Here is a 57671-nt window from a genome sequence, read left to right on the forward strand (position 1 = left end):
GGTCGACCCCGGCGGCCACCCCGGCCGAGGTGAGCACGTCGCCGTCGTCGACGAAGAGCACCTCCTCGTCGAGCTTGACCTCGGGATACGCCTGCCGGAACTCGGGGGCCAGATTCCAGTGGGTGGTGGCCGGCCGGCCGTCGAGCAGACCCGCGGCGGCGAGGACGTACGAACCGGAGCAGATGGACACCAGGCGCGTCCCTGGCCGGATCCCGGCGATGGCAGCGGCGACCTCGGGCGGCAGCGGGCCGCCGCGCCCCAACTCGGGCATGGCGTGCGTCGGCGGTACGACGACGGTGTCGGCGGCGGCGAGCGCCTCGGGGCCCGCCGCGGGCTGGACGACGAAGCCGGCGTCGCTCAGAACGGGCGCGCCGTCGGCGGTGCAGACGGTGACCTCGTACAGGGGGCGGTCCTCGGCGTCCTGGACGCTGCCGAAGACGCGGGACGGGATCCCGAGCTCGAAGGGCGGCACTCCGGGCAGGGCGAGCACCGCGACGCGGTGCGGTGTCGGCGCTGTCGGGGTCGTCTCGTCCATTTCCAAGCCCATGGCCAAATCCTGGCACATAGTGGCCGGAGGGCCAACACCACGCGAGGCCGGGAGGCGGGATCGTGAACGAGTCGCCGCCGGAGAGGTTCCGGCGGACGCCGATCGAGAAGGAACGAGGCGGAGAAGCATGCGTGCGGTGGTCGTGGAGCAGTGGGGCGGTCCGGAGAAGCTCGTGGAGCGCGAGGTGGAGCGCCCGGAGCCGGGCCTGAACGAGGTGCTGGTGCGGGTGCACGCCGCCGGCGTGAACCCGGTGGACTGGAAGACCCGCGCGAGCGGCGCCCTCATCGAGTGGGGCACGCTGCCGATCGTCGGCTGGGACGTCTCCGGCACGGTCGAGGCGGTGGGCCCCGGCGTCGGGCACCTCCACCCGGGCGACGAGGTCTTCGGGATGCCGCTCTTCCCCCGGCAGGCGGGCGGGTACGCCGAGTACGTCGTGGCGCCTGCACGCCACCTCGCGCCGAAGCCGGCGTCCCTCACCCACGTCGAGGCGGCGGCTCTGCCGCTCGCCGCGCTGACCGCCTGGCAGGCCCTCGTGGACACGGCGGACGTACAGCCCGGTGAGCGTGTGCTCGTGCACGCGGCGGCCGGCGGTGTGGGCCACCTCGCCGTCCAGATCGCCAAGGCACGCGGGGCGTACGTCATCGGCACCGCCAGCTCCGCCAAGCACGAGCTGCTCCGGGAGCTCGGCGCGGACGAGGTGGTCGACTACCGCGAGGCCCGGTTCGAGGACATTGTCTCCGATGTCGACGTCGTTCTGGACGGGCTCGGCGGCGAGACGGCCGAGCGTTCCCTGAAGGTGCTGCGGACCGGGGGTCGGCTCGTCACCCTCCCCGGCCCGGACGACGTGCCCACCGCGCCCGACGGGGTACGGGCCGCTTGGGTCCTGGTCGAGCCCGACCACCTGGGCCTGCGCGAGATCACCGCCCTGGTGGAGAGCGGCGCGGTGCGGCCGGTCGTCGACACGGTCCTGCCGCTGTCCGAGGCTGCGAAGGCCCACGAGCTCGGCGAGCTGGGGCGTACGACCGGCAAGATCGTCCTGTCGGTCGTCTGACCTCCGGCGCGGCCGCCGAGCGGCTCACGGCTGCGGGGCGAAGGGACCGTGGAGGGCCGCCCATTGCAGCAGCAGGACGGTCTTGCCGTCGGCGATGCGTCCGTCGAGGGTCATGGCGAGGGCTTCGGTGAAGGGGAGTTCCAGGACCTCGATGTCCTCGCCCTCGGCCTCGACTCCGCCGCCGGCCCCGGTCCGGTCGGCCGGGGTGTAGGGGGCGGCGAAGAAGTGGAGGCGTTCGGTGACGGAGCCGGGGCTCATGTAGGAGTCGAGGACGTGCGTGAGCGGCCCGAGGACTACACCGAGTTCCTCGGCGCTCTCGCGCCGGACGGCGGTGTCCGGGTCGTCTGCGTCGAGCAGCCCGGCGGCCGCCTCGATGAGCATGCCGTCGGGGTGGCCGTTGACGTAGGCGGGATAGCGGAACTGCCGGGTGAGCAGGACGCATCCGCGGCCGGTGTCGTACGGCAGGACGACCGCGCCGTTCCCCCGGTCGTACGTCTCGCGCTGCTGGGTCTCCCACCGTCCGTCGCGGCGACGGTAGTCGAAGGTGGTCCGCCGCAGGACGTGCCAGCCCTGCGAGGTGAGTTCGACATCCCGGACGACGACGTCCGGGTTGCGGCGCAGGTCGCGTCCGGCCCGGTCGAGACCGGTGCGGCCGCGGTGGTCGGGGGTGTCGATGCCGGGGCGGGCGGATACGGTTCGGTCGGTCATGGGGCGCTACAGTACCTGCAGAAACGTGCAGAAACAGGAGAGAGTGTGCATGCTGGCTGCTGAGCGACGTGACCACCTGCTCGCCCTGCTCGCCCGCGAGGGCAAGATCGTCGCCAAGGACGTCGCCGCCGACCTGGGGATCTCCGAGGACAGCGTGCGGCGCGACCTGCGCGACCTCGCCGCCGAGGGGCTGTGCCAGCGGGTGTACGGGGGCGCGCTTCCCGTCTCTCCTGCGGTCGTCGACTACGCGGCCCGGCAGGCGGTCGCCCCGGACGGCAAACAGAAGGTCGCGTCGCTGGCCGCGGGCCTGGTGCGGCCGGGCGGTGCCGTGATCCTCGACGGCGGTACGACCGCCCTGGCCGTCGCCCGGGCCCTCCCGCAGGAGCTCGCCTGCACGGTGATCACGCACAGCCCCACGGTCGCCACGGCTCTCCTCGACCACCCGCGTGCCGAGCTCTTCCTCCTCGGCGGCCGCGTCTTCAAGCACTCGGCGGTCACGTGCGGCGCCGCCGCCGTCGAGGCGGCGCAGAACGTCTCGGCCGACCTCTGTCTGCTCGGCGTCACGGGCGTCCACCCCGAGGCGGGGCTGACCACCGGTGACGCCGAGGAGGCGGCCATGAAGCGCGCCCTGTCCGCGCGGGCCGCGGACACGTACGTCCTCGCCTCCTCCGAGAAGATCGGCACGGCGTCCCGCTTCCGCGTCCTCCCCTGGCCGAAGGTCACCGCCCTCCTCACGGACGCCGCCCCGAACAACCCCGTGGTGAAGCAGATCAAGGCACTCGGCGTGGAGGTCCTGACCGCCGACCGGTGACAGGCCCCGCGTCGAGGCTCGTGTTCGGGTCGGGTGCCGTCACATGTTCTTCATGGCGTGTGCATGGTCCTGGTACCGCTCCCCCGCGCATGATCGGCGGAGTTCCGCCCTCCCGCACCCGGACCCGAGGAGCAGCCCTCCATGTCCAGCCGCCGTACCTTCCTGGCCGGTTCGACCGCCGCGCTCGGTCTGACCGCCGTCACCGCGACCGCCGGCCCGGCACGCGCGACGCCGTCCGTGACCGTTCCGGACCCGAGGGAGGGCTCGGCCACCCGGCCGCCGAACTTCGTCATCGTCCTCGCCGACGACCTCGGCTACGGAGAGCTCGGCGCGTACGGCCAGAAGCTGATCACCACCTCCCGCCTGGACCGGCTCGCCGCCGAGGGGCTCCGCTTCACCGACGCCTACTCCACCGCCGCCGTCTGCGCCCCGTCACGCGGCTCGCTGCTGACCGGACTCCACACCGGCCACGCCACGGTCCGCGCCAACCCCTCCTCCGGCGGCCAGGGTTCACTCACCGCCGACGACACCACCTTCGCCGAGGTGCTCCGGGCCCGCGGCTACCGCACCGCCGTGATCGGCAAGTGGGGGTTCGGACCGGAGGCCGCCGGCCAGGACAGTCACCCGGCAGCCCGGGGCTTCGAGGAGTTCTACGGCTACATCGACCACAGTCACGCGCACCAGTACTACCCCGCGTACCTCTGGCACAACGACGTCAAGGAACCCATCCCCGCCAACGCCGGTGGCGTGAAGGCGGTGTACGCCCCGGACCTCCTGGAGCAGCGCGCGCTGGAGTTCATCGGCAGCCACGCCTCCGAACCGTTCCTCCTCCTGCTCACCCCGAACGTCCCGCACGCCCCCAGCGACATCCCCGACTCCAGCGCGTACGCCGACCGGAGTTGGACGGCCGCGAACAAGGGGCACGCGGCCCAGGTCACGTACTTCGACTCGCTCGTCGGCAAGGTGATCGACCGGATCCGGGAGCTCGGCCTGGAGCAGGACACGATCGTCCTCGTCACCAGCGACAACGGACCGCACGAGGAGGGCGGGGTCGACCCCGACCTGTTCGACGCGAACGGCCCGCTGCGCGGCTACAAGCGCAACCTCTACGAAGGCGGCGTACGCGTTCCCCTCGTCGCCTGGGGCCCCGGCCGGGTCCGGCAGGGCACGAGCGACCGCCCCACCCCGCTCACCGACGTCCTCCCCACCCTGGCCGAGCTCGGCGGCGCCCCCTCCCCCACCGACGTCGACGGGCTGTCCGCCGCGCCCGTGCTCGCCGGCAGCGCGAACGCGGCGCGCCATGGGCACCTGTACTGGTTCCGCGACGAGCGGGGCGTCACCAGCCGGGCCAACGCGCAGGACGGTGGGCGTGCCACCTGGCTCGCCGAGGCGGTCCGCAAGGACCACTGGAAGGCCGTACGCTTCGCCCCCGAGCGGGACCGCAACCTCCCCGACGCCCAGTGGCAGGTGGAGCTGTACGACCTGGCCACCGATCGCGGCGAGACGCGGAACATCGTCGACAAGCACCCGGCCAGGGCGGCGGAGCTGGTGGCGCTGATGCGCGCCTCGTGGAAGGACGCCTACCCGCGGGTCCCGTTCGGGGCCCGGCTGACCCTGCCCGGTCCGGCCGTGCCCGCTCAGGCGTTCACCGTGACGGGCACCCTCGACAACGGTTCCTCCCGCCCGTGGACCGCGGCCTCGCTCGCTCTGCGCGCCCCTGCCGGCTGGACCGTGACCCCCACCTCCCCAGTGACCGCGGACCACCTCGCCGCCGGTGGTCGGCTCACGGCCTCCTGGCGGGTCACGCCGCCCGCGAACACCGCCCCGGCGAAGACCTGGACGCTCACCGCGGAGGGCGGCGCCCTCACCCCGGCCGGACCGGTGCGCTATCCGGCCACGGGTACGGTCCCGACCCCGCCCGCTGCCCCCACCCGCGACTCGTACCTCTCCGACCTCGCCTGGATCAGCGCCTCGAACGGTTGGGGACCGGTGGAGCGCGACACGTCCAACGGCAAGAACGCCGCCGGCGACGGCCCGTCGATCGCCTTCGCCGGTACGACATACCCCAAGGGCCTGGGCGTCCACGCGCCCAGCGACGTCGCCTTCCATCTCGGCGGCGGCGCGGTCCGGTTCACCTCACTGGTCGGCATCGACGACTTCTCCGCCAAGCAGAGCACCCTCGGCGCCACGCGGGCCAAGGTGTACGGCGACGACCGTCTGCTGCTGACCACCCCGACCCTCACGGCGGCCACCGGCCCGGTCCAGGTCGACCTGGACGTGCGCGGCGTCCGCGTCCTGCGGCTCGTGGTCGAGGACGCCAACAGCCGCACGTCCTTCGACCACACCTCCTGGGCTCTGGCCCGTGTCACGGTGGCCTGACTCTTGCCCGTGCTCGCGCTACGCGGGGTCGGCGGCCACCCGGAACCCGATGTTGCCGGTCGAACTGTCCGGTGTGTTGGAGCTCCGGGCGGCCACCCGGTAGCGGTTGCAGTACGAGTCGTGGCACAGGTACGAGCCGCCGCGCATCGCCCGTGACCTCTCCTCGCCGGGGGTGAACCAGTCCGCGCACCACTCCCAGACGTTGCCGACCGTGTTGTAGAGCCCGAAGCCGTTTGGGCGGAAGGAGGTCACGGGAGCGGTGCCCACGTGGCCGTCGGCGGCGGTGTTGGGGGTCGGGAACTCGCCCTGCCAGATGTTGCACATGTGGCGGCCGCCGGGAGTGAGTTCGTCGCCCCACGGGTAGCGGCGCTGTTCCAGGCCGCCGCGGGCCGCGTACTCCCATTCGGCCTCGGTGGGGAGGCGGGTGCCCGACCAGGCGCAGTACGCCATGGCATCGTGCCAGGACACGTGGACGACGGGGTGGTTCTGCCGGTCGGTCACCTGTGAGCCGGGGCCTTCGGGACGGCACCACGAGGCGCCCTCCACCGCCCGCCACCACGGAACGCCCTGCACAGGCGGGGACACGGCGGACACCTCCTCTCCGAGGAAGGCCCCGAAGGTGAAGGAGAAGCCGAAGCGCTCGGCCTCGGTGACGTGTCCGGTCGCCTTGACGAAGGCGGCGAACCGGGCGTTCGTCACGGTCGTCGCCGCGATCCGGAAGGGTTCGACGACCGCCTCGCGGACCGGCCCCTCGGCATCGCCCGGAAACCCCTCCGGGTCGTCGGTGCCCATGAGGAAGCGCCCTCCGGGCAGGGTGAGCAACTGCCGGGCCACCCGGGAGGGCGGGAGCGGTCGGCGAGGAGGTGCGAGGGTCGCGACGGGGACGTCGGAGTGACCTGGGGTGCAGCATGCGGGCATGACGGCTCCGTCGGAACGATGAAAGGCCGGCCCCCGCACTTCGCGACACGGGTGCCGGCCGATGGTCGACGTGGCGGCGCGCAGTGAGGTTCCTGCTGCCATGACCACGACGGTAGGCGAGCGGGAACGCCCGTTCCATGTACGGCGGATGAAATGGGGTGTGCCGGCCCAGACGCCGTCGGTTGCGGACTGTGGGGGTGAGGAGCTCCAAGCGCGCGCCGACGTGGCGGTGTTGTGCCATGGCGGGATTCCGCCCCTCCACTTCCCTGCCGCGAAGGCGGCTCCTGGATTCAATGGGCTCCCTGTGAAGTTCCCGACACCTTCAGGGAGTTGGTTCAGCGGATGAGATCGAGATCGAGGACCGCAGCCGTCGTCGTGGCCAGTGCCGCCGCGCTGCTGGCCACCGGGCTGCCCGCGGCCGCCGAGCCGGAAGCCTCACGGCCCGGGTCCGCTCACGCGAGCCTGCCGGGGGGTGCCGTGCCCGGGCAGCGGAGCGTCACCCTGGTGAGCGGTGACCGGGTCACCTTCGCCGGGAGCGGCACCGACCTTCAGGTCAGCGGCGTGACTCCGGGAAAGGGCCGGGAGCACATCGCGTTCACACGGGCCAGAGTCGGCGACCACGAGTACGTCGTCCCCGTCGACGCCACGCAGCCGCTGGCCGACGGACGGGTGGACCGACAGCTCTTCGACGTCACCGCGCTCGCCGCGCAGGGGTACGACGATGCCGCCCGAGCAGACATCCCGCTCATCGCGACAGCCCACGGCTCGCCCGCGCTGCGCGGCTCCACCCAACGGGAGACGTATCCGGCGTTCGGGCTGACGGCCCGTACCGTACGCAAGTCGGAGGCGGCGACGGCCTGGCAGGGCTTCCTCGCGGCGACGGGCACGGCCGGCGGCGCAGCACGCACCGCCGCGGCCGGGAAGCTGTGGCTCGACGCCAAGGTGAAGGCGAGCCTGGACCGGTCCGTCGCCATGACCGGCGCGCCCGAGGCCTGGCGCAAGGGCCTCGACGGCAAGGGCGTGAAGGTCGCGGTGCTCGACACCGGCTACGACCCGGCCCACCCGGACCTGAGGAACAAGGTCACCGCGGAGCGGAACTTCACCTGGGACGAGAGCGTCGCCGACCGCAACGGCCACGGCACGCACGTCGCGTCGACCGTCGCCGGAAGCGGCGCCACCTCACAGGGCCGGTACAAGGGTGTGGCGCCGGGGGCCGACCTGCTCGTCGGCAAGGTCCTCGACGGTGGCGGCTCCGGTTACGTCAGCTGGATCCTGGAAGGGATGGAGTGGGCGGCCGCTCAGGACGCCGACATCGTCTCCATGAGCCTCGGCTCGAATCTGCCGAGCGACGGCAGCGACCCGCTGTCGCAGGCGGTGGAGACCCTGTCGGCCGACGGCGGACCCCTCTTCGTCGTCGCCGCCGGCAACGACGGCGCTCCGCGCACGATCGGTGCGCCGGCGGCGGCGCCCAGCGCCCTGACGGTCGGGTCGGTGACGAAGGAGGGCGCCATGTCCTCGTTCTCCTCCCGCGGTCCCGCCGTCGCCGACGGCGGCGTCAAGCCCGAGATCACCGCGCCGGGCAGCGCGATCACCGCGGCCCGCGCGGCGGGCACGCTCGGCGACGCCGCGGACAGCGCGTTCTACGCGACGCTCAGCGGGACGTCGATGGCGACCCCTCATGTCTCCGGTGCGGCCGCCATCCTCAAGCAGCGGTATCCCGACTGGGACGCGTCGCAGCTCAAGGCGGCCCTTGTCGCCAGCGCCGACCCGGTCGCCGCCGCGGGTGTGTACGAGCAGGGCTCGGGCAGCGTCGACGTGCCCGGCGCGCTCGCGTCCCGGGTCACCACCGCCCCGGCCGCGGTCTCCGCCGAACTGCCCTGGCCGTACGCGGGCACGCCCACCCGCACGGTCACCTATCGCAACAGCGGCGCCAAGGACGTCCGGCTCAGCCTCTCCGTGAGCGGGAAGGCCCCGGTCACGCTCACCGCGCGGCAGCTGACGGTCCCGGCGGGCGGCACCGCTTCCGCGACCGTACGGATCGACACGAGCAGAGTCTCCCCCGGCGCGCACAGCGCCTGGATCACCGCGCGGGGCAACGACGCCAGCACGGCGCGTACACCCGTCGGTGTGGACGCGGAGGGGCCGAGCGCCACACTCACCCTCGAACCCGCGGCGAAGCGGGCCGGTGTCGAGGCGGCGTACACGAACCTCGTCGTCCAGAACGAGAAGACGGGTGAGTCGCAGCTGGTCGGGCTCACGACGGAACCCGAGGAGATCCGGGTGCCGGTCGGCGACTACCGGGTCTTCGGCGGGGTGTGGGAGTACGTCGCGCACGGCGCGGCGAGAGTGCCCGAGACCTCCGTCGCCGTCGCCCACCGTGTCTCCCTGACCGGCGACCGGACGCTGAAGTTCGACGTGTCCGCGGCGAAGCCGGTGACCATGGGCATCGACGACCCGGAGATGCGGATCGACGAGCAGGGCTCGGCGACCGGGATCGTCTCGTCGACCGCGGCGGGCGCGCCCACGGGTCTTGCCGCCCCGATCTTCGGCGGCTCGTACACGTCGTACGCCGTGGGAAGCGCCCGGATACCCGGGCTCACGTACTTCGCGGCAGCCTCCTGGGAGCAGCCGTACGTCCTCGCCACGACGGTCGGCGGCGCCGCGGCCCCGGTGGACGTGCCGGTGCGTCTGGTGTCCTGGGGCCGCATGGACTGGGACCTGGAGAAGCGGGTCGTCGACGTGGGCAGCGGCGCGGACCTGACGGGCCTGGAGCTGAAGGACCGGATCGTCCTCTTCGAGACGGGCTGGTCCGTGCCCTGGGAGGAGCGGGACCGGCGCTACGCGGCGATCAAGGCCCAGGCGCCGGCGGCGATCCTGATGTCGGGGTACGCGTCGTTCGACCCGGCCGATCCGCCGCTGGGCGTCGATGCGCTCGGCGTGGCGCTGCTGCGCGAGCGGCTCGCGCAGGGCGAGGTGACGCTGCGGATCAAGGGCGAACGCAACGGTGACCGCACCTACTTCACCTTCCACAAGCAGGACGACGGTGTGCCGGCGGGAGCGCACTGGCAGGACCGTCGTCGTGACCTGGCCGCCGTGGAGCACAGCTTCCGCACCACCGGATTCCCGAACGATCCGAAGGGGATCTACGGCTGGGTGACCCACGAGGGCCTGCGGCTGGCGCAGCAGTCGACGCTGTTCCGTGCGCCGCACCGGATGACCGCGTACTACACGCCTGACGTGCCGTGGACGACGGCCACGTTCGAGTACGCGATCGACGCGGACGGCCCGCTCGGGGTGCAGTACTCGAACCCGACCGTGTACCGCGAGGGACGCACGGTCGAGGACAACTGGCTGACCGGCCCGTTCAACCCCTCACTGTCGGCGGAGGGCCCCGACGGCCGGGCGCAGGCCACCCGCGACGGTGACAAGCTCCGTGTCGCACTGCCGATGTTCTCGGACGCGGGCGGCCACCGTTCGGATCCGGCGCGGGATCTGGAGTCCGGGGAGACGGTGCTGCGCGACGGCTCGGGACGCGTGCTCGCACGCAACGACGAGCCGGGGCAGGGCGTCTTCGACGTACCGCGTCGCGGGCAGTGGTACGAGCTGACGTCGACGGCGCACCGCGACCATCCCGACTGGTCTCTCGGTACGCATGTCACGGGCGTCTGGCGGTTCCGCTCGGAGCACACCGCCGATGAGCGGCCGCTGCCGCTGCTCGACACGCGCTACGACATGGCCGGCCTCGACGGCGACAACTCGGTCGCGCAGGACCGGGAGTTCACGTTCGGTCTGGGCATCGGACGCCAGGCGGGTGTGCGGGGCGGCACGGACGTGGACCGGGTGTCGGTGCGGTACTCCACGGACGACGGCGCCACGTGGCAGGAGGCGCGGGTCTCCGGGCGGGACGGCGAACGACGGGTGACCGTACCGGCGTTGGAGACCGGCTGGGTCTCGCTCGAGGTCACGGCCCAGGACCGCTCCGGCGCGTCGCTGACGGAGACGGTCACCCGGGCCTACCGGGTCGGCTGCCCGGAGTACTGGTGCGCGTACGCTCCGACCTGGCCGCACTGGCCGGCCGGATAGCGCGCAGGCGAGAGAGCACTGCGGGCCGGCCTTCCGAGGCGGCCCGCAGGGCTGCGTCAGGCCGGACCGCCCCGGGGGTCGCTCCGCCAGCGCCGGATCACCTGCAGGCACACGGCCGCGGCCACGACGAGACGCCGCTGCTCGCTCCCGGCCTGCCGGTCCAGGTCGACCCTGTAGCCCTGCAGCCCGTCGAACGAGCGGACGATCGACACCGTGACCCGACCGACCTCGCCGCCGCTGGAGTCCCGCACCAACCAGGTCTTACCCAGGAGAGCCGTACGCGTGAGCCGCAACGCGCCGCTCCCGGCGCGTATCTCCAGCAGCCGGGTGTGATGGATGCGGCCATACGCGTGGACCTCGCCGATCGGCTGACCGTCGGCGTCGGTCACCTGGAACCGCGGCCGGCCGAATGCCTTTCCGGAGACGAGGTCGACCCCCAGCAGGGGCCGGCCACCGAGGTCCCGGAGGGCGTACGCGAGCTTGCCGCACTCATGGAGGTGCGCCAGGACCGTGCCGTCCTCGGCCGCCAGGTGCATCTTCGGACCGCGATAGGCGCGCAACACGGACCGCCGCGGTTCGGCGAGAACCACCGCACCAAGCCCGAACACCTCAGGAAACGGCCCCACTTCGCCGCCACCCATACCGACCCCTCCCGCAGGCCCTGCTCCCCACTCCCCATTGCCGCCGAGTATGACGCTCAACCCACGCCGACGACCCTGGAACGCTCATCACCGTGACGCTCCGATACTGAATGATCACCGCCTGGCCATCCCGTTCAGGCGACCGCTCGCATGCAGGCCAACGTCGGCCACAAGCACGTGTGCGCCACGAACAAGTGTGAGGGCGTGGCGTTGCCCACACCGAATGTCCATAGGGCGTGGTCTACGCGCGTCGGAATAGGTGCCGGTATATCGGAAAACACCATGCGGAATCCTTTCCGTTGGAGATACGAACACAACCGTTCGGCAAGAGGCGCGAATACCTCCCGGACCAGGAGAGAATTTCGGACGCACTGTCCAAAAAAGATCAAGAGGAAAAGATCCGTGCGACGAAGACTCTTCGGCATGACCGCCTCCGCGGCCGCATTCGGTCTCCTGGGCTCGCTCGTCACCGCCTGCGGCTCGTCCGGGAGCGACGGGACCACCTTGCGCCTGGTGGTTCCCGAGTACGGCACCACTCCGGCCACCAGCTCCAAGGCCTACTGGGACAAGCTGACCGCCGCCTTCATCACTGCCCATCCCGACAAGAAGATCGAGGTGACGCTCTACCCGTGGGCCGACGTCGACCGCGAGGTCACGCGCATGGTCAAGGAGGGCAACGCTCCGGACGTGGCGCTGATGGGCGCGTACTCGGATTTCGCCGCGCAGGGCCGTCTTTACGCCGCCAACGAGGTCATGTCGATCAAATCGGAGGCGAACTTCCTGCCGCCGCTCGCCGAGGCGGGCTCGGTCGACGGCACCCTTTACGGCCTGCCCTTCGTGGCCAGCAGCCGACTGCTCTTCTACAACGAGAAGCTGTTCGACGAGGCCGGAGCGAAGCCGCCGCAGACCTGGTCGGAGCTGAAGGACGCGGCCGAGGCGCTGAAGAAGGAGGGCGTGCTCTACCCGTACGCGCTGCCGCTCGGCCCGGAGGAGGCGCACGCCGAGGCCCTGATCTGGGAACTGAGCAACGGCGGTGGCTACACCGACAGCACCGGTGCCTACAGCATCGCCTCCGAGCCCAACACGCAGACGTTCCGCTGGATCAAGGACAATCTGGTCGTGCCGGACCTGACAGGACCGGTCCCGCCGGCCCAGCTCAACCGGCAGGACGCCTTCGCGGCCTTCCTGCGCGGCGACGTCGGCATGGTCAACGGCTACCCGTCGCTCCTTCACGACGCGAAGGCGAAGGGCCTGAAGGTCGGCACCCTGCGCATGCCGGTGTCGGACGCGATGCGCGACGGGGAGGAGCCGCCGGCGGCGGGCATCGCCGACTGGATGATGGCCTTCAAGCACGACGGCAATCGCGAACTGGTGGGCTCGTTCCTGAACTTCGTCTACGAGGACAAGAACCTCAGCGAGTTCGCCGGGCGCTACCACCTGCTGCCGTCGACGGTGTCGGCCACCCAGGCGTCCCAGGACGCGGCGGCGGACCCCAGCGACGGGCAGTTCCTTGCGGCGCTGCGCAGTGCCCAGCTCTACCCGGTCAACGAACCGTCCTGGCTGCAGGTCAGCGACACCATCAAGCGGAACATAGGAAAGGCCGTCGCGCCGTCCGCCGACCCGAAGAGCGTGCTGGAGCAGATCGCCCAGCAGGCCGCCCGGGACGAAGCTCAGAAGTAGCGGCGCCGCCGCGATCCGCGGGGACCCATCTCCTTACTGCCCGCCGCCAGTTGTCCTCTTCCGGCCCCTTCGGTCTTCACTCGACCTGGCCGAACGGCGTCGACCCGACGCCCCTCTCGTCGCTCGCGAGGCGCCCACAAGGTGCGCGGGGCGACGACCTTCTCCCTCCGGCGTCGACCGGGCCCGCACAGTAACGCGTAGAAACTTTGCGGCCGCTCTTGCCCGGCATAGCAAACGCTTACATCCTGGCGGGCAATCGGTGGCCGAACGCCCGCGCAGAGCCATGCCCGGACGCGGTTCCCCTCGGCACACCCCCTCACGCCTTCGGAGGACACATGCCAGGACCGTTCGCACGAGTGCTCACCGGGCGGGTCACCGCCCTGCTGACCGCGTTCCTCGCGGTCGGCGCGATGGTCTCGTACGCGCCCGCCACCGCGGCGCCACCAGGGCAGGGCAGCACGCCCGCCACCGCGGAACTGGCCGCGGGATACACGCTGGTGGAGAACGACTACCGGGCGGACGCCGGGCTCGGGACCTGCCTGCGGACGTTCTCGGGCAGCAACGCCGTCGAAGTCGGCGACTGCACCGCCCAGGGCGGCCCCACCGACTACACCTCGATGCGCCAGTGGCAGGCCGTCGACCAGGGCAACGGGTACGTCCTGGTGCAGAACAAGTACCGGGCCGACGCCGGGCTCGGGAACTGCCTGCGGACGTTCTCCGGCAGCAGCGCCGTCGAGGTCGGTGAGTGCACCGGGCAGGGCGGCGCCACCGACTACACGTCCATGCGGCTGTGGCAGGCCGTCGACCAGGGCAACGGGTACGTCCAGCTCCGGAACAAGTACCGCGCCGACGCCCAACTGGGCAACTGTCTGAGGACGTTCAATGGAAGCAACGTTCCTCAGGTCGGGGACTGCACCGCTCAGGGCGGTGCCACCGACTACGGCTCCATGCGCGGATGGAGCGCCGACGCCTTTCTCGCGGGCTGGCCCGTGCGGCCGGTGACCGGCCAGAAGAGGGTGCTCCTGATGGCCACCCACTGGAACGACACCACCCCCGTCGACCCCGCCCCCGTCGAGCAGGCGGTCCTCGGCACCGGCTACCCCTCACTCCGCTCGTACGTCACCGAGGTGTCCGACGGGAAACTGAACCTGACAGGTGATGTGCTCACGGGTGTGGACCTGGGCGCGCGTCCCGCCACCTGCGTGTCGGCGGACATCCGTGCGTCGGCACGGGCGGCGGCCCTCGCGCGGGGCGTGAATCCGGATGCGTACGACTACCTCTTCATCGACATCTCGCGCCATGCGGGCTGCTCCTTCGAAGGGCTCGCCTCCATGCCGGGGAACTGGATCATCTCCAACGGCGTGGGCCACAAGACGTGGATGTGGACCCACGAGTTCGGCCACAACCTGGGCTTCCAGCACTCCGACACGCTGCGCGCCTGCCCCGTCTCCGGCACCGTGACGCGGGTGAACGCCTCCTGCACGGTGGCGGGCGGGGACGACCCGACCGACACCATGGGCGGTGGGGGCATGCACCTCTACCCCGTCGACTACCGCCAGTTCGCCGGCTGGACCCCCGACGCCCAGGTGGTCAGGCCGACGAGCAGCGGCACCTACCCGCTCGGCGTGCTCGGGGTGAGCGGGACCCAGGAGTTCCGTGTCCCTCGCGGTGACGGCGGGTACCTGTCGCTCGAGTACCGCCGCGCCACCCCGCCGTACGACGACTACCTCTCGACCGATCCCCTGGTCAACGGCGTGATCGTCCGCATCGTGACCGCCGGCGGCACCGTGCACAACCGGCTCGTGGACGCCACACCGGGGACGGCGACGACCGACGACGCGCCGCTGGCCGCGGGCATGACGCTGGCGGACGAGGTCGCGAACGCCGCGGTGAAGGTGTGCTCGGTCGGCGCCTCGGGGGCGGACCTGCGCATCAGCGTAGGCGGTACGACGCCACCGGCCTGCTGATTCCTCACCTCCCCGGACCTCGGCCCGCACGCGTCTGACCGCGCTCGAAGTACGCGATCAGCTCCGGGTCGAGGTCCGGGACCTCGCGTGGCCTTCCACCGTCCCGCAGCGACTCGGTGGCCCCCGCCCCCGTCGCGACGGCCATGCGGGCGGCCACCGGGGAGGTGTCCGTACGACCTCCCTCGCGGGCGAAGCGCACGAACTCGTCGATCAGGAGCGGGTCGGCACCGCCGTGTCCTGCGTTGTCCTCGGCGGCGGGCACGGGGTACTCGGCGTCGGCCTCCGAACGGTAGCCGGAGCGGTGGGAGTTCCACACCCTCACCACTCCCCCGGGACCGTCGCCGAAGTTCTCCAGCCGGCCACGGTCGCCGATGACGGTGTAGTTGCGCCAGTAGTCGGGGGTGAAGTGGCACTGCTGGTACGCGGCCAACACACCATTGTCGAGGCGCATGTTGACGAGGGACACGTCCTCGACGTCGATGACCGGGTTGAGCGCGCGCTGGGTGTGCGGCGGCCAGTGGCCGTCCTTGGTGTACCAGTCCTCGGCCTTGGGTTCGCCGGGCGCTCGGCGGTGCGGGTTGTCCCCGTAGACCATCAGCTCGCCCATCGCCTGCACCTGCCGCGTCGTCCCGCCCGCGAGCCAGTGCAGGACGTCGATGTCGTGGGCGGCCTTCTGGAGGAGCAGTCCGGTCGTGCAGCGCCGTTCTGCGTGCCAGTCCTTGAAGTACCAGTCGCCGCCGTAGCCGACGAAGTGCCGTACCCACACCGTCTTGACCTCGCCGATCTCGCCGCGGGCGATGATGTCGCGCATCAGGCGGACGACGGGCATGTGGCGCATGTTGTGTCCGACGTAGAGGCGCGTCCCGGTCTCGTACGCGGTGCGCAGGATCCTGTCGCAGCGTTCGACGGTGATGTCGAGGGGCTTCTCGACGAAGACCGGTTTGCCCGCGCGGAGCGCCTCGCAGGCGAGGTCGGCGTGGGTGTGGTCGGGGGTCAGGACGAGGATCGCGTCGATGTCGGGATCCTCCACCACCTTCCGGTGATCGCCGCTGATCACGGCGCCCGGGAACGCGACGGCCGCCTCCGTCCGTGCCTGGGCGTCGTGCTCCGCGAGGGCGGTGACGCGGGAGCCCGCTCCCGGCCGGTGGGCGGTGCGCGCGAGGGAGCCGCGCAGTCCGTGGCCAAGGACTCCGAGACGGAGGTCGGTCATCGATCGGCCCTTCTCTTTCACGGTGTGTCAGGTCCAGTCCGGGTGGCCGGGCATGGGCGGGTTCTCGGTGCTGTAGAGCCAGTCCTCCAGGAAGGGCCGCAGGGTCGGGTCGTCGGTGACCTCGACGGCATGGTCGATGAAGTCCTGGGTGTCGGCGTTGCCGCCGCGGTGCTTCACGAGCCAGGACGTGATGACGGCGTCGAAGTCCGCCTGGCCGATCTGCTGCCGGAGCGCGTACAGGGTGACGGCGGCGCCGTCGTAGATGTTGAAGCCGCCGAGCGCGGTGGGGAGCCCGGGCGGACCGTCCGTTGTGCGGACGGCGTCGAGCTTGGCGTACGCCGTCCGCATCTTCTCCTCCATCGAGGAGAAGCCCTGCTGGTCGGCCCAGAGCGCGGCGTAGTACACCGCCGGGCCCTCGTTCAGCCAGGCGCTCTGCCAGGTGGTCGGGGTCACGGAGTCGCCGAACCACTGATGGGTCAGCTCGTGGATCATCACGTTGGTGTACGTCCGTGAGGTGGCGGCGTTCTTGAACCAGCCCGGCCCGAACAGGGAGAGCGTCTGGTTCTCCAGGGCGTCGCCGTAGCCGTCGCGGACGATCTGCATCCCGTAGGTGGAGAACGGGAAGCGGACGCCGAGGGTCTGTTCCAGCCACTCGATCTGTTCGCCGGTCTGCTCCACGATCGGCTGGTACGTGGCGACCTGGTCGGCGGGGACGTAGTGGCGCAGCCTGATGCCGTGCGGCCCTTCTCCGGTCAGCATGGTCTGCCGCGCCACGGAGATGCCGAGGAGCTCCGGCGCCATGCGCGAGCCGAGGACGAAGTCCCAGGTGGTCTTCTGGTCGGCGACGGCCCGGGAGCCGATGAGGGTGCCGTTGGCGGCCGGCGTCCAGCCGTCCGGGGCGGTGAGGTGGAAGGACCAGGTCGCCTTGTCCCTGGTGGTGTCGTTGACCGGCGCGAAGGTGTCGGCGCGGGACGCCTGGGCGGCGGAGACGAAGCCGCCGTCGCTCATGTACCGCCAGCCGGGCGCACCGACCGGCTTCGTCTTCCCGTTGCCGTGGTAGGCGACGGTGACCACGAAGGGCAGGTCGTCGTGGAGGGCGCGGGCGGGGGTGACCGTGAGCTCCTGGCCGCTCTTGCCGAGCGAGACGGCCCAGGTGGCCGCCTTGCCGTTCACCGTCACCTCGTCGACGGCGAGCGAGTCGATGTCGAGGTTGAAGGAGGACAGGTCCTGGGTCGCGGTCGCGTAGATCTTCATCACGCCGCCGAAGTCGTACGTGACGGGGGTGAAGTCGAAGGAGAGGTCGTAGTGGAGGACGTCGTAGCCGCCGTTGCCGAGCGTCGGGAACAGCGGGTCGCCCGCGCCGTCCGCACCGGGCTTCGGATCGAACGCGTCCTGGGCCCGCGCGCCGGGTGCGGCACAGAGGGTGAGGGCGACGAAAGCGGTGGCCGTGAGGACGGCCGTGCGCAGGGTGCGGGTCACTTGGCGGTCTCCTTCGTGCTCTGCTGGGCCGCTTCCTCGAACTCGGCGCGTGCCTTCTCGCCGCCCTTGGCCAGCCAGTCCTTGACGAGGGCGTCGTAGTCCTTCATGGACTTGCGTCCGGCGATGATGTCCTTCAGGCCGTCGCCCTTGAGGGTGCCGAGGCTGCCGCTGCCCTCGGAGTCCCAGGTCGGGGACGTGAAGTCGAGGTGGTCGGCGCGCACCAGTTTGGGGATGAGCCGCGTGTACGCCTGGTGGGCGTGGGTCACGGCGTCCTTGTTCGTGGCGGAGAAGAGCGCCGGGGTGCCGGAGGAGAGCTTCCCCCAGGGGACGCCGACCTCCAGCGAACCGCGCGCGGTGAGGACGGGGTTGCCGCGGGCGTCGCGGGTGTGGTCGGTGCCCTCCACCCCGAAGTTGATGAGGGTGTACTCCTCGGTGCCGAACGGCGCGGCGATGAAGTCGAGCAGGCGCAGGATCGCCTCGACCCGCTCCTTGGGCGCCTTCTTGATGTACGTCTGGCTGAGGGTGGTGTTGTCGGACCAGGCCACGGCCGTGGGGCCGAACGGCACCATCGGCCGGACGTCGAAACTCTTGTCGACGGCGGCCATGGATTCGACGTAGCCGGTGGAGGGCGCCAGGTAGGGCGGCATGCCGTCGTAGACGTACGCGCCCTTGCCGTTCTTGAACAGGTCCGTGTACTGCGCCTTCTGGGCTCCGCTCATCTGGAGCGTGCCGGGGTAGTAGCAGCCTGCCTTGTACAGCTCGGCGGCCGTCTCGACCGCGTGGCGGTACGCGTCGGTCTCCAGGTCCGCGGTGAACTTGCCGGTCTTCTTGTCCATGGCCCACTGGTAGGGCGCGCCGGCCGACATCGCGAGCAGGTTGGTGACGCCCGCGACGATGGCGTACCGCTTCTCCTTGGGGCGCGTCAGCTCCTTGCACACCTCCAGGAAGCGGTCGAGGCTCGATAGGGCGTCGAGGCTCTCCACTCCGACCTCGCGGAACAGGTCGTGCCGGTAGAAGCCCGCGCCCGAGGTTCCGTAGCGGGTGATGGGGACGCCGTACAGCTTGTCCCCGTACAGGCACTCCTGCCAGGCGCCGGCCGGGATCGCGGCGAGGTTGGGGTAGGTCCTGACGTGGTCGCCGGAGAGGAAGGGGGTGAGGTCGGCGCACTGGGACGCGAAGAAGGCGGCCTTGTGGGCGACACCGCCCGTCTCCGGGTACATGAAGAGGTCGGCGAGATCGCCGCTCGCGACCATCGTGGAGAACTTGGTGCCGTAGTCGTCGGCCGGCACCGCGGTGATGTCGACCTGTCCGCCGAGCCGCTTCTCGATGGCCTGCCAGGCGGCGTTCTGCGCGCGGCCGGGCGCCGGGGGTACGAAGGTCTCCGTCATGGCCTTGATGGGTTGGACACCCTTCAACGGGGTGCCCCGGACGGAGCGGACCGGGGACTTGGGGTAGCTGAAGTAGGCGTGCGGGACACCGGTGGTGGTACCCGCCAGGTCGGCCGTGACGGAGTTCGCGGCGACCGTACGGGGAAGGGCGCCGCGGCTCTTCGCGACGGCTTTCCCCGCGGTGCCGCCGCCCTCGCCGCACGCGGAGAGGAGGGGCGCGGCGGCCAGTCCCAGGCCGAGGCCGAGGGAGGCGCGCAGGAGGGTCCTGCGGTCGAGCGACGCGGATCTACGGGCGAACGGCACGAGCGACTCCTTGGGGCGAGGGGTGATGGGTGTGTCGTGCGGGGAGGCGAGCGGGGCTCAGCCCTTGATGGCTCCGGTCAGCACCCCCTTGGTGAAGTAGCGCTGGAGGAAGGGGTACACGCAGAGGATCGGGACGACGGCGATCACCAGCACGGCCATCTGGACGGCCTGTTGAGGGGCGACGGACTCGCCGACCGAGGCGCCTTCCAGGGACTGGCCCTGCAGGACGAAGGTGCGGAGCACCATCGCCAGGGGCCACTTCTCCGCGTCGTTGAGGTAGAGCATCGCGTTGAAGAAGGCGTTCCAGTACGTCACCGCGTAGAAGAGGCCGATGACGGCGAGGACGGCCTTCGAGAGCGGCAGAACGATGCGGACCAGGGTGCGGAAGTCCCCCGCGCCGTCGACCTTGGCGGCGTCGTACAGCTCCTCGGGCAGGTTCATGAAGAAGGAGCGCAGGACGACGAGGTTGAAGGCGCTGACCATGGTCGGCAGGACAAGGGCGGCCAAGGTGTTGTAGAGGCCGAGCTCCTTGACGGTGAGGAACTTGGGGATGATGCCCGGGTCGAAGAGCATGGTGAACAGGGCGGTCATCAGGATGAATCGCGAGCCGACCACTTCGCGGCGGGAGAGTCCGTAGGCCATGCCGATGGTGGCCAGCAGGCTGCACGCCGTACCGACGAGCGTGACGACGAGACTGGTGAGGAGTGCGCGGGTGACGACCCCGCCGCTGAGGACCGTGCGGTACGCCTCCAGGGTGGGGTGGTCGGGCCACAGGACCAGGCCCGGGCTCCTGATGATGTCCGTCTGCGAGGCGAAGCTCGTACCGATCACCCCCAGCAGCGGGTAGGCGACCGCCGACACGACCAGGACCAGCACCACCCCCTTGAGGAGGAGGCCGAGGCGGGTGGGCTTCTCCATCCACGGGGGCCGTCCGCCGGAGGCCGCCGACGAGGCGGAAGCCGGGCCCGCCGTCCGGACGGGCGCCCTGTCGCCATTCGAGGCGCTGCCGGCCGTGGGCTCCTGCCTGGTCTTCTGTGAGTCAGCGGTCAGCACCTCGGTACACCCCTTCGTGGCCGAGCCGGTGCGCGAACTTGTTCGCGCCGAGGACGAGGACGGTGCCGATGACCGCCTTGACGAGACCGACGGCGGCCGAGGTGCCCCAGTCGTTGTCCTTGATGCCGTGGAAGTAGACGTAGGTGTCGAGGACTTCACCGGCACCGGGGCCGACCGCGTCGCGCTGGAGCAGGATCTGCTCGAAGCCGACGGAGAGGATCTGACCGAGGTTGAGGATGAGCAGCAGGATGATGACCGGTGATATGCCCGGCAGGGTGACGTGCCAGAGCCGGCGGAGCCGGCCCGCGCCGTCGATCGCGGATGCCTCGTAGAGGCCGCGGTCGATGTTGAGCAGGGCGGCGAGGATGATGATGGTGCCCCATCCCGCGTCCTTCCACATCACCTGAAGGGCGAGCAGCCAGGGGAAGGCGCCGGGATCGGTCGTCATGTCGTAGCGGGGCAGGCCGAGTTGGCCGAGAAGGTCCGGGACGACGCCCGCGCCGCCCAGGATCTGCTGGAAGATCGAGACGATGATGACCCAGCCGATGAAATGCGGCAGGTAGACGACGTTCTGCACGAACCGCCGGACCTTGTCGCTCACGATGCTGTTGAGCAACAGCGCGAGTCCGACCGGCACGGGGAAGAAGAACACCAGTTGCACGAGGGCGATCTTCAGGGTGTTGCCGGTGGCCGACCAGAACGCCGGATCGGCGAAGGCGGAGGAGAAGTTGGCGAAGCCGACCCATGCGCTCTGCGTGTAGCCCAGGTACGGCTGGTAGTCCTGGAACGCCACAACGTAGCCGAGCAGCGGCACGTAGTGGAACACCACGAAGTACAGCAGTCCCGGCAGGGTCAGCAGCAGCATCACCTTGTCCCGCTTGAGCCGTTGCCGCAGGGAGAGACGGTGCACGGCGAGGGGTGGAGAGGGCGTTGTGTCTGCCATGAGGCGGCAACGTAGTAACCGCTTACCCCGGGCGTCAAGGGATCCGACCCACGCCGATGTGGCTTGATGCCGCCTGACGCGGCCTGCCGATGAGAGCCGCCTGCTTGACGCTCCCTCGCGCAGTCCTTAGCGTTCGGTCACCTCATAGAACACGCTTACTGTCCGGAGGCAGGGTGCGAACCACTGATGAGGCGCCGGTACCCACCGGCCCCCTCGACGCCACACCGCCCCCGAGGCGGCCCCGTACGGTCCTGGCGATGGATGTCGCGTTCCTCGACGACGTCTTCCCGCCGGCCGTCCGCGCCCGCCTCGAGGAGATCGCGAACATCCAACCCCCCTACCTCCTCAAGGAATTCACCAGCCGTCGGGCTGTCGCCGCCCTCGCCGAATGCGAGGTGCTGCTGACCGGCTGGGGCTGTCCCCGCATCGACGCCACGGTCCTCGACCGGGCGCCGCGCCTCGAAGCGGTGATCCACTCGGCCGGCACCGTGAAGACGTTCCTCGATCGCGCGGCGTACGAGCGGGGGATCACGGTCTCCTCCGCGGCCGCGGCCAACGCCGTGCCGGTCGCCGAGTTCACGCTCGCCGCGATCATCCTGGGCGCCAAGCGCGCCTTCCCGCTCGCCCAGCTCTACCGCGACCGCCGCTCGCACCGCACCGCCTCCGACCTCGACCGGTTCCGCTGGCTCGGCACGCACGGCATCACCGTGGGTGTGGTCGGCGCGTCGCGCATCGGGCGCCGCGTCATCCAGCTGCTGCGCTCCATCGACGCCGAGATCCTGCTGTACGACCCGTACGTCGACGCGGCGGAGGCCGAGCGGCTCGGTACGACCCTCACCGACCTCGACACCCTCGTCGCCACCAGCGACGTCGTCACCCTGCACGCACCCGCCACGGACGCGACCCGGCATCTGCTCGACGCGCGGCGCCTGGACCTGATGCGGCCCGGCACGCTCCTGGTCAACACCGCGCGGGGCCCGCTCGTCGACACCGAGGCCCTCACCGCCCATGTGGCCGAGGGGCGCATCGACGTCGTCCTCGACGTGACCGACCCGGAACCCCTGCCCGTCGACCATCCGCTGTGGGAGCTGCCCAACGCCTTCCTCACCCCGCACCTGGCCGGCGCGCAGGGCAACGAGGTGGGCAGCCTCGGGGCGCTCGCCGTCGACGAACTGGCCCGCTTCGCGCGCGGGGTCCCGCTCAACCACCCCGTACTCCTCGAAGACCTGGAGCGCATCGCATGAACGGGCCCACGGGAACGACTCCGGGCACCACCCCAGGCGCCGGTCCCGGTGTCGGCGGGCAGCGGCGGGCGACCGTCGTCGACGTGGCCCGTCACGCGGGGGTGTCGACGGCGACGGTCTCCCGCGTGATGAACCAGAACTACCCGGTCGCCACGGCCACCCGCGAGCGCGTCGAGGCGGCCATGCGGGAACTCGGCTATGTGGTCAACGCCCACGCGCGGGCGCTGGCCGGAGCCTCGGGCCGTACGGTCGGCATCATCGTCAACGACGTGGTCGACCCCTTCTACGCCTACATCGCCCGGGGCGTCGAACGCGAGGCGACCGCCGGGGACCGGCTGTGCCTGGTCTGCTGCACCCAGGGCGACCCACAGCGCGAGCTCGCCTTCATCGAGCTCATGCTCGAGCGCCGCGCCGACGCGGTGGTACTCGTCGGCGGCAGCTACGCCGACCGGGCCTACCAGTCCGAACTGGCCCGCAGGGCACACGAGCTGGACGCGGGCGGCGCGAAGCTCGTGCTGTGCGGACGGCCTTCCCTGGGCGAGAACGACCCCACGGTGGGCGTCGAGTACGACAACGAGGGCGGCGCCTTCGCCATCACCGACCACCTCGTCGCCCAGGGGCACGAGCGCATCCTGTATCTCGGTGGGCCCGTCGGCCTCTCCACCACCATCGACCGGCTCGCCGGCCATCGCCGCGCCCTGGAACTGCGGGGCGTCGAGCACGCCCCGGAGCTGGAGCAACCGGGTGCGTTCAGCCGGTCCTTCGGCTACCGCCGGATGACCGAACTCCTCAGAGAGGGCCTGGACTTCACCGCCGTCTTCGCCGCCAACGACATCGTGGCGGCGGGCGCGCTGCAGGCCATGGAGGAGGCGGGGGTACGGGTGCCCCAGGACGTCTCCCTGGTCGGCTACGACGACGTACCCGTGGCCCAGGAGATGCGGCCCCGGCTCACGACGGTGCGGGTGCCCCTGGAGGAGATGGGCCGTCAGGCCGTACGCGTCGCCCTCAACGGCGGCGACGAAGACGACTGGCGCGCACCGACCACGGGCCGGCTGCGTCTGGGGACGCACATCGTGGTGCGCGACTCCGTGGCCGCGCCACGCCGGTGACATAGAAACAGGTAGTAACTCCCCGGGACCCCTTGCAACTTCATAGCAAGCGCTTACATGCTGGCGCCGCATCACCGCACCATCAGCAGCAGCACACCACCGCCTCCCTGCCCCAGGAGCCCGCGATGCGCCCCTCCTCCCCGCCCCCGTCCCCCTCCCGCCGTACGTTCCTCGGCGCGGCCGCGCTCACGGGCGCCGCTCTCACGCTCGGTACCGGAGGCCCTGCCTACGCGGCCGGCGGCTGCTCCGTCACCGCTGTCGGCCGACCGACCGCCGAGGCCGAGCGCCTGCGCCTCGGGCAGGCACTGCGGGCGAGCGAGTTCCAGCCCACCGGTCGGTACCTGCCCGCAGGTCGCGAACTCCGCGTGCAGGTACGGCCGTACGACGGGCTCGTGCCGACTCTCTGGATCGGCCAGTGGGACTACTACCACGCCACTCTCAAGGCGCCCCGCTCCTACCCGCTCTACCCCGGCACCCACACCGTCGTCGACCCGTACGGCGGCCCGGTCTACCTCACGCTCGCCGGCGACGGCGAGCGCGCGGGCGTCCGCCTCGTCTCCGGTGCGACGCCCATGCCGGTGTTCCGCCTCGGCCACACGCGGGAAGCGGAGTTCCAGCACGCGCTCGACGCGCTCACCGACGTACCCGTGGTCGAACTCCACGGCCCCCGCTCGATCATGACGCTGACCAGGGAAGGCGCCCTGCTCCACCGCGACCAGGACCACGCGGCGCTCCTCCGCCTCCTGGAGACGATCATCGACGCCGAGGCGGCCGTCAGCGGTCTCGACGGATCGAAGCCGGTTCACCGGCGCCAGGCCGGGCGCTTCCACTTCACCGAGGTGTCGGTGGTCCCCTCGGGCGTCGGCGCCTATGCCACCCACGGCTACAACGGCTTCCCGCGCGCCTACCTCGACCGCGCGATCACCGTCGAGGGGCTCCGCACGCGCGGCTGGGGCCTCTACCACGAACTCGGCCACCTCCATCAGCAGATGGCGTACAAGCCCGCCGGCCTCACCGAGGTCACGGTGAACATCTACTCCCTCGCCGTGCAGCGCGCCCTCGGCCAGACCTCGAACCTCCTCACCGTGAACCCCACCACCGGCCTGAACCACTTCCAGTCCGCCCTCGCCAAATTCGGTACGGCGGGCCTCAGCTACGAGAAGTCCTTCGGCGCGTACGAGAAGCTCGTGCCGCTGCGGCAGCTGGAGCTCGCGTTCGGGGCCGACTTCTGGCCGCGGATGCACCGGCTGGTCCGGGAGGAGAACCCCCAGTCGGACCCCTCGGAGACCGCCAAGAGGTACCGGAACCTCGCCGTCTACGCCAGCCGTGTCGCCGGCCACGACCTCACCGACTTCTTCGCGCACACCTGGGCGTTCCCCCTCGACGCCGAGGCCCGGGCGGCCCTCGCCGCCCTCCAGCTGCCCACCCCGGCCGTGGACCCGGCCACCCTGACGGACTGAACCGAAGGGCCACGCGATCATCATGGATCTCACCAGACGCCAGACCCTCGCCCTCTCCCTCGCCGGAGCCGCAGGCGCCGTCGGAGCCCTCGCGGCCTCGACCGTACTCACGCTCCCCGGCCCGGCCGCGCACGCGGCCGAACCCACGGCGGCGGACGACCCCTTCGAGCCGTGGCTCGCCCGTGCCGAACAGCAGCTCACGGGCGGCCCGTTCGACCCCGCCGACCCCGACTTCGCGGCGGCGCTCGGCGCCCTGGACGCTCAGGCCACCGCCTGGCTGCGGGCCCTGGACACCTCGACGGGCCGGGTCGCGCTGTGGCCCGACCTGTCCCCCGCCTCCAGCCCGGACAAGTTCGGCCAGAGCTACCCCCGGCTGCGTACGATCGCACTCGCCTGGGCCACGCCCGGAACCTCCCTCACCGCACGCGCCGACGTCCTCGACACCCTGGTCACGAGCCTGCGCTTCCTCCACACGGTCGGCTACCACCCGAACCGCACCGAGTCGGGCAACTGGTGGTTCTGGGAGATCGGTTCGCCCCGCGCGCTGATGGACACCTGCGTCCTGCTGCGCGCGCGCCTTCCGGCCGAGGACCTCGCCGCGTACCTCGCCACCGTCGCCCGGTTCGTCCCGAACCCCGACCGGCGCACCAACATCCCGACGCTCGCCGAGACCGGGGCCAACCGCGCCGACAAGGCGCTCATCGTCGCCCTGCGCGGTCTGCTCGCCCGGGACGGGGCCGTGGTCGCGCTCGCCCGCGACGGGCTGTCCGACGTCCGCGACGGCGGGCGCAACAGCCTCTTCGCCCATGTCACCTCGGGCGACGGCTTCTACGCCGACGGCTCGTTCGTCCAGCACGGCTCCGTCGCCTACACCGGGACCTACGGTTCCGTCCTCCTGGGCGGCGCGGGCCAGCTGATCGCCCTGCTCGCCGGGTCCGGGTGGGCCGTGAGCGACCCGCGCGTCGACGTGCTGTACGAGGCGGTGGACCGGTCCTTCACGCCCGTTCTCTTCGACGGTCTGATGATGGACGCCGTTCGTGGCCGCGCCGTCTCCCGGGAGCGCGCCCGGGACCATCAGGACGGCGCGACCACCGTGAGCCACATCGTCCAGTTGGCCGCCGGCGCCCCGGAGCCGTACGCCGCGCGGTGGCGCTCCGTCGCCCGGGGCTGGATCGAGCGCAACCGTGAGACTCCGTACGTCGGCCTCGTGGGCATACCCGCCTTGGCGCGCGCCAAGGCGCTGCTGACGGATCCGGAGGTGCGGCCCGCGGAGCGGCTGACCGGGCACCATGTCTTCGCGGACATGGACCGGGTGGTCCACCGGCGGCCCGGCTGGGCGTTGGCGCTGGCCCTGTCGTCGCGGCGGATCGCCGCTTACGAGGCGGGCAACGGCGAGAACCTGCACGCCTGGTACACCGGCGACGGCATGACGTACCTGTACGACGGGGACGACCTCGACGCCTTCGGCGACGCCTTCTGGCCCACGGTCGATCCCTACCGGCTGCCGGGAACGACGGTGGACACCCGGCCGCGCGCGGACATCGGCACCGGCGGCGGGACGGGCACCTTCCGGCCCGCCAACACGGTCGCGGGCGGCGCCGCGCTCGGCGGCCGCTACGGGGCCGCGGCGATGGAGCTGATCGCGGACGGCAGCTCCCTGCGCGCCAAGAAGGCGTGGTTCTTCCTCGACAACGCGGTCGTGGCGCTCGGCGCGGACATCACGGCGAGCGACGGGCGCACGGTCGAGACGATCGTCGAGAACCGCAACCTGCACGCCGACGGCGTCCCGGACCTGCGGGTCGACGGGCGGCGACAGCCCCGGGATCAGGGCTGGTCCGCGGCCCTCGCGGGCGCGGGCTGGGCCCATCTCGAGGGGGTCGGCGGCTACGTCTTCCCCGACCACCCCGGCCGGGAGGCCACCTCGGTGGTGCGCGCGCTGCGCGAGGAGCGCACGGGAAGCTGGCGGTCGCTGAACATCGGCGCGGACACCGGAGGGAGCACGACTCCGGTCACCCGCCGCTACGCCACTCTCTGGTTCGACCACGGCGTCTCCCCGACGGCCGCCTCGTACGCCTACGTCCTGCTCCCGGGAGCGTCGGCCGTGGCCACCGGCGTCTGGCACCACGCGCGTCCGGTGCGCGTCCTGGCCAACGACGCGACCGTGCAGGCGATCGAGGCGCGCAGGGACGGCCTGCTCGCCGCGCACTTCTGGCAGCCCGGTTCCGTCGCCGGGCTCACCTCCTCCGGCCCTGCCACGATCCTGGTGCGCCGTCACCGGGACGGCGTCTCCGTCTCGGTCGCCGACCCGGGCCGTACGGCCGAGACCCTGACCGTGGAGCTTCCCTGCTCGGTCCGCCGGGTCGTGCGCGCCGACGACTCCGTCACGGTCGTCCCCGGCCGGCGTCCCGTCCTGACGGTGCGGGTCGGCGGCTCCCGGGGCCACAGCCACACCGCCGAGCTCTCCTGAGAGGAGACCCCGCAGCCATGCCCGCACCCGACCCCGCACCGCATCTGCGCCTGCCGCCCACCGACCGCGTCCGCTCCCCGCTGACGGGCTGGACCCGGGCGCACTGGGAGGCCCTCGCCGACCGGCAGCTGGACGCTGTGCTCCCGTACGCGACACCGGGCTTCGCGCAGTACCGGCTGCCGGGACGGGCCAGTTGGTCGGGGGTGGTCCTGGACGGCCTCGAAGGGTACGCACGGACATTCCTGCTGGCCTCCTTCCGGATCGCGGGCGCGGGCGGGCACGGTGGCGGCGACGTCTCTCCCCACCTGATCGAAAGGTATACGGAGGGTCTGACAACGGGCACGGACCGTGACAGCGCCGAGGCCTGGCCGGTCCTCACGGACTGCTCCCAGCAGATGGTGGAGGCCGCGTCGATCGCGATCGGTCTGCACGAGACGCGCCCCTGGATCTGGGACCGGCTGGACGTCCGGGTCCAGGAGCGGGTCGTCGACTGGCTGTCGGGCTTCGTCTCCGCCCGCACCTGGGACAACAACTGGCGGCTGTTCCAGGTCGTGTCGGAGCAGTTCCTCGCCTCGGTGGGTGCTCCGTACAGCCGGAGCGACATCGACGACGGCCTCGACCGCATCGAGGACTGGTACGTCGGCGACGGCTGGTACACCGACGGCGACGGACGGAACTTCGACTACTACAACGGCTGGGCCATGCATCTGTACCCGCTGATGTGGGCCCGTATCGCCGGGCCGGACGGCGACGGCGGCGGACGCGCCGCCGTCTACCGCGACCGCCTGGCGCAGTTCCTGGCCACGTACCCGCAGTTCTTCGGCGCGGACGGCGCGCCCGTCCACCAGGGACGCTCGCTGGCGTACCGCTTCGCGACGACCGCGCCCGTCTGGATGGGGGCGCTCGCCGACTGCACCCCGCTCGCCCCGGGCCTGACCAGACGGCTGGCATCGGGCGTGGCCCGGCACTTCGTGGAGCGCGGCGCTCCGGACCGGCGGGGGCTCCTGCCGCTGGGCTGGTACGACACGTTCCTGCCGGCGACCCAGCCGTACTCCGGGCCCGCGTCGCCGTACTGGGCGAGCAAGGGGTTCCTGGGGCTGCTCCTCCCGGCCGACCACCCGGTGTGGACGGAACGCGAACTACCCCTGCCCGTCGAGCGGTCCGTGCAGTACACGACGTTGCCGGCCCCCGGCTGGCTGCTGCACGGCACCCCGCACGACGGCATCGTCCGGCTGGTCAACCACGGCAGCGACCACAATCCGCCCGAGGGCCCCGCCACGGACGACCCGCACTACGCCAAGCTCGCCTACTCCACGGCCACCGCGCCCGAGTCCGCGCCGCACGCCTGGGCCCGCACCACGGACAGCCACCTGGCGCTCCTCGCCCCCGACGGCACCCCGTCACGCCGACTGCGCATCCACCCCCTCACCTGCGAGGGCCGCCGCGCCTCCTCCCGCCACGACGCCCACGTCCCGGGCCGCGAGGAACCGTTCCCTGTCGAGTCGACGAGCGTGCTGCACGGCCCCTGGGAGCTGCGCGTGCACCGCGTACGGGCTCCCGCGGGCATCGCGGTCCGCGAGGGCGGATACGCGGTCGCGGACGGCACACGCCCCGAGTCCGCGCGGGGCCCCGGCTGGGCCCTGACCCGCACGGAGAGCGGCCTGACCAGCGTGATGGTGGGTCTCTACGGGTGGGACGAGGAGACCGCGATCGCGGAGGAGGTGGAGTCCAACGCCTTCGGCCCGTACTCGGCGACTCCCGTCCTGCGCGGGAGGACCGGTACGTCCGAAGGCCCGAGCGTCCACGTCTCCCTGGTGGGGCTGACCCGCGACTCCGTCCATCCGGAAGCCCTCCGTACGACGATCACGTGCGCGGTCCGGGACGACGGCACTGTGGAGGTCACGTTCCCGGAGGGCGAGACGCTGACGATCTGAGGGGTTGGATCTCCTGGACGCTCCACCGTCACCTTCGTCAACACCGGCGACGACGAAGGTCACGGCTCTGGGCCGTTCGGGGTGCCGACCATGGAAGGGAGGCACGGTGCGGTGCCTCGTGCCCTCTCGCGGCGGGCGCCGCGTCGCGCCGCCGCCCCCTTCGCGCCTGAAGGACGTCCATGCTGAGGATCCTGTACCTGGTGGGGGTCTCCTCCTTCGCCGTCAGCGGCGTGCTCGCCGCCCACCGCGCCCGCCTCGACCCCTTCGGCGGCCTCGTGCTCGCTCTCGCCGCCTCGGTCTCGGGCGGGACGCTGCGCGATCTGATCCTGGACCGGCACCCGCTCTACTGGACGCACGACTGGGTGCTGCTCGCCGTCATCGGCACGGTCGCCGTCACGACGATGATCTATCTGCGCCACTGGGAGGTGCCGCACCGCGCGCTGATGATCGTCGACGCGATCGGGCTCGCGGTGGTGACCGTCATCGGGGCCAAGGCCGCGGTGGACGCGCACGTGACTCCCCTCGCGGTGATCATCCTTGCGGTGCTGACGGGCGTCACCGGTGAAGTCGTCCGTGACGTGCTGTGCGGACAGTCCCCTCCGCTTCTGCTCCGCGAGGAGGTGTACGCGACCGCCGCACTGGCGGGGGCCGTCTGTTACCTCGTACTGGAATCGACCGGAGCAGGGGCCACGACGACCACGTTGACGGCTGCCGCGCTCGTGTTCGTCCTGCGCCTGGCGGCGATCTTCCGGGGACTGAACCTGCCGACGTTGCGGCCGGCCGTCAGGGACGCCGATGCCGATCGTTGATCGTTGATCGCTCGAACGTCCCTGCGGCCCGGTCAGTCGGTCGGTCGGTCAGACGGTCAGTCGGTCAGTCGGTCAGTCGGTCAGTCGGTCAGTCGGTCAGGGCATGTCCACGAGGACGCGGCCGTCGGTGGGAACGCGGGCGGCGGCGCCGTTGGCGTAGGCGGACTCCACCCGGGCCCGCTCCGTCGCGTTCGGGACCGCGTTCGTGCACGCCGTGCCGGCGCTCGAACCGGACATGAGCTGCGAGCACGGGCCCGGTTTGGTGTCGGGGAGGCCCAGGCTGTGGCCGAGTTCGTGGGCGGCGATGCGGGTCTTGTCGTAGCCCTGGGTCACGGCCTGGCTGCCGAGTTCGACACGGACCTGCCGACCCGGACGGACCGGGCCGAGGGTGGCCTGGGGCCAGCCGCTGGTGGCGACGATCACGATCTCGGCCCGGGTGCCCGGCGCGGCCTCGACCAGCTCGACGTTGGCGACGCTCGCGTTCCAGGAGGCGACTCCGGCCGCGATGGCGGCCTCCCAGCCACCGGCCCGACTGTCGTCGTAGCGAAGGGTCACCACGGCCGACGCGCTCGGCGCCGACGGCTCGGGCGCGGACAAGGAGGTGGGCGCTGCGTAGGCAGCGGTGGTCGTGGCGAGGATGACCGACGCGGTCACCGTGCCCGCCTTCAGCCATGTGCAGAGCGGCATTGCTTCTCCTTCACTCGTGGGGGCTCGGTACCTGGCGGGACCGAGAGTGCGGGAAGAGCTGCTCCGGACGGTCGGCGCTCCGGGGCCATTCGACGTCATGCCCCCGAGCCGTGGTCGCCATGCACCTGTCATTCACTTCGCTCGCGTCCACCGCTTGCCGTGCGCCCGCGACGGTCGCATAGTCCGAGGTATGGACGCGCGCGAGGTGGCGCTCCAACAGGCGTACGCGCATGCGGTCCGGTGGCTGGCGAGTCTGCCCGACCGCGAGGTGCCCGCCCGTGCCTCGGTCGACGAGATCGTGCGCGCGCTCGGCGACGAACTGCCCGCCGGCGCCAGCCCGCCCGCCGAGGTCGTCGACCTGCTGGCCACGGCCTGCGAGCCCGGGCTCACCGCGTTCCCCAGCGGACGCTTCTACGGCTTCGTGGTCGGCGGCACCGAGCCCGCCGCCCTCGCCGCCGACTGGCTGGTCAGCGCCTGGGACCAGAACTGTGTGATGCGTACGGTGACGCCCGCGTACACGGCGGTGGAGGAGATCGCCGGTGCCTGGCTGCTCGATCTGCTCGGCCTGCCGGGCGACAGCTCCGTCGGCTTCACCACGGGCGCCACGATGGCGAACTTCACGTGCCTCGCCGCCGGTCGGGACGCGGTACTGCGGGACGCCGGCTGGAACGTCGCCCGCGACGGCCTCGCGGGTGGCCCTGCCGTACGGGTCGTCGCCGGCGAGTCCCGGCACATGGCCATCGATCTGGCTCTGCGCTATCTCGGGCTCGGAAAGCCCGAGTTGGTGCGGGCCGACGGTCAAGGACGCCTTGAGCCCGACGCGTTGCGGCGGGCGCTGGGCGATGGCAGGCAGCAGGGTCCTTCCCCCACGATCGTCGTCCTCCAGGCCGGTGACATCCATTCCGGCGCCTTCGACCCCTTCGCGGAGTGCGTCGGCATCGCGCGCGAGGCGGGCGCCTGGGTGCATGTCGACGGCGCGTTCGGGCTGTGGGCGGCCGCCTCACCGCGGTACGCCCACCTGACGGCGGGCTGCGCGGACGCGGACTCCTGGGCGACGGACGCCCACAAGACGCTGAACGTCCCGTACGACTGCGGACTCGCGATCGTGCGCGATCCCTCGGCGCTCCGGGCGGCGATGGGCGAGCAGGGCGACTACCTCATCCAGCACGAGCACGGCGACCCCATCGACAAGGTTCCCGAACTGTCGCGGCGCGGCCGGGCGTTCACCGTGTGGGCAGCGTTCAGGTCCCTGGGCCGGTCGGGGGTGGCCGACCTCGTCGAACGGCTGTGCCGTCACGCCTCCGCGTTTGCGGCCGGCATCGCCGACATCGACGGCGCCACGGTGCTCAACGAGGTCGCGTTCACGCAGGTCTGCGCCGAGTTCGGCGGCGACGCCCGTACGGACCGGGTCCTGGCCCGGCTGCTCGACGACGGCACGGCGTGGATCAGCGGCTCCACCTGGCACGGCCGACGCGTCATGCGCATCTCGGTGAGCAACTGGTCGACCACCGACGAGGACGTACGGCGCACGCTGGAAGCGATCCGGCGTGCGGCCGCCGCCGACTGACCGACGCCGACCGACCACCGCACCCGGAGGGTCAGGCCTCGGGCACATCGCGGCGCAGGAGGTCCTCGAAGGTCTCGCGGCGGACCACCTTGCGGGCCTGGCCGTCCCGGACGAAGACGACCGGTGGGCGGCGGGCGCCGTTGTAGTTGTTGGAGAGCGAGTAGCAGTAGGCGCCCGTGACCGGGACGGCGATGACGTCGCCCGCCGCGGGGGCCGGCAGGTGGACGCCGCGGATGAGGGTGTCGCCCGACTCGCAGTGCCGGCCGACGAGGTCGCACGGTTCCCCGCCGCCCACCCGCGAGGCGACGGCGGCCTCGAATCGCTGACCGTAGAGCATGGGTTCGAGGTTGTCCGCCATGCCTCCGTCGACGGCGACCAGCGTACGCTCGCCCGGCTTCACCGTGACCACGCGGTACAGGGTCGTCGCGGCCTCGGCCACGAGGGAGCGGCCCGGCTCGATGACGAGACGGGCGCCGGCCGGGAGGTGCTTGCGGGCGCTGTCGGTCAGGGTGCGGACGTACTCCTCGACGGTCGGGGGGCGGTCGTCGTAGGTGTAGCGGACGCCCAGGCCGCCGCCGAGGTCGTACACCGCGTGCTCGCCGAGCTCGTCGAGCCGGGCCAGCGCTTCGACGGCGCGCTGGAACGGCTCGGTGTCGAGCAGCTGCGAGCCCACGTGGACGTGCAGTCCGTCGAGGCGGAGCCGGTCGCTCGCGCGCAGCCGTTCGGCGGCGCGCACCGCGTCGGGGACGGAGAGGCCGAACTTCGAACCGCGCTGTCCGGTCGCCATCGCCTCGTGCGTGTCCGCGTCGACCTCGGGGATGACCCGCAGCAGGACCCGCTGCCCGCTGTCGCCGACGAGGCGTTCCAGGCGGTCGATGTCGTGGAAGTTGTCCACGACGATCGTCCCGGCGCCGGCCTCCACCGCCATCGCCAGTTCCTCGTCGGTCTTGGCGTTGCCGTGCACGACGAGCTGCGCGGGGTCGACGCCGGCCGCGAGCGCCGCGACGAGTTCACCGCCGCCGGCCACGTCGACCCCGAGGCCCTCCTCGACGAGGGTGCGGACCACGGCCGTACAGGGGAAGGACTTCGAGGCGAAGACGGCTTGGCTGTTCGGCCAATGCTCGGCGAGCGCCCGCACGTACTGGCGCGCCCGCGCGCGCAGCGCGTTCTCGTCGACCACGACGGCCGGGGTGCCGAACTCATCCGCGAGGTCGCTCGCGCGGCACCCGCCGATCACCAGGTGACCCTCTTCATCCAGGTGGGAGCCCTGCGGGAAGAGGGAGACGAGGTCGGCGGCGGAGGCGGGCGAGGGTGCGGGCACGTTCATCAGCGAGGGTTCCCATCGTCGTCGGCGGTACGGTGCACGGCTATCCTGGCAGCCGCCGAGGAGGCCCGAGATGGCCGATCAGCCCATGAAACGAGGTCTGCGTTGTCCGAGCCGACAATGATGGCCGCCGCGGAGGCGGCCGGGGAGACGGGCACGCTGAGAGGGCTCGTGGACGGCTTCGGCCACGCCCCCGCGCGGGCCCTCGTGGCGCCCGCCGGTCTCGACGTCCCGGTGCGGGGCACCGTGATCCACGACGCCGAGGAGGACCTGGTGCCCTCGCCGGGCGCCCTGCTCCTCCTGGTCGGCGTCAACGTCCTGGACATCCGTGCCTCCGGGCTGCTGCGCCGTGCGGCGGACCGGGGCTTCGCCGGAGTCGTGGTGAAGCAGCGCGGCCGGGACGTGTCGGCGCTCGTCGAGGAGGCGCGGTCCTGCGGCATCGCCGTCCTCGCCGTGGCCGACGACACGTCGTGGCGGGATGCCGACGCCGCCCTGAGCGCCCTGCTCGCGGCGCACGGCAGCGGGGTCCCGACCGGTTCCGCCCCGGCCGGCGGCGAGGAGCTCTTCGCGCTCGCCGACGACCTCGCGGCCGTCGTCGGCGGCTCGGTGGCGATCGAGGACCTGGACCAGAACATCGTCGCGTACTCGAAGGTCGCCGGGGCCCGCATCGACGCCGTACGCGAACGGGGCATCCTCCAGCGCCGCGTACCGGACGTGCCGGAGCAGCGGCGGCAGTACCGGCAGGTGCTCGCGGCCTCGGGAGCGGTCCGATTCCCCGCCATGGGCGAGGAGTTGCCCCGGGCGGCCGTGGCGATCCGGGCGGGGACCCTGCCGCTGGGCACCCTGTGGGCGATCGAGCCGGAGGAAGGGCTGACCGCGACCGCCGAGAAGGCGCTGGTGGAGGCGGCCAGGCTCGCCGCGCCGCACCTGCTGCGCGCGCTCAATCTCCCGGAGGCGGAGCGGCGCATGCGGCGAGACACCCTGCGGGCCGTCCTGAACAACTCCGGCCCCTCGGCCGAGGAGGCGGCGGAGCTGCTGGGGCTGCGCCCCGGCGGGGAGTTCTGCCTGGCCGCCTTCGCCCCGCCCGCCGGGCCGGACCGGGTCCCGGTGGACGGTCCCCGGGGCGCCGTCGAGTCCGCGCTCCTGACGCACATCGAGCTGGTGCTCGTGCGGCACTGCGCCGCTCATCGCGCGGAGGCCACCGTCGCGGCCACGGCCGGCGCCGTCTATGTCCTGCTGCCGGCCACGGGGCCCGGCGCCGGCCGGCGCTTCGCCGATGCCGCGCTCGCCACCGTCCGGCGGGCGGTCGGGGACGGTGTGTGCGCGGCGGTGACACGGCCGTACGCCGACCTCGGCAACCCGGCCGTGCTGCGCCGTGAGGCGGACGGCGTCCTGCGCGCCGTCGCGCAGAACGGTCCGAACGGCCCGAACCGTCCGGCCGCCACGGCCGAGGACGTACGGCACCAGATCCTGCTCGACCGGTTGGGGGACGAGCTCGAACGCGACCCCTGGCTGCGCCTCTCCGCCGTGGACGACCTCGTGGCCCACGACGAGACCCAGGGCACGGAGTACGCGCGCACGGCCACGGCCTGGCTCGACGCCGTGGGCGACGTCGCGTCCGCCGCGGCACGGCTGCAGGTGCATCCGAACACCTTGCGCCACCGGCTGCGGCGGATTCGCGAACTCTTCCGCATCGATCTCGACGACCCCGATGTGCGGCTGGTCGCCTGGATCGAACTCAGGCGTGCGGCGGAGCGGGCTCGTTCCGACCGGCCGGCGGCGGGCCCTCGTCGGCGTCCGTAGCCACGGCGCCGTCCGCTCCGGAACGGGGCGCGGGCACGGGCGCGTCCGCTCCGGGGCGCAGCCGCGCATGCCGGCGCCCGAAGCCGAGGTAGAGGCCCGCCGCGAGGAGCAGCCAGAAGCCGAACAACGTCCAGGTGAGCCCGGGCAGCAGCCACGCCAGGTACAGGCACGACACCGCGGAGAGGACGGGGACGACGGGGTAGAACGGCACCCGGAACGGGCGCGGGGCGTCCGGGGCGATCCGGCGGAGCACGACGAGGGCGCCGGCGACGGCGATGAAGGCGATCAGCGTGCCCAGGCTCGTCAGGTCCGCGAGGTGCTGGAGCGGGACGAACGCGGCGAGCAGCCCGACCCCCGCGCCGACGATCCAGGTGTTGCCGACCGGGGTGTGCCGCTTGCGGTCGACGCGGCGGAAGATCTCCGGTACGAGCCCGTCGCGCGCCATCGAGAAGAGGATGCGGGTCTGGCCGAACAGCGTCACGAGCACGACGCTGAAGATGGAGACGACGGCTCCGGCGGAGAGCAGCAGGGCCGGCCATCCGGCGCCGGTCACGTCACGCAGGATCTCGGCAAGGACGGCCTGGCCGGCGTCCGCCTGCTTCCCGAACTCGCCCGCCGGCTGGGCGCCGACACCCGCGACGGCGACCGCTATGTAGAGGGCGGTGACGGTGAGCAGGGTGAAGAGCAGCGCGAGAGGGATGGAGCGGTGCGGATTACGCACCTCCTCACCGGCGGTGGAGACGGTGTCGAAGCCGATGAAGGAGAAGAAGACGCCCGAGGCGGCGACGGCCACGCCGCCCATGCCGTGCGGTGCGAAGTCGGAGAAGTGGTCGCTGTCGAACGCGGTCAGCGCGACGGCGACGAAGAAGACCAGCACCCCGATCTTGACGCAGACCATGACCGCGTTGACGACGGCGGACTCCCGCGTGCCCCGGGCCAGGAGCAGGGAGCACAGCAGGACCACGACGAGGGCCGGGATGTTGACGTAGCCCCCGGCGCCCGGCGGCTGGCTGATGGCGTCCGGAAGCGTGAAGCCGAAGAGGCTGCTCGTGACCTCGTTGAGGTACTGGCCCCAGCTGACCGCCACGGTGGAGACGGCGACGCCGTATTCGAGGACCAGGCAGGAGGCGACGAGATACGCGGCGCCCTCGCCGAGGGAGGCGTACGCGTACGAGTACGTGCTGCCCGCGACGGGGACGGCGCCGGCCAGTTCGACGTAGCAGAGCGCGCCGAGCCCGGCCACCACCGCGGCGAGGGCGAACGACAGGATCACGCCGGGGCCTGCCTTGGGCACGGCGGTGCCGAGGACGAAGAAGATCCCCGTGCCGACGACCGAGCTGATCCCGAGCAGGGTGAGCTGCCACAGCCCCATGCTGCGCCGCAGTGGAGGCCCGGCGGTCGCGGACTCTGTCGCGGAGCCTGCCTCCGCGATCATCAGGTCGAGCGGCTTGCGCCGCGTCAACTCCCTGGCCAGTGAGCCCATGGCGTCTCCTTCGGATCCCTGTGCACCCGCTCGTCCGCGGGTTCCGTGTGAGCCTGAGGCCAGGGCTCACCTGGAACAACGGGGAGGAGGCGCGTTCACGGACCGTCGGATTGGCCGATTCGACAAAGACAGGCGAAGGCAGAGTGCGCCAACCGGAGGCGGGCCCCGGCGCGTCGGCGGCTACGGCAGGGCGGCGCCGCGGGCGGAGATCCACAGGGCGTACCACTCGTCGTGGCTGAGGGCCGGCTCGGCCGTCGCGGCGTCGCGGCAGGCACGGATGCGCCCCGGGTTGGTCGTGCCGATGACGGGGGCGATACGGGCCGGGTGGCGCCGCAGCCACCAGAGGACGATGGTCTCCGGCGTGGTGCCCTTGGCGGCGGCGAGCGAGGAGACGAGGTCGGCCGTGGCCGACTCCTGCGGGGTCTGCTGGGCCCCGGCGTAGCGCCCCTGCGCCAGCGCGCCCCAGGCCTGGAGCGTGATGCCGTGGGTCAGGCAGTGCTCGACGGTGCCGGCGGGGAATCCGTTGGCGGCGGACTCGGGGGTGTTGACGAGGACGCCGTCCTCCAGCCAGGCGCGTCGGTGGAGGCTCATCTCCAGCTGGTTGGCCACGAGCGGCAGATCCAGGTGGGCCTGGAGCCGGGCGATCTGCGCGGAGTTCATGTTCGAGACGCCGAACCGGCGGACGAGCCCCTGCCGATGAAGGGAGGTCAGGGCGTCGCCGATGTCGGCGGGGTCCGCCAGCGGGTCGGGGCGGTGCAGGAGGAGGACGTCGAGGACGTCGGTGCGCAGCCGCTCCAGGCTCTCCTCGACCCGGTGGACGATGGAGGTGCCCCTCAGGTCGTACGTCCCGGGCCGGTCCCCTTCGGCCAGCCGGATACCGCACTTGGTCTGCAGGGTGATCCGCTCGCGCAGCCCGGTCGAGCGGGCCAGGACCTCACCGAAGACGGCTTCCGACTTCCCGTGCCGGTAGATGTCGGCGTGGTCGAAGGCGGTGATGCCGCTGTCGAGGGCCGCCTCGACGGCGGCCTCCGCGGCGTCGATGTCGGCGGCCGTGTGGGGGCTCGTGTCCCAGCTTCCGCCCAGGCCCATGCAGCCCAGGAGGAGTCGGTGGTCGGTGGTCTCGGTCTTCTCCGGCGTCGTCACCGGGGCACTTTCGCACAGGCGGCGAGCAGCCGCGCGGCCATTACGCCGCGTCCGCCTCCGGCTCCTTCGCCGGGCCGCGTCGACGGGCCCGTACGAACCGCACCAGGCGGGTGATGACGTAGCCGAGGAGCCACGGCAGCACCGTGATGCCGCCGACGTACACGAGCAGGTAGCCGAGGAGGTCGTCCAGGGCCGGCGGCGGGTCGAGGCCGCCGTCCACCCGTCTCGGCCGCTCCCACTTGCCCAGGGGGAAGATCATGAGGATCGCCGAGGTCAGCACCGGAATCAGCGGGACGAGGACCGACCAGAGCCGGGGCCGGCGGCCGGGCGCCGAGGCGCACCACACCCCCAGCGAGACCATGGCGAACGGCCCGAACAGCACCCACAGGAGTGTCGGGAGCATGAGCAGCGCCCACCAGTCGTCCGAGTGCCCGAACATCATCGGCGTCGCCCCCCTGCTTCGCCCACCCCTCACCCAGCAGGGTCAACCTACCGTCGGCGGGCCCCCACGGCATCCGCGTTTCGGCCGCGTAGATGTCAATCTACGCAGAGCTGACAGATCGCCACGAAAGGAAGCCTCATGCCGTCCCGACTCAACCCGTACCTCACGTTCGACGGAGACGCCCGGCAGGCCATGGAGTTCTACAAGGAGGTGTTCGGCGGCACCCTGGCGCTGAACACCTACGGCGAGTTCGGCGAGAAGGAGGCCGGGGACGCCGCCGACAAGATCATGCACGGCATGCTGGAGACCGACAGCGGCTTCACGCTCATGGCCGGTGACGTCGCCCCGGGCATGGAGTTCCGGCCCGGGAACACCATCTCCGTGAGTGTGAGCGGGGAGGACGACGGCGAGCTGCGCGGGTACTGGGCCAAGCTCTCCGGCGACGGCACGGTCGCCGTCCCGCTGGAGATGCAGATGTGGGGTGATGTCTTCGGCATGTGCATCGACCGCTACGGCATCACCTGGCTCGTCAACATCAGCGGCAAGCAGTCCTGACCCTGCGCCAGGCGCCCGGTGAGGGGTGGTGAGTCACGTCTCACCGTGGCGGCCGGGCTTGCCTATGCAACGAGTTGCATAGAAGGATTCCTCCGTGGCGATCGAGCACGCGATTCTTGTCTCCCTGCTGGAGAAGCCGGGTTCCGGTTACGAACTGGCCCGGCGTTTCGAGCGGTCCATCGGGTACTTCTGGACCGCCAGCCATCAACAGATCTACCGCGTCCTCAAGCGGATGGAGAGCGACGGCTGGATCGACGTCCGGGACGTGCCGCAGCAGGGCCGTCCGGACAAGAAGGAGTACTCCGTCGCCGGTCCGGGACGGGCGGCCCTGTCCACCTGGCTGCACGAGCCCATCGAGCCCGAGAGCGTCCGGCACGACCTCGCCGTGAAGATCCGCGGCGCGGCGTTCGACGACCCCGCCGCGCTGATCAGCGAGGTGGAGCGGCACCGGCAGGCGCACACCGAACGCCTCGCCCACTACCTCGCGGGCGAGGAGCGGGACTTCACGGGAACGGGACCCGGGGCGTCCGACGACCCGGGCGATGCGGGCAGGGAGCTCCAGCACGTCGTGCTGCGCGGCGGCATCGCGTACGAGCGGATGACGCTCGCCTGGCTCGACGACGTCCTCGCCACGCTCCACCGGCTCGATTCCGCACGCTGAACCACCACCCCTCATCCCTCACCGCACCGAAAGACGGAGCTCATGGCCGACTCGCTGCTGTTCAATCCGCACACCTACGACCCGGCACACTTCGACGCCGAGACGCGTCGGCTGCTGCGCGCGACCGTCGACTGGTTCGAGGAGCGCGGCAAGCGCAAGCTGATAGCGGACTACCGGTCCCGGGCCTGGCTTGCCGACTTCCTGGCCTTCTCGGCCAAGGAGGGACTGTTCGCGACCTTCCTGACGCCGTCCTCCGCGGCGGAGGGTGAAGGTGAGGGCGCGGGTGACAAGCGCTGGGACACCGCGCGCATCGCCGCCCTCAACGAGATCCTCGGTTTCTACGGACTCGACTACTGGTACGCCTGGCAGGTGACCATCCTCGGCCTCGGCCCGGTCTGGCAGAGCGGGAACCCCGCCGCCCGCGCCCGCGCGGCCGAACTCCTCTCCCAGGGTGAGGTGTTCGCCTTCGGCCTGTCGGAGAAGACCCACGGCGCCGACATCTACTCCACCGACATGCTCCTCGAGCCCGACGGCAGCGGCGGGTTCCGCGCGACCGGGTCCAAGTACTACATCGGCAACGGCAACGCCGCCGGGCTCGTCTCCGTCTTCGGCCGCCGCACCGACGTCGAGGGCCCCGACGGCTACGTCTTCTTCGCCGCCGACAGCCGGCACGAGGCGTACCACCTGGTGAAGAACGTCGTCGACTCGTCGAAGTACGTCAGCGAGTTCCGCCTCGAGGGCTATCCGGTAGCGCCCGAGGACGTCCTGCACACCGGCCGTGCCGCCTTCGACGCCGCCCTCAACACCGTCAACGTCGGCAAGTTCAACCTGTGCACCGCCTCGATCGGCATCTGTGAGCACGCGATGTACGAGGCGGTCACCCACGCCCACAACCGGATCCTCTACGGCCGTCCCGTCACCGCCTTCCCGCACGTGCGGCGCGAGCTGACCGACGCCTACGTCCGACTGGTCGGCATGAAGCTGTTCAGCGACCGCGCCGTCGACTACTTCCGCTCCGCGGGACCCGACGACCGCCGCTACCTCCTCTTCAACCCGATGACGAAGATGAAGGTGACCACGGAGGGCGAGAAGGTCATCGACCTGATGTGGGACGTCATCGCCGCGAAGGGCTTCGAGAAGGACAACTACTTCGCCCAGGCGGCCGTCGAGATCCGTGGCCTGCCGAAGCTGGAGGGCACGGTCCACGTCAACCTGGCGCTGATCCTGAAGTTCATGCGGAACCACCTGCTCGACCCGGTCGCGTACGAGCCCGTCCCGACCCGTCAGGACGCGGCGGACGACGCCTTCCTCTTCCGCCAGGGACCGGCCCGGGGCCTCGGGTCCGTACGCTTCCACGACTGGCGCACGGCGTACGACGCCTACGCCCACCTGCCCAACGTCGGCCGCTTCCGCGAGCAGGCCGACGCCCTGTGCGCGTTCGTCGCCACCGCGGCCCCCGACGAGGAGCAGAGCCGCGACCTCGACCTGCTGCTCGCCGTCGGCCAGCTCTTCGCGCTCGTCGTCCACGGCCAGTTGGTCCTGGAGCAGGCCCGCCTCACGGAGCTCGACGAGGACGTCCTGGACGAGCTGTTCGCCGTGCTCGTACGGGACTTCTCCGCGCACGCCGTCGAGCTGCACGGCAAGGACTCGGCCACCGACGAGCAGCAGCGCTGGTCGCTGGGGGCCGTCCGGCGACCGGTCGTCGACGAGGCGCGTTCGGGCCGGGTCTGGCAGCGCGTCGAGGCGCTGTCCGGTTCGTACGAGATGGCACCGTAACGGCGCCGTACCACCCCTTCCCTGCCCGTCCTCGGCTCTGCTGGGCCGAGGACGGGCAGGCGCGTGTCAGGGCGGCGGACGCTCGGGGGGCAGCTCGGGTGGCGGCTCGGACCGGGACTCGGGCGGGTCGTCGTACGCCTCGGGCCGCGGTTCCATCCGGGCCACCATCTCCGCGAGCCGCGCGCAGACCTGCTTGATCTCGTCATGCGTTTCGTCACGTTCCGTGATGACGGCCGCGAGCAGCAGGGCCGTCAGCGCCGTCGTGCCGTTGAAGGCCTGGAGCGTCACCATGTCCGCGAAGACGTCCTCGCCGTCGAAAGGGCCCCGGTGGGCAGCGGCGGCCAGGATCGCGAGGATCGACACGGCGAGCGCGCAGGGCGCCGCGCCCGCCAGGCGGAAGCGGAAGGCCGCCCAGATCAGGAACGGCGAGACGAGGAAGAGCAGGCTCGAGTCGGGCGTACGGGTCGCCAGGAGCGTGGCGAGGACCGTACCGAGCGCCAGCGCCACCGCCTCGATCCAGCGGCCGGGTCCGGCCCGCGCCGGCCACCGGGCCCTGCGCAGCACGAACAGGAACGGCGTGACGACCAGGATTCCCATGGCGTCGCCGGTCCACCACACCGACCAGGTCGACCAGAAGTCGTCGCCGTCCAGCGCTCCGGAGAGGACCAGGACGCCGCTGCCGATGGTTGAACTGATCAGCATTCCGGCGAGCGCGCCGAGGAAGATGAGGGCCAGTACGTCCCGCAGGCGGTCCAGCTCGGTCCTGAACCCCACGCGGCGGAGCATCAGGAAGGCGCAGACCGGCGCCAGGGTGTTGCCCAGGGTGATGACCAGGACGGAGAGCAGCGAGGGCCCGAGGGACACATTGGCCAGGAACGCGCCCAGCGCGATGCCCGGCCAGACGCGCAACCCCAGCATGAACAGCGCGGCCAGCGCGACGCCGGTCGGCGGCCACAGGGGCGTGACCTGGTCGCGTACCAGCTGCTGGAGCAGGCCGACCCGTGCGGAGGCGTAGTAGACGGCGGCGACGGCGAGGATGCGCAGAGCGGCGGACCCGTGACGACCCATCTCCACACTGCGCACGACAGCAGTCTGCCCGCGGAGCCCGCGACCGGCGACCCAGCGCCGTCCATCGGTCAGCCGGGGCCCGGCGGGCCGTCGTCGTCCCGCGGGCCGTCGTAGCAGACGGCGAGGACCGCGGCGTCGTCGCGGTGTCCCGTCAGGTCGGCCACCTTGACGACCGCGGAGGCCAGCACGTCGGGGTCGGCGTCGAACCCCGCGCGGACCAGCGCGGCCACCTCGGCGAGCCCGGACTCCATCGGGTAGTGCGGGCCCTCCACGACGCCGTCGGTGAGCAGCACGAGCGCCCCTGCCTCGGTCAGGCGCCGGTGGGTCACCGGGTACTGCTCGCCCGAGACGATGCCGAGCGGCGGCCCGCCGTTGTCGAGGGCGATGCCGTACCGGCCGCCGGCCGTGGCCCAGACCATCGGGACATGGCCGGCCCGGGAGACCGTGAGGTCGCGCGTGCCCGGGTCGAAGCGGAGGAAGCAGCAGGTCGCGAAGCGGCCGACGCCCATGGCGATCAGCAGGTCGTTGGCGCGGCCCAGGACCTCGCGGGTGTCGCTCGTCGCCTGGGCGAGGGCGCGCAGGCTGGTCCGCACCTGCCCCATGAAGGCGATCGCCTCCACGTCGTGGCCCTGGACGTCGCCGATCGTGAGCCCCAGCGACCCGTCGTGCATGACGAAGGCGTCGTACCAGTCGCCGCCGACGTCCAGACCGTCTCGTGACGGTGAGTACCTGGCCGCGATGTGGAGCCCGGGCAGTTCCGGAAGAGCGGGCGGCAGCATGTGGCGCTGCAGGGCCACGGCCAGCTCGACACGGGCCCGCTGGAACTCGATCCGTTCCACGGCCTGGTCGACGAGCTGCCCGAGAGCGACGAGAAGCTGCTGCACGCTGTCGGGCGGCTCGGGACGGTGTCCGCGGTCTCCGCGCTCTCCGCGCATGACGGCTCCCGGCTCCCGGCCTCCTCACCTCACCCTAGCCGCCGCTGTCGCGTGCCTCCACAGGGGTGAGATCCGGGTTCAGGCCGGTTCGCGGGGGACGACGGCCACTCCCGGCACGGCGGCCCCAGGTACGTGCGAGCGCCCTGAGGGGGCGCATCCGTTTGTGGTGCGCCCCCTCAGGCGATCGGTGGGCCGGTCGACGGTGAGGGGTCAGCCGGTCGGCAGGCCCAGGCCGTAGAACGTGATGTCGTAGCCGTTCACGTACCCCGCCTCACCGCCGACGATCAGGTCGGTGGGCTCGCTCACCCCGGCCGCCCTGGCCGTCGCCACGAGCATCTCCGCGAGTGCGCGCCCCTTCGGCTCGCCGGGGCCGCCCGCGTCCACGCGCCACACCGGATCCTCGTCGTCGAAGACCGACGCGGTGTGCGGGTGTTCGGCGACCGTGCCCCAGCCGAGTGCGGCGGCATCGACGTCGTCCGGGGCGAAACAGCCGATCGAGAGCCGCTCGCCGCACGTCACCTCGAAGAGGAGCGGCGCGCTCTGCGCGTTGCGCCCGTAGAACGGCATCCCGAGCCGGATGCCCAGGGCGGTGGTCTCGGCGGGCAGCGCGCCGAGGAAGTCCCCGAGCGACCGGGTGACGGTCTCCCAGCTCTGGGCGGTCCAGCCACCGGGGAAGCCGAGGCCGACGTTGGCCCGGTCGCGGTTGCTGCCGAAGAAGCCGCTGATCGCGTGCTCCTCGCCGTGGCCCTGACGCCAGAACCAGTTCTCCGCCGGGCCGGTCGGCTGCAGCACCAGCTCCGGCCCCGCCTTCCCGGCGCGCAGTTCGAGCGTGTCCGATTCGCCGCGCCAGCGCAGGAACGGCGCGCCCCAGAGCGGTTCGCTGTCGTAGAACGGGCCCATCTCGCCGTGCGAGCCCATGATGGACGGCGTACCCAGCGCCTCGGCCAACTCCTCCTTGGCGGCCCGGAAGGCGGCTGCCTGCGCGGCGTCGTCCGGAGCGGGAAGCGCCACCGGTACGGCGATCTCCACGTACGACTCACCGAAGACGTACCGCTTCTCGTACTGGCCGACCGGGCGCAGCCGAGCATCGCCCGCGGCGCGACCGGTGGCCAGCACCGGGGCCTCCGGCGTGCCGCCCCAGGCCCACCCCAACTCGGCCGCGACCGCCTGCATCCCCTCCGGCGTCCAGCCGTCGGTGTCCGCCGCGAGCAGCCGCCGGGCGAGGTCGCCGATGGGTTCTTCTGTTGTGCTTCCCCGTTGTGCGTTCATCCGGCCATGGTGTCGCATCCCGGACTCCGCGCATGTCACCGGGGGTGGCGGTCGTCGAACTTGTCCGTAATGACGGGGGGTTGGGTTTGCAGCGCGGGGCTTGTGGTGTGGCCGGTGCGGTAGGCGGTGACCGAGGAGAGGGTGCCGCCGCCCTGGAAGCGGACGAGGAGTTCGCTCGCCGTCGTGGTCCGGGTCGCGTGGACGCGTCGTACTCCGACGGTGCCGCCCTCCGCGACGGGGTCGCCGTCGGCGAGGACCTCGTGCCCGGTGATGTGTTGGCCCCACGCCAACCCCTCGCCCAGTTGAAGGTGGTCGAAGGTGACCGGGCCGGGGAAGCGGACACGGATCTCGCCCTCGCCGGCCGGGCTCAGCTCGCCCCGCAGGGGTTCGGCGAACCGGCGTCGCAGCTCGGCGGTGAAGTCGAGCAGGCGGGTGCGGTCGGCCGTGTCGATGAGGCCTCGACGATCGGGCGGGACGTTGAGCAGCAGACCGGCGCCGAGGCCCACGGACCGGTACCAGATCGCGAGCAGGTGTTCCCGGCTCTTGAGGGTGTGCAGATCGTCGGGCTGCCAGAACCAGTGCCGCCTGATGGGTACGTCGCACTCCGGCGGCAGATAGCGCACCTCGTCGAGGCCCTGGGCGCGGTCGTCGTAGATGCTGACGCCCGTGGCTTCGGTGGCGTACCAGCAGGGGTCGGCGGCGAGACCGTCCTCGTTGCCCACCCAACGAAGGGTGGGCCGCCCCATGTTGAAGACCATCGCCTCGGGCTGGTGGGTGTCGACGACGGCCATGAAGGCGTCCCAGTCGTAGTGGCGGTTCTCCGAGCCGGCGCCGTCGAACCACAGCTCGGTGAGTGGTCCGTAGCGGGTGCAGAGTTCGGTCAACTGCCGGACGTAGAAGGCGTCGTACGCCTTCGGGTCGTCGTAGCAGGCCGCGTTGCGGTCCCACGGCGAGAGGTAGAGCCCGAGCCCGATGCCCACCTCGCGGCAGGCCTCCGCCAGCTCCGCGACGACGTCCCCGCGGCCGCCGCGCCACGGCGACGAGGCCACGGAGTAGGCGGTCGTGTCGGTGGGCCAGAGGCAGAATCCGTCGTGGTGCTTGACGGTCAGGATCACATGCCCCGCCCCCGCCTCGGCCGCGGTCTCGGCCCACTGCCGGGCGTCCAGCTCCGTGGGGTCGAACGTCGCGGGGTCGAGCGTCCCGTCGCTCCACTCCTTGCCGTGGAAGGTGTTGACGCCGAAGTGCAGGAAGATCCCGAAAGCGCTTTCTTGCCAGGCGAGTTGAGCGGCGGTGGGGATGACCGTCATGGGGCTGTCCTCTGGCGGTGTTCGTGAGGGCGGGCGGGTCGTACAGCCAGGCCCGGAGGCCGAAACCGTCGGGACGGCCGTACTCTACGCCCAACACGTCGAGCCATTCCAGGGGTTCGGCAAGCGCTTTCTGAACCCCTGGCCCTCTCTCACGGCCGGCCTCCCGCTAACCGCCGGCTACAGCGGTCCGGGGGCGCCGGGCGTCGAAGAGCTCGATGGGATGGGACGTGGCGCCGTCGGTGGCGAGGTCGGCGAGGATCTCGCCGATGACCGGGACGAACTTGAAGCCGTGGCCGGAGAATCCGCAGGCCACGGTGACCTCGGGGTGGCGGGGGTGAGCGGAGACGACGAAGTGCTCGTCCGGCGTCAGGGAGTACGTGCAGGCGGCCCCCTTGAGGAGGTCCCCGGCCAGTGTCGGGATCCGCGTACGCAGGTACGTGCGCATCACCTCCACCTCGTGCGGGTGGATGTCCCGGTCGAGCGTGTCCGGGTCGACCGGGGCGCCGACGCCCTCGTGGAAGGCGACCTTGACGCCGCCGTCCGGGCCGTCCAGGGCGGGGAATCCATAGATCGAGGTGCCCGTGCGGTCCTCCCAGACGTACACGGGATGCCGCTCCGGTACGAAGGGTTCCGTGCCGCCCTCGGGGGCGAACCAGTACATGACGCGGCGCTCCACGCGCACGGGGACTCCGAGGTCCGCCAGGAGCCGCGGTGCCCACGCGCCGGGGGCGATGACCAGGCGATCCGCCACGTAGGTCGCGCGGGCGGTGACGACCCGGACTCCGCCGCCGGCGTCGACGTCCCAGCGCAGGACCGGCTCCTCGAAGTGCAGTTCGGCGCCGCGCGCCGCGGCCAGGTCGAGATGGGTGGAGACCGTCAGCTCGGGCCGGGCGACCCCCGCCTCACGCTCGAAGAAGCCCACCTCGTCGGCGGCCGGAGCGAAGGTGGGGAAACGGCGCCGGATCTCCGCGCTGTCCAGCACCTCGTGAGCCAGGTCCCACGCCTTCGCGCTCCGCACGCTGCCGGCGACCATCCGGCTGTTCTGCTCTCCGATGACCAGCCCGCCCGTGGTGGTGAACACCTCCTGCCCCGAGTCCACGTTCAGCTGCTCCCACAGCTCACGGGCCCTCAGAAGCAGCGGGACGTACGACTCCCCCTCGGCGTAGCTCTGCCGGTAGATGCGCGAGCCGCCGTGGCTGGCGCCGAGCGCGTGGGCCGGCCCGAACCGTTCCAGACCGAGGACCCGTCGGCCTCGGCCGGCGAGGTGGTGGGCGGCGGCGCTTCCCATGGCGCCGAGGCCCACCACGATGACGTCGTAGGAACGGGTCACGTCATGCCTCCCGGGGCACACCAACGAACGATCCGGTTCACCGTACCCTTCACTCCCCCCGGGCCGCCGACTCGCCGGTGCAGGTCACGGCGGTCGGGGCGGGCCGCGCCGTGTTGGGATGCTCACGGGCGGAATCGGCGGGTACGGTGCCTGCCGACCGCCGGCTGCGAGGGACACCATGGTGCGCAAGCGGATCGCGATCGGTCTCCTGGCGGTGCTGCTGCCCGGGCTCGTGGTGGTCGAGTACCTGTGGGTCGACAACGAGTCGGCCGCGGAGCGCACGACGGGTTTGGTCACCGGTCTGCTGGTCTGTCTGTGCGCGCTGCCGGTACGGCGGGTACGGCTCGAGGTCAGGGCGGCGACGGCGGCGCTGGTGTCGCTCGGGGCGACGGTCGGACTGCTGCTCGCGGGCCTGCCCCTGCGGAACTGGGGAGTGGGTGAGTCGATCGCCCTGCTGTTCCTGCTGTGGCCGGTGCTGCGGCGCAGCGAGGTACGGACGGCGGTGCGCCTCGGCCCGCTGCTCGCGGTGGCGGCGGTCGCCGTACCGCCGCGTGATCTGCACGCGCTGAACCTGCTGGAGATGGCGGCGACCGCTGGAGTCGCGGCCAACGCGCTGTCCCTGCGGGTGCACGACGGTCGGCGGGCCACCGACCTGGCGGCCGTGCGGGCCCATGAACGACGGGATCTGGCACGGGAATTGCACGATCTGGTGGCCCATCATGTCGCGGGCATCGTGGTGATGGCCCAGGCGGGTCACTGGACCGCCGGCGCATCGGAGGCGGACGCGCGCGCCGCGGAGGCGTTCACCCGGATCGCGGCGGAGGGCGACGAGGCGCTGGCGGCCATGCACCGCCTGGTCGGCATGTTGCGGGAGGGAACCCAGCTGGAGCCCGTCGCCGGGATGGAGCAGGTCCGCGGGCTGGTGGAGTCCTTCTCCCGGAGCGGACCGCGAGCGGTCCTGGAGGTGGAGCCGGGGGTGGGGGAACGCCTCGACGAGCTGCTCGCGGTGACGGTGCACCGGATCGTGCGCGAGTCCCTGACCAATGTCCGCAAGCACGCGGTCGGCGCGACCGAGGTACGGGTGTCGGTGCGCGTCGAGGGGACGAGCGGGGTACGTGTCACGGTCCGCGACGACGGCCGGTCGGCACCGCACGCGGACAACCGGCGGCACCGTGGCGGGTTCGGGGTGGTCGGCATGACGGAGCGGGCGGAGGTGCTGGGCGGCCGACTCACGGCGGGCCCCATGCCCGAGGGCGGCTGGCAGGTGGACGCCCTGTTCCCGGGCGGGGAGACCTGGCGGTCGTGACCGCGATGGGCGGAGCCGGATCGATGCCCCGGGCACCCTTCTCGGCCGAATGGCCGAGGCGGGTGTGGCCACACGGCCGAAGCACCCCGGGACGCGCGCTTCCTACGGTGAGGTTCCTGGGCCACGGAGCGCCCCGGGGCCGTCTCAGGCTGCCGCACCGCGCCGCGCATGCGCGACATCGGGCTCCGTGGCCTGCTCGTGGACGGCACAACGGCGTGACGCCCCGCACCGTGCAGGCCCGCCGCCGGGTCCCGAAACCCCGCCGCCGGGCCCCGTAACGAAGACAGGAATCCATGCTTCCCACCCGCATCCGCCACAGGCTCGTCGGCGGCGCTGTCGTCGCCGCGGCCGCCACCGCCGCGATCGTTCCCACGATGAGCGCCGTGCACGCCGCCGACACCGCCGAGGCACCGTGCCAGGGCTTCACCGCCGAGGTGACCGAGCCCACCGGCACCGGCTACTACGTCTCCGGCAGCGTCAAGGTGACCAACACCTCGGACAAGGCAGGCCCCTTCACCCTGAAGCTGACGCTTCCCGAGGGCACCACGTTCGACAACCACCGCTCCGACGTGGTCGGCGCCGAGCAGCACGGCGGCCACGTCACCCTCACCCCGGTCGCGGCGGTGCCCGCGCACGGGACGGTGGACTTCGGCTTCGGCATCTCGTCCGCCGTGGACAACCCCCACCTGCACCTCATGGGCAGCGAGCTGAACGGCGCCGCCCTCGACACCTGCACCGGCACCGGCGGTGACGGGGCGTCCGACGGCGCCCTGACCGCCTCGGTCCGGTCGAAGAAGGACCAGGTCGACCTCTGGTTCGCCGACCTCGCCATCCCGGCCGACGGTGCTCACCGGTACGAGATCTTCCTCAACGGCAAGCTCGCCACGACGGCCGTCTTCGGCTCGAACTTCAAGCCGGTGAACGGCACATACAAGCAGGTCCTGCCGCTCGGCCCCGAGGCGGGAGTGACGTACAAGGTGAAGGTGAGGCCGGTCGAGCACCATGCCGGGGCCTTCTCCGACGAGATCAGCATCACGACCGGGAAGTGACGGGAACACCGAGATGAAGACCATGAACAAGCGTGCCCTCGTCGCCGCCCTCGGAGCCCTCGGTGTGGGGGTCGGTGTCCTCGCCACGACCGTCACCCCGGCCGGTGCCCACGGCTGGCAGGACTCCCCCTTCAAGAGCCGGCAGGCCATCTGCAACCAGGAGGGCGGTTACAACAGCCCGGACGCGGAGACCTCGGGCATCAAGGACCCGGCCTGTCGTGCCGCGTTCGCCGAGATCATGAAGAACCGCGGCGGGGGCGCCGACGGCAGGGCCGCCGCGGCGCTGGCCTTCGGCCAGCCCCAGAGCGTGCTCGTCGCGGACAGCTACGTGGACGGCGTCGGCGGTATGCACCGCACCAGGATCCCCGACGGGAAGCTGGCCTCGGCCGGCAACGGAGGGGGCGCCGACTTCTCCGGCTTCGACCTCCCGCGCGGCGACTGGCAGCGTTCCACGGTCACCTCCGGTGCCGAGGTGGAGGTCGGCTACCACGCCACCGCCCACCATGCCGGCGGCCACATCGAGCTGTACGTGACCAAGGACGGCGTGGACCTGTCCAAGCCACTGAAGTGGGACGACCTGGAGCCGGTGCCGTTCGCCTACGTCAACGACCCCGACCTCTCCAACGCCACGCCCACCAAGAACCCGGGCGTGATGTCCGGCGACTACAGGTTCAAGGTGACGCTCCCCGAGAAGCAGGGCGACCACGTCATCTACACGATCTGGCAGCGCCACAAGAACGCCGACGGCACCGGCGGCTCCGGCGAGACCTTCTACTCCGCCTCCGACGTGACGTTCACGAAGTAGCGGCCGCCACGCGTCCGAGTGCGAGTCCCGGCCGGCTGGCGGGGCATCCGCTCGGGCGCGCCGGGCCGACGGAGACTGAACGCGCACGGCGGCCGCGCAGCGCAGGGAGACCCGGTGACGATCAGGACACTCATCGCCGACGACCAGGAGATGGTCAGGGCGGGCTTTCGCATGATCCTCGACGCCCAGGACGACATCGAGGTCGTCGCGGAGGCGGGTGACGGTGAGCAGGCCCTCGGCCTGGCTCGGACCCTGCGGCCCGACGTCTGCCTCCTGGACATCCGTATGCCCGGCCTGGACGGTCTCGAGGTCACCCGGCGACTGGCCGCCCCGGCGGACGTTCCCTCGCCGAAGGTGGTCATCGTGACGACCTTCGACCACGACGAGTACGTCCATCGGGCCCTGCACCTCGGCGCCAGCGGCTTCCTCCTGAAGAACTCGGGCCCCGCCCTCCTCATCGAGGCCGTCCGCGCCGCCGTCAACGGGGAGTCGCTCATCGCTCCCGCCATCACCGTGCGGCTGCTGTCGCACATGGCGGCGCGGACGGTGGCCGCCACGCAGCCGTCGGAGCCACTCACCACGCGCGAGCGGCAGGTCGTCACGCTCCTCGCCCGGGGAGCGACCAATCAGGAGCTGGCAGCCGCCCTGCACCTCTCCCTCTCGACCATCAAGACCCACCTCACCCACGTCCAGCTGAAGCTGGGCGCGAGGAATCGCGTCGAGATCGCGGCGTGGGCGTGGGAGAGCGGCCTGATCACGCCGGCCTGATGGGCCCCCGCACGACGATGACGATCGTCACTCCCCCCTGTGACGTGCGTACCGCGAGGCGAGGGAGAAAGTGAGCGGATCGGCGCCCTATTCGCGGTCACGCTGGAAGAGGAAGCCAGGGGGGCCGACCACTTCGATGTGGAGAGCCATCATGAACGAGCTGTGCGGTACGGCCGTCCTGTCCCGTCACCCGCGTGCGGCCGCCGAGGCCCGTGTGGTGCTGAAGGCCGTCGCCCCCGGCGACCACAGCGGCAGCGACACCGCCGAGCTCCTGCTCTCCGAGGTCGTGGGCAACGCCGTCCGCTACGCCACGGGCGAGGAGATCCAGGTCGCGGTCGGCTTCGACGAGGGGACCGGGGTCATCACCGGTGCTGTCTTCGACGCGGAGCCCGGTCTGGGACGCGGCGTCCGCTCCTGCCACGTGACCGCGGCCGAGGAGGAGGGTCTGGAGACCGGGCGCGGTCTCGACCTGCTCGACATGCTGGCCGAGGCCTGGGGTGTGGCGACGGTGGGTGCTCAGGGGAAGTGGGTCTGGTTCCAGGTCCCTGCTGCCGCGTGACCGGGTGGATGCGGCTCCTCCTCATGCCGGGCCTGACGTCCACCCTGCGGCTCGGCGCGCCACCTCGCCCGTACCCAGTGCCTGCCTCGACTCCATCCGTATCCCTGTCCGGACCCCTGCCCGGACCCCTCAGTCCTCCAGGCCCGCCCGGTACGCCAGGCGGGCCGCCTGTACGCGGTTGTCCGCGCCGATCTTGGCCAGCAGACGGCTGACCTGGTTCTTCACCGTTCCCTCGCTGGCGTGGATCTCCTCGCCGATCCCCGCGTTCGACAGCCCACGGCCGATCAGGCCCAGCAGTCGGCGTTCCTTGTCGCTCAGACCGTCCAGCAGCCCCTGCTCCTCCACCGTGAGCCGGGTACTCTGCTGGGCCACCTGCTCCATCACCCACCCCGTCACCGCGGGGTCGAGGATGCCCTGGCCTGTCGCGACGTACCGGACCGCCCGCAGCAGCTCCTCAGGAGGGCTGTTCTTCAACAGGAAGCCGCCGGCACCGGCCGCGATCGCCTCCTCGACGTACTCGTCCGCCCCGAACGTGGTGAGGATCAGGACGCGGGGGGCCGCGGGCAACGCGCGCAGTTCCCGGGTGGCGGCCAGGCCGTCCATGCCCGGCATGCGGATGTCGACGAGAGCCACGTCCGGGCTCATCCGGCGTGCGAGGTCGACGGCGCTGTGACCGTCCCACGCCTGGCCCACGACATGGATGTCGTCGGCCGACGCGAGGATCTCGCTCAGTCCCCGGCGAACGATCTCACTGTCGTCGGCGACCAGCACACTGATCACCGCGGGCTCTGATCCCTCACCAGTCACCGAGTCACCTCTCGCCGCCGCGCCCCATTCCCATTAAATGGGGCGGGGGCATTCCGCGCGCGTGAGCCCCCATGCAGTCCCTATCGGTCGACAAAGAGACAGCAAAAGGGGACGGCTGCGGCCTTTCCGCTCGATGCCCGAGGAAACCGCAGGTCAGAGCCGCGAAATCGCCCTTTCGGCCGATGGGTCGTCGCGACTTTCGTCATCCTCCGCGCCGCTCGGGCGTGGCTACGGTCGACATGTCGCCGTGCCGCGTGAGCAGGCCGAGGCGGCACTTCTGTCGGTACGGAGCAAGGAGGTGTTCGGGATGAGTCCCGAAGGAAGTCCTTGCCGTACCTCGCCGGTCGCCTGAGCGTCTCACCAGCCGCCTGACCGGCCGCTCCGCCCGCATGCCGCGCCGACGCACCACGTCCCGTCGGCCGCCCGGCGGACCACCACGTCTTCTTCCGCGCCCGCGATGCGGCGCGCGTCGCCCGCTTGTCCTCACGATCACTCCCTGAGCCGCGCCCGGCCGTGCCGCGCCCGGTTCTCGGGAGGGAGGCTCACCATGACCCTGCTCACCACCCAGAAGAAGTCCTCGCCCCGCCGTCCCGGCACGCCCCGCCGTCCCGGCCCGCCCCGCCGTCCCGGCACGCTGCGCCGCGAGCGTGGCTTCGCCGAGCTGCAGGCCCGTACGAGTGCCGCCGCCGGACGGCTGCACGAGGTCGGGGGCCGGAGCTCCGCCGACGTGCTGGCCGAGCTCGCCGCCGGCCGCGAAGGCCTGGAGCACCGCGAGGCCGCCCACCGTCTGCAGGTCCACGGCCGCAACGTCGTCGCCGAGGAGCGGACGCCCGGCTGGCCCACGCAGCTCGTGAAGGCCTACTGCAACCCGTTCATCGCGGTACTGCTCTTCCTGGCCGCCGTCATGTACTGGCAGGACCCCGCCGACCCCGGTGTCGTCATCCTGTCGACGATGGTGGCGATCAGCGGGCTGCTGCGCTTCTGGCAGGAGTACCGGTCCGGCCGGGCCGCGGACGCGCTCAAGGCGCTCGTCACCACGACGACCGCCGTCCAGCGTCGGGCCGGGCGCGGTGCGGAACCCACCACCGTCGAGATCCCGATCGACCAGGTCGTCCCCGGTGATGTGGTGCGGCTCGCGGCCGGCGATCTCGTCCCCGCCGACCTGCGCCTGCTGACGGCCAAGGACCTGATGGTCTCTCAGGCCTCGCTCTCCGGCGAGTCGTTGCCGGTCGCCAAGGCCGACACCGGGACGGCTCCGTACTCCGGCCGGCGTGCGGGCTTCGACCCCGCCGAGGCCGACAACCTCTGTCTGATGGGCACGTCCGTCACCTCCGGCACCGCGACCGGCGTCGTCGTGGCCACCGGCTCCGACACGTACTTCGGCTCCATGGCCGGATCCCTCGTCGGCTCGCGCCCGCAGACCACCTTCGACATCGGCGTCCGCAAGGTCAGCTTCCTGCTGATCCGGTTCATGCTGGTCATGGTCCCCGTGGTCTTCGCGATCAACGGTGTCACCAAGGGCGACTGGCACGAGGCCTTCCTGTTCGCGATCGCCGTCGCCGTCGGGCTGACCCCCGAGATGCTGCCCATGGTCGTCTCCACCAACCTGGCGCGCGGCGCGGTGGCCATGGCGAAGAAGAAGGTCGTCGTCAAGCAGCTCAACGCCATCCAGAACCTGGGCGCGATGGACGTGCTGTGCACCGACAAGACCGGCACGCTCACCGAGGACCGGATCGTCCTCGCCCGCCACCTCGACGTCCACGGCGCCGAGAACGCCGACGTGCTCGAGTACGGATACCTCAACGCCCACTTCCAGACCGGGCTGCGCAACCTGCTCGACCAGGCCGTCATCGACCGCGTCCACGAGGCCGAGGAGGTCGTCGTCGACTCCCGCTTCACCCTCGTCGACGAGATCCCCTTCGACTTCGCCCGCCGCCGCATGTCCGTGGTGCTCCACCGCAACGCCCTCACCCCGGACGAGGCCGCCGCGCCGCCCGGCCACGTTCTCATCACCAAGGGAGCCGTCGAAGAGGTCGTCGGCCTCTGCACCCACCTGCGCGACGGCGACCGTACCGTCGCCCTCACGGACCGGCTCCGCCGGCGCGTCACCCGCACCGCCCAGGACCACAACCGGCAGGGCCTGAGAGTCCTCGCCGTCGCCACCCGGACCATGGACGCGCGTCGCGAGACGTACGGCGTGGCGGACGAGGCGGAGCTGACCCTCGTCGGCTTCCTCGCCTTCCTCGACCCGCCGAAGGCGGACGCGGCGGACGCCCTGCGCGGCCTCGCCGACAACGGCATCACCGTCAAGGTCGTCACGGGCGACAACGAGCTGGTCGCGGCCCGGGTCTGCGCGGAGGTCGGCCTGGACGCCGGCCGCGTCGTCACGGGGGCAGAGCTGGACGCCCTCGACGACGACGCGGTGCGCGAACTGGCCGCCCGCACCACGGTGTTCGCGAAGGTCAACCCGGTTCAGAAGGCGCGGGTCGTACGGGCGCTGCAGGCCGAGGGGCACACGGTCGGTTTCCTCGGCGACGGGATCAACGACGCGGCGGCGCTGCGCGACGCCGACGTCGGCATCTCGGTCGACACCGCCGTCGACATCGCCAAGGAGTCCGCCGACATCATCCTTCTGGAGAAGGACCTCACCGTCCTCGAACAGGGCGTGATCCAGGGCCGGACGACCTTCGGCAACACCATCAAGTACATCAAGATGACGGCCTCGTCGAACTTCGGCAACGTCTTCTCGGTCCTGGTGGCGAGCGCGTTCATCCCGTTCCAGCCGATGCTCGCGATCATGCTCCTGGTGCAGAACCTGGTCTACGACATCTCCCAGCTGGCCACGCCCTGGGACCGGATGGACGAGGAGTACCTGCGTAAGCCGCGCACCTGGGACGCGAAGGGGATCGGCCGGTTCATGCTGACGATCGGGCCCATCAGCTCGATCTTCGACATCGCGATGTTCCTGCTCATGTGGCACGTCTTCGCCGCGAACACGGTGGCCGAGCAGTCGCTCTTCCAGTCCGGCTGGTTCATCGAGGGCCTGCTCTCGCAGACCCTGGTCGTCCACATGATCCGGACCCGGAAGATCCCGTTCATCCAGTCCCGCGCCTCGTGGCCCGTCCTTGCCATGACCGTGCTCGGGGTGGCCACGGGGCTGTTCCTGCCCTTCTCGCCGCTCGCGGGGAGCCTGGGGTTCGTCGCCCTGCCGCTCGGCTACTTCCCGTGGCTGGTCGGTGTCCTCCTCGCGTACTGCGCGCTCACCCAGCTCGTGAAGACCTGGTACGTCCGCCGCTTCGGCAGCTGGCTGTGAGCGAAGGCGGAGGTGGGCGTCAGGGGAGGACGGGTAGAGCGAACTCGTACCCGACCTCCCCGCGCTGCGGGTCGATGTTCAGGTCCGTGACCTCCAGGAGCCGGTTGTGCTGGTCGTGCACCAGCTTCCGGATGGAGAGCCAGAGTTCGCCGCACTGGCGCGGGTTCACCCGCACCCGGTCCCGCCGTACGGGGCGCAGGCCGGCCTCCGCCATCCACAGGTAGAGGTGGCGCAGGTCGGGTTGAGGGCCGTGTGGCTGACGGCGGACCCGGCGGACGCGCCTGCTCAGTTTGGGCACGGTCGACAGGGCGGTGGGCGAGAAGTACGAGACCGCGCGCTGCACCGTCTCGCCCGTGCCGATCACGAGCTGGTGCCGGTGGACGAGCGTGGGCCGCTCCGGGTCGAGTCCGAGCAGCGCCTCGATGGGCGGTGGTACGGGTTCGTACGAGAGGGTTGCGGCGGCACGGACGGTCAGGCCGCTGAAGTCGGCTCCGCCGGGGTACTGAGGTTGTGCGCCGAGACCCTCGGCGGGCCGGTCCGGTGCGCCCTTTCCGGTGTACGCGTAGGTGCCGCTCCGGTCGGTGCGGATCAGCCCGCTCGTCCGGAGGTGTTCCAGGGCGCGCCGCACGGTCTGCCGGTTCACCCGCAGGGAGGAGGCGAGGTCGCGTTCGCTCGGAATTCTGCGTAGCCCGGATCCGCCGCCGGCGTGATCGCGGGCGTCCCGCATGATCTGCTCGGCCGTGCGGATGTACAGCGAGGTCATGACGCGACCATATTGATCGCCCTTTCGATCGTCAAGATCGCTTGAGCGATGGTATGAAAACACGCAGTTTGATCGGAAGAAGTAGGGTGATCGCTCGGAGCCGAGCACGGAGCTGAGGCGCGGAGTCAGCGCGGAGTCACGGAACGCGGGGAGACGGTGTGCGATACACGGTGGACGAACGTCACGAGCGGATCGTGGAACTCGTGCGGGAGCACGGCAGTCTGCGCGTCGCCGACCTCGCCCACCACCTCGGCATCTCCCTGGTCACCGCCCGCCGGGACGTGGAGACGCTGGCGTCGGGCGGCCGACTCGACCGGGTGCGCGGAGCGGTCCACTGGCCGGGCACCCCGGCGCCGCGGGGCCAGACGCCGCAGCCGATTCCCGACCTCCGTCCGTCCACCGCGCCGGAGCCCGAAGCTCCAGTGATCGGCATGGTCGTCCCGCAGTCCCAGCACTACTTCGGAGAGATCATCCGGGGCGCACGGGAGACCGTCGCCGCGGTCGGCGGCCGGCTCATCCTCGGCTACTCCGGCTACCGGCCCGAGCAGGACTCGGCCCAGGTGGACCGCATGCTGGAGTCCGGTGTCCACGGATTGCTCCTGACGCCCAGCTGGCCGACCGGCACCGGCGGGGCCGGGGACACGGGCGGGGCGGACGCCAAGAGCGGCGAGCTCACGTTGCCGGCGGTCCTGGTGGAGCGCCGCGGCGAGGTGGGCACCCGCGTGGCCGGGCTCGACCACGTCTGCACCGACCACGCGGCGGGCGCG

General features: G+C 71.7%; 45 protein-coding genes (2 of these 45 cut by a window edge). 24 read left to right on the forward strand and 21 right to left on the reverse strand.

All coding sequences use genetic code 11. The annotated features are described in order from the left end of the window. Window positions 1-547, reverse strand: partial view of a helix-turn-helix domain-containing protein gene (locus AB0F56_RS16260; RefSeq protein ID WP_362009344.1) — the 5' portion only. 485 nt of this gene lie to the left of the window's left edge; the window shows 547 of its 1032 coding nt (coding positions 1-547); it begins with the start codon at window positions 545-547; its stop codon lies beyond the left edge, outside the window. 127 nt (window positions 548-674) lie between these two features. On the opposite strand from AB0F56_RS16260, the gene AB0F56_RS16265 reads away from it, so the two are divergent. After that, window positions 675-1598, forward strand: a complete 924-nt coding sequence (locus AB0F56_RS16265) for an NADP-dependent oxidoreductase (RefSeq protein WP_362009347.1) — start codon at window positions 675-677, stop codon at window positions 1596-1598. Window positions 1599-1622: 24 nt separating this feature from the next. On the opposite strand, the gene AB0F56_RS16270 is transcribed toward AB0F56_RS16265, so the two are convergent. Then, the gene (locus AB0F56_RS16270; protein ID WP_362009350.1) at window positions 1623-2306 is read right to left on the reverse strand and encodes an NUDIX domain-containing protein; all 684 of its coding nucleotides are present in this window, start codon (window positions 2304-2306) and stop codon (window positions 1623-1625) included. Between the two features lie 49 nt (window positions 2307-2355). Here AB0F56_RS16270 and AB0F56_RS16275 point away from each other — a divergent pair, with 49 nt between their 5' ends. Then, a complete protein-coding gene (locus tag AB0F56_RS16275; protein WP_362009353.1) occupies window positions 2356-3117 on the forward strand; it encodes a DeoR/GlpR family DNA-binding transcription regulator in 762 nt (253 codons plus the stop codon). A gap of 141 nt (window positions 3118-3258) precedes the next feature. Continuing rightward, complete coding sequence (locus tag AB0F56_RS16280) at window positions 3259-5496, forward strand: sulfatase-like hydrolase/transferase (protein ID WP_362009356.1); 2238 nt, start codon at window positions 3259-3261, stop codon at window positions 5494-5496. A gap of 18 nt (window positions 5497-5514) precedes the next feature. On the opposite strand, the gene AB0F56_RS16285 is transcribed toward AB0F56_RS16280, so the two are convergent. Then, on the reverse strand, window positions 5515-6414 hold the full coding sequence (locus tag AB0F56_RS16285) for a formylglycine-generating enzyme family protein (RefSeq protein WP_362009359.1): 900 nt from the start codon (window positions 6412-6414) through the stop codon (window positions 5515-5517). A 342-nt stretch (window positions 6415-6756) separates the two neighbouring features. Here AB0F56_RS16285 and AB0F56_RS16290 point away from each other — a divergent pair, with 342 nt between their 5' ends. Next, complete coding sequence (locus AB0F56_RS16290) at window positions 6757-10497, forward strand: S8 family serine peptidase (protein ID WP_362009362.1); 3741 nt, start codon at window positions 6757-6759, stop codon at window positions 10495-10497. Window positions 10498-10553: 56 nt separating this feature from the next. On the opposite strand, the gene AB0F56_RS16295 is transcribed toward AB0F56_RS16290, so the two are convergent. Then, the gene (locus tag AB0F56_RS16295; RefSeq protein ID WP_362009365.1) at window positions 10554-11033 is read right to left on the reverse strand and encodes a hypothetical protein; all 480 of its coding nucleotides are present in this window, start codon (window positions 11031-11033) and stop codon (window positions 10554-10556) included. Between the two features lie 528 nt (window positions 11034-11561). Here AB0F56_RS16295 and AB0F56_RS16300 point away from each other — a divergent pair. Together AB0F56_RS16300 and AB0F56_RS16305 are read left to right on the forward strand one after the other, a co-directional pair. After that, window positions 11562-12818, forward strand: coding sequence for an extracellular solute-binding protein (locus AB0F56_RS16300; RefSeq protein ID WP_362009368.1), 1257 nt, complete (start codon window positions 11562-11564; stop codon window positions 12816-12818). Between the two features lie 335 nt (window positions 12819-13153). Next, complete coding sequence (locus tag AB0F56_RS16305) at window positions 13154-14785, forward strand: hypothetical protein (protein ID WP_362009371.1); 1632 nt, start codon at window positions 13154-13156, stop codon at window positions 14783-14785. Window positions 14786-14789: 4 nt separating this feature from the next. Here the strand turns inward: AB0F56_RS16305 and AB0F56_RS16310 are convergent, their stop codons facing one another. From AB0F56_RS16310 to AB0F56_RS16330, 5 genes are all read right to left on the reverse strand, one after another. Beyond that, window positions 14790-15995 (reverse strand): Gfo/Idh/MocA family oxidoreductase, encoded by a 1206-nt coding sequence (locus AB0F56_RS16310; RefSeq protein WP_362009373.1) that lies wholly within the window; start codon window positions 15993-15995, stop codon window positions 14790-14792. Window positions 15996-16022: 27 nt separating this feature from the next. Further along, window positions 16023-17474 (reverse strand): M1 family metallopeptidase, encoded by a 1452-nt coding sequence (locus tag AB0F56_RS16315; RefSeq protein ID WP_362009376.1) that lies wholly within the window; start codon window positions 17472-17474, stop codon window positions 16023-16025. After that, complete coding sequence (locus AB0F56_RS16320) at window positions 17471-19165, reverse strand: extracellular solute-binding protein (protein WP_362009379.1); 1695 nt, start codon at window positions 19163-19165, stop codon at window positions 17471-17473. Before AB0F56_RS16320 ends, AB0F56_RS16315 begins: the two co-directional genes overlap by 4 nt. 57 nt (window positions 19166-19222) lie before the next feature. After that, window positions 19223-20083 carry a carbohydrate ABC transporter permease gene (locus tag AB0F56_RS16325; RefSeq protein WP_362009382.1) on the reverse strand — a complete coding sequence of 287 codons (861 nt, stop codon included), beginning with the start codon at window positions 20081-20083 and terminating at the stop codon, window positions 19223-19225. Between the two features lie 121 nt (window positions 20084-20204). Then, complete coding sequence (locus AB0F56_RS16330; RefSeq protein ID WP_362009384.1) at window positions 20205-21161, reverse strand: ABC transporter permease subunit; 957 nt, start codon at window positions 21159-21161, stop codon at window positions 20205-20207. A 173-nt stretch (window positions 21162-21334) separates the two neighbouring features. Here AB0F56_RS16330 and AB0F56_RS16335 point away from each other — a divergent pair, with 173 nt between their 5' ends. From AB0F56_RS16335 to AB0F56_RS16360, 6 genes are all read left to right on the forward strand, one after another. Beyond that, entirely contained in the window at window positions 21335-22405 is a 1071-nt protein-coding gene (locus AB0F56_RS16335; protein ID WP_362009387.1) for a hydroxyacid dehydrogenase, read from the forward strand. Beyond that, the gene (locus AB0F56_RS16340) at window positions 22402-23514 is read left to right on the forward strand and encodes a LacI family DNA-binding transcriptional regulator (RefSeq protein WP_362009390.1); all 1113 of its coding nucleotides are present in this window, start codon (window positions 22402-22404) and stop codon (window positions 23512-23514) included. The genes AB0F56_RS16335 and AB0F56_RS16340 overlap by 4 nt, the downstream gene beginning before the upstream one ends. 125 nt (window positions 23515-23639) lie before the next feature. Then, window positions 23640-24974 carry a M60 family metallopeptidase gene (locus AB0F56_RS16345; RefSeq protein ID WP_362009393.1) on the forward strand — a complete coding sequence of 445 codons (1335 nt, stop codon included), beginning with the start codon at window positions 23640-23642 and terminating at the stop codon, window positions 24972-24974. Between the two features lie 22 nt (window positions 24975-24996). Further along, window positions 24997-27441: a polysaccharide lyase 8 family protein gene (locus AB0F56_RS16350; protein ID WP_362009396.1), complete on the forward strand. Its 2445-nt coding sequence runs from the start codon at window positions 24997-24999 to the stop codon at window positions 27439-27441. A gap of 17 nt (window positions 27442-27458) precedes the next feature. Then, entirely contained in the window at window positions 27459-29375 is a 1917-nt protein-coding gene (locus AB0F56_RS16355) for a DUF2264 domain-containing protein (protein ID WP_362009399.1), read from the forward strand. A 179-nt stretch (window positions 29376-29554) separates the two neighbouring features. Beyond that, on the forward strand, window positions 29555-30184 hold the full coding sequence (locus AB0F56_RS16360) for a trimeric intracellular cation channel family protein (protein WP_362009401.1): 630 nt from the start codon (window positions 29555-29557) through the stop codon (window positions 30182-30184). Window positions 30185-30280: 96 nt separating this feature from the next. Here AB0F56_RS16360 and AB0F56_RS16365 read toward each other — a convergent pair whose 3' ends face one another. Next, entirely contained in the window at window positions 30281-30871 is a 591-nt protein-coding gene (locus AB0F56_RS16365) for a snapalysin family zinc-dependent metalloprotease (protein ID WP_362009404.1), read from the reverse strand. Window positions 30872-31061: 190 nt separating this feature from the next. Between AB0F56_RS16365 and AB0F56_RS16370 the strand changes: the two genes are divergently transcribed. Continuing rightward, window positions 31062-32438 (forward strand): pyridoxal-dependent decarboxylase, encoded by a 1377-nt coding sequence (locus tag AB0F56_RS16370; protein WP_362009406.1) that lies wholly within the window; start codon window positions 31062-31064, stop codon window positions 32436-32438. A gap of 31 nt (window positions 32439-32469) precedes the next feature. Here AB0F56_RS16370 and lysA read toward each other — a convergent pair whose 3' ends face one another. Then, complete coding sequence (gene lysA, locus AB0F56_RS16375) at window positions 32470-33765, reverse strand: diaminopimelate decarboxylase (RefSeq protein ID WP_362009409.1); 1296 nt, start codon at window positions 33763-33765, stop codon at window positions 32470-32472. A 102-nt stretch (window positions 33766-33867) separates the two neighbouring features. Here lysA and AB0F56_RS16380 point away from each other — a divergent pair, with 102 nt between their 5' ends. After that, window positions 33868-35565, forward strand: coding sequence for a helix-turn-helix domain-containing protein (locus AB0F56_RS16380; RefSeq protein WP_362009411.1), 1698 nt, complete (start codon window positions 33868-33870; stop codon window positions 35563-35565). On the opposite strand, the gene AB0F56_RS16385 is transcribed toward AB0F56_RS16380, so the two are convergent. The 3 genes from AB0F56_RS16385 to AB0F56_RS16395 form a co-directional block, all read right to left on the reverse strand. Further along, a complete protein-coding gene (locus AB0F56_RS16385; protein ID WP_362009414.1) occupies window positions 35501-37048 on the reverse strand; it encodes an amino acid permease in 1548 nt (515 codons plus the stop codon). The two genes, AB0F56_RS16380 and AB0F56_RS16385, sit on opposite strands and share 65 nt — an antisense overlap. Window positions 37049-37228: 180 nt before the next feature. After that, window positions 37229-38191, reverse strand: a complete 963-nt coding sequence (locus tag AB0F56_RS16390; protein ID WP_362009417.1) for an aldo/keto reductase — start codon at window positions 38189-38191, stop codon at window positions 37229-37231. A gap of 40 nt (window positions 38192-38231) precedes the next feature. Continuing rightward, entirely contained in the window at window positions 38232-38633 is a 402-nt protein-coding gene (locus tag AB0F56_RS16395) for a hypothetical protein (RefSeq protein WP_362009418.1), read from the reverse strand. A gap of 138 nt (window positions 38634-38771) precedes the next feature. Between AB0F56_RS16395 and AB0F56_RS16400 the strand changes: the two genes are divergently transcribed. The 3 genes from AB0F56_RS16400 (at window position 38772) to AB0F56_RS16410 (ending at window position 41625) form a co-directional block, all read left to right on the forward strand. Beyond that, window positions 38772-39188 (forward strand): VOC family protein, encoded by a 417-nt coding sequence (locus AB0F56_RS16400; RefSeq protein WP_362009420.1) that lies wholly within the window; start codon window positions 38772-38774, stop codon window positions 39186-39188. Window positions 39189-39282: 94 nt separating this feature from the next. Next, window positions 39283-39849 (forward strand): PadR family transcriptional regulator, encoded by a 567-nt coding sequence (locus AB0F56_RS16405; RefSeq protein ID WP_362009423.1) that lies wholly within the window; start codon window positions 39283-39285, stop codon window positions 39847-39849. Between the two features lie 42 nt (window positions 39850-39891). Then, the gene (locus AB0F56_RS16410; protein ID WP_362009426.1) at window positions 39892-41625 is read left to right on the forward strand and encodes an acyl-CoA dehydrogenase family protein; all 1734 of its coding nucleotides are present in this window, start codon (window positions 39892-39894) and stop codon (window positions 41623-41625) included. Window positions 41626-41691: 66 nt separating this feature from the next. On the opposite strand, the gene AB0F56_RS16415 is transcribed toward AB0F56_RS16410, so the two are convergent. The 5 genes from AB0F56_RS16415 to solA all read right to left on the reverse strand — a co-directional run bounded on the left by AB0F56_RS16415 (window position 41692) and on the right by solA (window position 47534). After that, entirely contained in the window at window positions 41692-42708 is a 1017-nt protein-coding gene (locus AB0F56_RS16415) for an MASE1 domain-containing protein (RefSeq protein WP_362009428.1), read from the reverse strand. A 53-nt stretch (window positions 42709-42761) separates the two neighbouring features. After that, window positions 42762-43628 carry a PP2C family protein-serine/threonine phosphatase gene (locus tag AB0F56_RS16420; protein ID WP_362009430.1) on the reverse strand — a complete coding sequence of 289 codons (867 nt, stop codon included), beginning with the start codon at window positions 43626-43628 and terminating at the stop codon, window positions 42762-42764. A gap of 210 nt (window positions 43629-43838) precedes the next feature. After that, the gene (locus AB0F56_RS16425) at window positions 43839-44897 is read right to left on the reverse strand and encodes a hypothetical protein (protein ID WP_362009433.1); all 1059 of its coding nucleotides are present in this window, start codon (window positions 44895-44897) and stop codon (window positions 43839-43841) included. A 35-nt stretch (window positions 44898-44932) separates the two neighbouring features. After that, complete coding sequence (locus AB0F56_RS16430; protein WP_362009436.1) at window positions 44933-46204, reverse strand: alpha-L-fucosidase; 1272 nt, start codon at window positions 46202-46204, stop codon at window positions 44933-44935. A gap of 166 nt (window positions 46205-46370) precedes the next feature. Next, window positions 46371-47534 (reverse strand): N-methyl-L-tryptophan oxidase, encoded by a 1164-nt coding sequence (gene solA, locus AB0F56_RS16435; RefSeq protein WP_362009439.1) that lies wholly within the window; start codon window positions 47532-47534, stop codon window positions 46371-46373. Window positions 47535-47712: 178 nt separating this feature from the next. Between solA and AB0F56_RS16440 the strand changes: the two genes are divergently transcribed. The 5 genes from AB0F56_RS16440 to AB0F56_RS16460 all read left to right on the forward strand — a co-directional run bounded on the left by AB0F56_RS16440 (window position 47713) and on the right by AB0F56_RS16460 (window position 52021). Further along, window positions 47713-48840 carry a histidine kinase gene (locus AB0F56_RS16440; RefSeq protein WP_362009441.1) on the forward strand — a complete coding sequence of 376 codons (1128 nt, stop codon included), beginning with the start codon at window positions 47713-47715 and terminating at the stop codon, window positions 48838-48840. A 293-nt stretch (window positions 48841-49133) separates the two neighbouring features. Continuing rightward, entirely contained in the window at window positions 49134-49889 is a 756-nt protein-coding gene (locus AB0F56_RS16445; RefSeq protein WP_362009444.1) for a hypothetical protein, read from the forward strand. A gap of 22 nt (window positions 49890-49911) precedes the next feature. Then, complete coding sequence (locus AB0F56_RS16450; protein WP_362009445.1) at window positions 49912-50694, forward strand: lytic polysaccharide monooxygenase; 783 nt, start codon at window positions 49912-49914, stop codon at window positions 50692-50694. A gap of 114 nt (window positions 50695-50808) precedes the next feature. Beyond that, entirely contained in the window at window positions 50809-51462 is a 654-nt protein-coding gene (locus AB0F56_RS16455; protein ID WP_362009446.1) for a response regulator transcription factor, read from the forward strand. A 151-nt stretch (window positions 51463-51613) separates the two neighbouring features. Beyond that, entirely contained in the window at window positions 51614-52021 is a 408-nt protein-coding gene (locus AB0F56_RS16460) for an ATP-binding protein (protein WP_362009449.1), read from the forward strand. Between the two features lie 129 nt (window positions 52022-52150). On the opposite strand, the gene AB0F56_RS16465 is transcribed toward AB0F56_RS16460, so the two are convergent. Further along, a complete protein-coding gene (locus AB0F56_RS16465; protein WP_362009452.1) occupies window positions 52151-52801 on the reverse strand; it encodes a response regulator transcription factor in 651 nt (216 codons plus the stop codon). Between the two features lie 574 nt (window positions 52802-53375). Here AB0F56_RS16465 and mgtA point away from each other — a divergent pair. Further along, complete coding sequence (mgtA, locus tag AB0F56_RS16470) at window positions 53376-56141, forward strand: magnesium-translocating P-type ATPase (RefSeq protein ID WP_362009454.1); 2766 nt, start codon at window positions 53376-53378, stop codon at window positions 56139-56141. 19 nt (window positions 56142-56160) lie between these two features. Here the strand turns inward: mgtA and AB0F56_RS16475 are convergent, their stop codons facing one another. Further along, window positions 56161-56904: a GntR family transcriptional regulator gene (locus tag AB0F56_RS16475; protein ID WP_362009457.1), complete on the reverse strand. Its 744-nt coding sequence runs from the start codon at window positions 56902-56904 to the stop codon at window positions 56161-56163. Window positions 56905-57062: 158 nt separating this feature from the next. On the opposite strand from AB0F56_RS16475, the gene AB0F56_RS16480 reads away from it, so the two are divergent. Continuing rightward, on the forward strand, window positions 57063-57671 hold the 5' portion of the coding sequence (locus AB0F56_RS16480) for a substrate-binding domain-containing protein (protein ID WP_362009459.1). The gene runs 564 nt beyond the window's last position; only the first 609 of its 1173 coding nucleotides appear in the window; its start codon is at window positions 57063-57065; the stop codon falls past the right edge of the window.

The organism is Streptomyces sp. NPDC026092 (assembly GCF_040638605.1).
In the GTDB taxonomy this organism is placed as follows: Bacteria; Actinomycetota; Actinomycetes; order Streptomycetales; family Streptomycetaceae; genus Streptomyces.

Bases quoted from the DNA above. Each gene is read 5' to 3' on its own strand.
- AB0F56_RS16265 (WP_362009347.1), top strand. From the start codon at position 675: ATGCGTGCGGTGGTCGTGGAGCAGTGGGGCGGTCCGGAGAAGCTCGTG.
- AB0F56_RS16270 (WP_362009350.1), bottom strand. From the start codon at position 2,306: ATGACCGACCGAACCGTATCCGCCCGCCCCGGCATCGACACCCCCGAC.
- AB0F56_RS16275 (WP_362009353.1), top strand. From the start codon at position 2,356: ATGCTGGCTGCTGAGCGACGTGACCACCTGCTCGCCCTGCTCGCCCGC.
- AB0F56_RS16280 (WP_362009356.1), top strand. From the start codon at position 3,259: ATGTCCAGCCGCCGTACCTTCCTGGCCGGTTCGACCGCCGCGCTCGGT.
- AB0F56_RS16285 (WP_362009359.1), bottom strand. From the start codon at position 6,414: ATGCCCGCATGCTGCACCCCAGGTCACTCCGACGTCCCCGTCGCGACC.
- AB0F56_RS16290 (WP_362009362.1), top strand. From the start codon at position 6,757: ATGAGATCGAGATCGAGGACCGCAGCCGTCGTCGTGGCCAGTGCCGCC.
- AB0F56_RS16295 (WP_362009365.1), bottom strand. From the start codon at position 11,033: ATGCACCTGGCGGCCGAGGACGGCACGGTCCTGGCGCACCTCCATGAG.
- AB0F56_RS16300 (WP_362009368.1), top strand. From the start codon at position 11,562: ATGACCGCCTCCGCGGCCGCATTCGGTCTCCTGGGCTCGCTCGTCACC.
- AB0F56_RS16305 (WP_362009371.1), top strand. From the start codon at position 13,154: ATGCCAGGACCGTTCGCACGAGTGCTCACCGGGCGGGTCACCGCCCTG.
- AB0F56_RS16310 (WP_362009373.1), bottom strand. From the start codon at position 15,995: ATGACCGACCTCCGTCTCGGAGTCCTTGGCCACGGACTGCGCGGCTCC.
- AB0F56_RS16325 (WP_362009382.1), bottom strand. From the start codon at position 20,083: ATGGAGAAGCCCACCCGCCTCGGCCTCCTCCTCAAGGGGGTGGTGCTG.
- AB0F56_RS16330 (WP_362009384.1), bottom strand. From the start codon at position 21,161: ATGGCAGACACAACGCCCTCTCCACCCCTCGCCGTGCACCGTCTCTCC.
- AB0F56_RS16340 (WP_362009390.1), top strand. From the start codon at position 22,402: ATGAACGGGCCCACGGGAACGACTCCGGGCACCACCCCAGGCGCCGGT.
- AB0F56_RS16345 (WP_362009393.1), top strand. From the start codon at position 23,640: ATGCGCCCCTCCTCCCCGCCCCCGTCCCCCTCCCGCCGTACGTTCCTC.
- AB0F56_RS16350 (WP_362009396.1), top strand. From the start codon at position 24,997: ATGGATCTCACCAGACGCCAGACCCTCGCCCTCTCCCTCGCCGGAGCC.
- AB0F56_RS16355 (WP_362009399.1), top strand. From the start codon at position 27,459: ATGCCCGCACCCGACCCCGCACCGCATCTGCGCCTGCCGCCCACCGAC.
- AB0F56_RS16360 (WP_362009401.1), top strand. From the start codon at position 29,555: ATGCTGAGGATCCTGTACCTGGTGGGGGTCTCCTCCTTCGCCGTCAGC.
- AB0F56_RS16365 (WP_362009404.1), bottom strand. From the start codon at position 30,871: ATGCCGCTCTGCACATGGCTGAAGGCGGGCACGGTGACCGCGTCGGTC.
- AB0F56_RS16370 (WP_362009406.1), top strand. From the start codon at position 31,062: ATGGACGCGCGCGAGGTGGCGCTCCAACAGGCGTACGCGCATGCGGTC.
- lysA (WP_362009409.1), bottom strand. From the start codon at position 33,765: ATGAACGTGCCCGCACCCTCGCCCGCCTCCGCCGCCGACCTCGTCTCC.
- AB0F56_RS16385 (WP_362009414.1), bottom strand. From the start codon at position 37,048: ATGGGCTCACTGGCCAGGGAGTTGACGCGGCGCAAGCCGCTCGACCTG.
- AB0F56_RS16395 (WP_362009418.1), bottom strand. From the start codon at position 38,633: ATGATGTTCGGGCACTCGGACGACTGGTGGGCGCTGCTCATGCTCCCG.
- AB0F56_RS16400 (WP_362009420.1), top strand. From the start codon at position 38,772: ATGCCGTCCCGACTCAACCCGTACCTCACGTTCGACGGAGACGCCCGG.
- AB0F56_RS16410 (WP_362009426.1), top strand. From the start codon at position 39,892: ATGGCCGACTCGCTGCTGTTCAATCCGCACACCTACGACCCGGCACAC.
- AB0F56_RS16420 (WP_362009430.1), bottom strand. From the start codon at position 43,628: ATGCGCGGAGAGCGCGGAGACCGCGGACACCGTCCCGAGCCGCCCGAC.
- AB0F56_RS16425 (WP_362009433.1), bottom strand. From the start codon at position 44,897: ATGAACGCACAACGGGGAAGCACAACAGAAGAACCCATCGGCGACCTC.
- AB0F56_RS16430 (WP_362009436.1), bottom strand. From the start codon at position 46,204: ATGACGGTCATCCCCACCGCCGCTCAACTCGCCTGGCAAGAAAGCGCT.
- AB0F56_RS16440 (WP_362009441.1), top strand. From the start codon at position 47,713: ATGGTGCGCAAGCGGATCGCGATCGGTCTCCTGGCGGTGCTGCTGCCC.
- AB0F56_RS16445 (WP_362009444.1), top strand. From the start codon at position 49,134: ATGCTTCCCACCCGCATCCGCCACAGGCTCGTCGGCGGCGCTGTCGTC.
- AB0F56_RS16450 (WP_362009445.1), top strand. From the start codon at position 49,912: ATGAACAAGCGTGCCCTCGTCGCCGCCCTCGGAGCCCTCGGTGTGGGG.
- AB0F56_RS16460 (WP_362009449.1), top strand. From the start codon at position 51,614: ATGAACGAGCTGTGCGGTACGGCCGTCCTGTCCCGTCACCCGCGTGCG.
- mgtA (WP_362009454.1), top strand. From the start codon at position 53,376: ATGACCCTGCTCACCACCCAGAAGAAGTCCTCGCCCCGCCGTCCCGGC.
- AB0F56_RS16475 (WP_362009457.1), bottom strand. From the start codon at position 56,904: ATGACCTCGCTGTACATCCGCACGGCCGAGCAGATCATGCGGGACGCC.